Genomic DNA, 51,263 nt, shown 5'->3' with positions numbered 1-51,263 from the left:
TTTGTTGGGATATCGCCAAGCGGTAAGGCACCAGGTTTTGATCCTGGCATTCCCAGGTTCAAATCCTGGTATCCCAGCCAACTTCTTCTACCAAGGAAAGTTGTTTAAAGAATAGCTCTAGCTTAGAGTTTAAATTAGCAAATTAGTGATGCGGGAGTGGCGGAATTGGTAGACGCGCTGGATTTAGGTTCCAGTATCTTAGGATGTGAGAGTTCAAGTCTCTCCTTCCGCACCATGTTCTTAACTAGAACGAAAACTTGTACAAATTTATAGTTGGGATATCGCCAAGCGGTAAGGCACCAGGTTTTGATCCTGGCATTCCCAGGTTCAAATCCTGGTATCCCAGCCAATTTGTTTATACTTCCTACTTAAATTACTCTTCCTTTTGTATTACTCATAACTACTCATAAGTACTCATAACTACTCATTTTAAATCTATTTATTTTAAACTTCTGTATTTTTAATCTATCTATAAAATCTTATTTTAATAACTGTATTTAAATAGCCGTATTTTAGTGGCTATATTTTATTAGCAAACCCTCTGCTACCGCACTTTTAATCAATAAATAAGCATAAAAAAAGACCCATAAATGAGCCTTTTCAATAGTTCGCAAATGTTATAGCAATTAGTATTAATTTAACTCGCCGCTAATAGCGTATTTTAAAACCCAGTTTTTTACCGGTCCGGTATTGTTAGCTATTTTTAAAAATTGGCTACGCGCCCATTTTAATGGCGCAATTTGATTAGAAAAGCCAAAGTAGCAGGCATCCATCATACTCATCATTAATAAGTTTGCTTTGCGGCGCGATTTTTCATACTCATTTAATTTTAATGGGCAACCTATGTCATCAGCACTTAATAGCACCTGTGCAAGCGCTACAACGTCTTGAAAGCCTAAATTTACGCCCTGCCCGGCTAATGGGTTAATAGTATGTGCAGCGTCACCTACAAGCACTAGTCGCCCTTGCGAATATTTGTTTGCGTGCTGGCGAGCCAGTGGAAACACCGCGTGCTTTAACACGGTAAAATCACCGGCAAGCTCAGGAAATTTTTTAACAATATGTGTTTTAAGTTGCAGCGGGTTTAAACCTTTAAAGCTTTGCAGTGTATTGGCATCGTCATACCAAATTAAATTAGCGTAAGGAGCCTGCATAGGTAAAAAGGCCAAAGGGCCGGTGGGAGTAAATTGCTGCCACGTTTTTACTTGTTGCGGCGCATCAAGTTTTATAAGTACGCCCATGCAGTGCTGCTGATACTGCCAACCGGTTATACCTATGTTGGCTTTAGCGCGTAATTGCGATTGCCCGCCGTCGGCTGCAATAACTAAATCAGCGGTATACGTTTGCTCACCATACACTAGCGTAATTGCATCTGAGGTTTGCTCAATACTCGTAATAGGCGCTGCTTGCTCAATAACTCCAATGTTGTATTGCTCAAATTGCTGCCATAAACTGGCTTGAATTAGGTTATTTTCAATTAAGTGGCCTAAATGCGTGGTGTTTATATCGGCGCAATCAAATAATAAATTATCGCCACCGCGCTCAAATGCTTCTAATTGTTGATACGGTGCTAACCTGCTTTGTTTTAAAAGTGGCATTGCGCCCAATTCGTCTAGCAGCTTTTCTGAAAAACGATTTATTGCCGATACGCGAATATCAACCTGATCACTGCTTAAAACTTGCTGTGGATTTATTAGTTTTTTTTCTATTATGCGCACTGCTTTACCTTGCTGAGCAAGTTTAATTGCCATAGCAGCACCCACCATGCCAGCACCCACAACAATTACTTTATTTTTTGTCATGTTCTCATCTTTTTAATTTCTTAAAACTATTTTAATTGTATCGTAATTAGCTTGTTATGTGCCAAAGGATACGCTCAACTGTGGATAAAACTAAAGCTGCATTGATTTGAAATCACAAACATGAAAACTATACTTGGATTTACGTGTGTATCCAGCTAAAATACGCGTCCTTTAAGTGGGTATAGCGCAGTAATGCATTTCACTTAATCCTGTTTCTAGCACATTTTTGTGCCACTATCGAATTGAACACGAGGCAATATTTCAATGAGCAAAAAGCTGCATATTAAAACCTGGGGTTGTCAGATGAACGAATACGACTCTCAGAAAATGGCTGAACTTTTAGATGCCACCAATGGCTACCAGCTAACTGATGATGCAACAGATGCCGACGTAATTTTACTTAACACCTGTTCAATTCGTGAAAAAGCACAAGAAAAAGTGTTCCACCAGTTAGGTCGTTGGAAGTTGTTAAAAGACGACAAGCCAGACTTAATTATTGGCGTAGGTGGTTGTGTTGCCTCACAAGAAGGTGACTCTATTCGCCAGCGTGCGCCATTTGTAGACGTTATTTTTGGCCCACAAACGCTGCACCGTTTACCAGAAATGATTAAACAAGTGCAAGGCGATAAAGGCTCATCGGTTGTTGATATTTCATTCCCAGAGATTGAAAAATTTGACCGTTTACCAGAGCCAAAAGCCGATGGCCCATCTGCGTTTGTATCTATTATGGAAGGCTGCTCTAAGTACTGTACTTTTTGTGTTGTACCATACACTCGCGGCGAAGAAGTTAGCCGCCCAGTAGATGACGTACTATTAGAAATTGCCCAGCTTGCTGAGCAAAACGTACGTGAAGTAAACCTACTTGGCCAAAACGTAAACGCGTACCGCGGCGACACACACGATGGCGAAATTTGTTATTTTTCGGATTTAATTCGTCTTATTGCTGCCATTGATGGTATTGACCGTATTCGTTACACCACATCGCATCCAGTAGAGTTTACCCAAGATATAGTTGACGTATACGCCGATGTACCAGAGCTTGTAGATCATTTACATCTACCAGTACAAAGTGGTTCAGACCGTATTTTAAACCTAATGAAACGCGGCCATACGGCAATTGAATATAAGTCGACAATTCGTAAGTTACGCAAAATTCGTCCTAACTTAAGCATGTCGTCAGATTTTATTATTGGTTTTCCGGGTGAAACCCAAGATGACTTTGAAGCAACCATGAAGCTAATTAGCGACGTTGGTTTTGATATGAGCTTTAGCTTTATTTACAGTGCACGCCCAGGTACACCAGCGGCCGACTTGCCAGATGACGTAACCGAGCAAGAGAAAAAAGAGCGTTTATACTTACTGCAAAATCGTATTACACAAATGGCGCAACAAATTAGCCGTCAAATGTTCGATACAGAGCAGCGTATACTCGTTGAAGGCCCTTCTAAAAAGAACCCAATGGAATTACGTGGCCGTACCGAAAACAACCGTGTAGTTAACTTTGTTGGCCCACATACAGTGATCGGTCAGTTTGTTGACGTACGTATTACCGAGGCACTACCAAATTCTTTACGTGGTGACTTAATTCGTACAGAATCAGAAATGAACTTACGTCGTGAAATCGCTCCTTCAGCTATTTTAACCAAAGCTGCAAGCCTTGAGCCTAAACCTGACACTATAAACGAAATTGGCGTTGCTACTTTCGTCCCTTAGTGGAAATTTTAGCGCCAGTTAACACTGGCGCCATGCTATAGGAAGTAATTTTGAGTAATCAGTTAAAAACATTAGAGATTTATTTAGAACCTGCCGATAACAAACGCCTTTCTTCTTTATGTGGCCCGTTTGACGAAAACATCAAACAAATTGAACGCCGACTCGGTGTTGAAATTATCCACCGCGATAACTTTTTTAAAGTCACAGGCAAAACTTACAGTAGCGCCAGCGCTGTAGAAATTTTAAAAAACCTTTATATTGATACTCAACCTGTGCGCGGCGAAATTGGCGAAATAGAACCCGACAACGTGCACTTAGCCATTACCGAATCAAACGCCCTTGAACAAGACGCCACAACCAGCACTTACACCAAAGAAATGGTGATTAAAACGCGCCGTGGTGTTATAAAGCCGCGTAACGAAAACCAAGGTATATACGTTTCTAATATTTTGCATCACGATATTACCTTTGGCATTGGCCCTGCTGGTACAGGCAAAACATACTTAGCTGTGGCAACTGCAGTTGATGCCCTAGAGCGCCAAGAAATTCGCCGTATATTGCTTACCCGCCCAGCGGTAGAAGCAGGTGAAAAGCTCGGTTTTTTACCGGGCGATTTAAGCCAAAAGGTCGACCCATACTTGCGCCCGCTTTACGATGCGCTATTTGAAATGCTTGGCTTTGAAAAAGTAGAAAAACTAATCGAAAAAAACGTTATTGAAATTGCCCCACTTGCTTATATGCGTGGGCGTACGCTTAATGATGCCTTTATTATTTTAGATGAAAGCCAAAATACCACCGCAGAGCAAATGAAAATGTTTTTAACCCGTATTGGGTTTAACTCAAAAGCGGTTATTACTGGCGACATAACGCAAGTAGATTTACCACGTGGTGTGCGCTCAGGCTTACGCCATGCAATGGAAGTACTCGATGGCGTAGACGAAATAAGCTTTAACCACTTTAAAGCCCAAGACATAGTTCGCCATCCTGTGGTTGCGCGTATTGTTGAAGCCTACGAGCGCAACGATGAAAGCGAGCGACTTATGCGCCTAGAAAAGCAAAAAGCCCGAGAGCAACTTGCCGCTCAACAACCGCCTGCTACTAAAGAGTAATACCGTGAACACTGAACTTGATTTACAAATAGCCTGTGAGTTTGACAACTTACCAAGCGAGGCACAATTTGCGCTTTGGGCCGACAAAGCCCTTAGCCAATACCGCGACGAATCTGAACTCACTATTGTAATTAGTGACGAAGCGCAGTCGCAACAACTCAACAACGACTACCGTGGTAAAAACAAGCCTACCAATGTACTGTCGTTTGAGTTTGAAGCACCACCGGGAATAGATATTCCTTTAGTAGGTGATTTAGTTATTTGCCCAGCTATTGTATTGGCTGAAGCAATTGAGCAAGAAAAGTCATTTCATGACCACTTTGCTCATATTGTTATTCATGGATGCTTGCATTTGCTTGGATTTGACCATATAAAGAGTGAAGATGCTTTTGAGATGGAAAGTATAGAAAAGCAATTACTTGCTGAGCTAAACATAGCAGACCCATATCGGGACGAAATTTAAATAAACGGAGTAATCAGATATAATGAGCGACGGTAACTCGCATTCTAGCCAGGGTTCTTCTGGAAAAAGCTGGCTGGGCCGAATAGCCCAAAAGTTTCAAGGGGAACCCCAGAACAGAGAAGAGCTGGTTGAAGTAATTGCCGATGCGCAAGAGCGGGATGTAATCGATCCAGAAACCAAAGAGATGATTGAAGGTGTGCTTGGCGTGTCTAAGCTTAAAGTGCGAGACATTATGGTGCCGCGCTCACAAATGATCACCCTTGAGATCGACAGCCCGCTTGAAGAGCTCATACCTATGATGGTTCACTCTACGCACTCACGCTTTCCGGTGGTGTGTGAGGACAAAGACCATGTAGAAGGGATTTTACTCGCTAAAGATTTATTACCCCTAATCTTAAACAAAGACGACTTACTGCCCTCACTGCGCGATTATTTACGCCCAGCAATGGTAGTACCCGAAAGTAAACGTGTCGATACCCTGCTTAACGAATTTCGTCAGCAACGCTACCATATGGCTATTGTTATTGATGAATACGGCGGTGTATCGGGCTTAGTCACTATTGAAGATATTCTTGAAATAATCGTGGGCGAAATAGAAGACGAGCACGACGAAGAAGAAGAGCAACAAGATATTCGCCAACTTGCTAAGCATGTTTACGTAGTACAAGCGCTAACCCCTGTTGATGACTTTAACGAGCATTTTAAAACAGGTTACAGCACAGATGACGCCGATACTATTGGTGGCACTGTATTACATGCCTTTGGCCACATGCCAAGCCGTGGCGAAACCATTGATATAGAAGGTTACCAATTTAAAGTAACCAACTCTGACAATCGCCGCATCTTGCAACTGCAAGTCACCGTTCCTAAGGTTGATGATAACTACAGTGAAGATTCTGCTAACTAAGTTCACCTTATTAGCAAAAGATAAAAAAGCATGGCTCGCATTAATTGCGGGCCTTATTTTAACTTTTGCCTATGCCCCCTTTGAAATTTGGCCCATTGCATTTTTTAGCCTTGCTGCCATCATTTTTTGTATTAATCCAAAAAACACCGGTAAAACACACGCAAAAACAGCCGCTAAATATGGCTTTATATTTGGTTTAGGTTGGTTTGGTGCTGGTATTAGCTGGGTACATGTATCTATAGCCACTTTTGGCGGCATGCCATTAATCGCTTCTTTAGCGCTTATGGCCTTATTGTGTTCATACTTAGCGTTATTTCCTGCACTTGCCTTTTGGGCAACAACTCGCTTTGCCAGCGGCCCTAAAAGTTATGGCGCATTATTAATTGTAAGTTTTGCCATAAGCGAATACTTACGCGCACACTTACTAACAGGCTTTCCATGGTTAAGTTTTGGTTATACGCAAACCGACAGCCCACTTAGACTGCTTGCCCCTTATATTGGCGAATTTGGTTTAACCTTAGTATGTATTGCCATTGGTTTTGCATTGTATCGCCTAAGCCAAAAAGATTTTAAAACATTGGCCATAACCAGCAGTGCTTTAGCACTACTTTTTGCCGGTGCATACACCACAGGTACAGCACAGTACTCTGGAAAAAGCATGTCGACATTACTTGTACAAGGTAATATAAAACAAAATCTGCGCTTTGATCCCAGCCAGTTTTGGACCACCATGAGTAAATACCAAGACCTAACCCGCACACACTGGGACGCCGACTTAATAGTATGGCCCGAAGCCGCAGTACCCGAAATAGAAGCGCTTGCCGACTCATACCTAGCAGGCTTAGACAGCGCCGCTTCATTTAATAAAACCGCGCTAATTACCGGTGTTGTTGACTACCAACTCGACACTAAAACTATTTTTAATACCCTTATAGTAGTGGGTAATAAAAATAAAGATGATGAACACGGCCACTACCGCTACCTAGATAAAAACCGCTATCAAAAACACCAATTACTCCCTATTGGCGAATTTGTACCATTTGAAGATTTACTGCGCCCTATCGCACCGTTGTTTGATTTACCTATGTCGTCGTTTACCCGTGGCGACAAAGTACAAAACAACCTACGTGCTAACGGCTTTAATATACTACCCGCTATATGCTACGAAATAGTATTTGCCGACCTAGTGCGTGGTAATTATCAGCACAGCTCAGATTTACTCTTTACCGTAAGTAACGATGCTTGGTTTGGCGACTCCATTGGCCCCCACCAGCATATGCAAATCGCTCGCATGCGCGCTCTAGAGCTACAGCGGCCACTAATACGTGTTACTAACAACGGCGTAAGCGGCGTATACGACCCAATAAGCCACACGCAACAAAGCATGCCACAGTTTGAAGCAACCACCATGAAAGCCGACGTTAAGTTAATACAAGGCGACAGCGTGTACAGCCAATACGGCAACATGTTTGTATGGGGATTTGTGTTGTTGCTGGGTGTTGGCGGGTTTGGGATTAGGTTTAAGAGATAAATGAAAAATTCTAAACTTAGAGAATTAGCAATAGATTAAGCCCAGCGCAGTCTTTGGGCTTAACAATTAACTTTTCTGGTTAATTATTACTCTACATCGCTCAAGCTAAGCAATTGACGCCTATTGCGTAATGTGAGTATTTTAATTTCATGTTCAACTTTATAAATAATTCGATAGCTACCAAATATTAATTCACGATATCTTGAGCCTAATAATTCTGGCACTTCCCGACCTAGTTCAGGTTGAGTACCAAGTAAATCTGTTCGATCAAAAATATCATTAACCCATTTGTCAGCCGCCGATGGTTTATCAAAAGCAATAAATTTAGCCATAGTGACTAATTTTTCTAATGCTAAAGGCGACCAAACTACTTTCAATCTTTAATACTCTTTAAAACTTGCGCACGAGCATCTGAGTTTGAAATACCCAGCCCCATAGAGAGTTGATCTTCAGCTTTTTGTATTTCCTCTAATAACTCTATTTTTTCCTGCATAGATTCATATTCAGCAACATCTAAAACCACAGCAACGCCTTTACCCCTTTGAGTTATTACAATTGGCCTTCTGGTTTCATTAACTTGGCGTATAAATGATGCAGCTCCAGCTCTAAAATCTGAAAGCGGCTGAATATCTTGATCTAAATGAAGCCTACTCATGATCGTACCTTTAGTTGTACTTTATATGGTACAAACTATAGTTAAAATAAATGTTAAATACAATACTTTATACTTAAGCTCAATAACAATATCGAGCGAAGTATATAAATCCAATTATACTAACTCTAAGGTAAACAAGCTTATTAAGTATCAAAATGATGCTAAATAAGCTTATATGACACCTTCTTTAGCGACTTATGTTTTGTGAATGTTGTTAAAAACTAAAGCATGGATGTTCTGTGTAGCAAAGCATATCTAAACACTCTGAGATGAATAGAGTATTATTAATTCTCTTGTTCGGTTTCGCTCCGCTCTTGCGTAACTCCTCTATATAAAATACGTTATTTAATTTGTGGGCTTTGAAAAAAGGCTGCACTAGGCAGCCTTTAATTTAAATGATTTTTTAACCCGTCTTATTATTTGGCTGCTTAACTATTTAACTAACTATTTAACTAATCTATTTAACGGTAAGCGGTGCGTTATTAATCGCTGATAATGGCAGGTTTACATCGAATAATTGGCCACGAACTTGGGCAACCCCCATAGCCTTTAAGCGTGCTGTGTGCATAGTTAAATACGCATTAGCTGATGCTTCATCTTCAAATAGGTAAATACCACCAGCAAGTTGACCTTGTTGGTTTTCGGTCCAAATTTTCCAAATAATACCGGGTTCATGGTTAATTGATTCGGCTAAATCTTTTAATGCTGCTGACATTTGCTCCCCAAACGGGCCTGCAAAATCAAAGTCTACCTGTAATAATTTTTTCACTATAAGCTCTCTTTTAACTAAAGCGCGGTATCACGCTTTTAATAATACTCTAATAAATTAGTTAGCTACCAAGCACACGCAAAGTAGCTAACAGGCTGCGTAACTTAGCAGCTTAATTTATTGCAATTAGCGACCAAATTCACTCGGTGGTGCTGGCACTACCAATGGTTTTTTCGGATTTGCTTTAAGCTCTTTTAATAACTCTTTTACAGCGCGTTCAATCGACGGATCTTGTCCGGCTTGAATAAGCTCTGGGCGATCAATCACTTCTATGTCTGGGCTTACGCCTTCATTTTCAATGATCCAGTTACCTTCGTTATCTAAAATTCTAAAAGTAGCGGCAATAACTGAGCCACCATCTACAAGCCCAGGGTTGCCCGAAATACCAATTAAACCGCCCCAGGTACGCGTACCAATTAATTTGCCTAAACCTGCTTGGCGAAAGTAATACGGTAGTGCGTCGCCGCCTGAACTAGAGTAGCCATTGATCAGCATAGCTTTAGGGCCATCGTGTGCAAACTGCGGGGTTTTAGTTGGCTCTACACCACGGCGTTTCCAGTAGTTAAGCGGTTTACGCGCTAACCAAGTGATCATATGTTCAGGTATAAAACCGCCGCCATTGTAACGATCGTCTATGATCATCGCTTCTTTATTAGTTTGCGGTAAAAAGTTTTTAAATAACGAACGGTTACCTTCGTAATGGGTGTTAGGTAAATGCACGTAGCCAATACGCCCATCTGAAAGCTTATTAACATACTCAGCGCGCGATTGTGCCCACTGTAAGTAACGCAATCCAGTTTCGCTGGCAATAGGCGTTACCATTACTTTCCAGCTGTTTTTTAGGCTTGGTGATTTACTGAGTAGTAATTCAACCGATTTACCTTGGGTGTTTTCTAGTAGTTCGTAAAAGTTGACTACGCTTTTTACTGAGCGGCCATTTACTGCAATTATGTAATCGCCTACATTGGCGTTAATGCCGGTTTCGTTTAGCGGTGAGCGAAAGTTTTCGTGCCAGTTTTCGCCTTTAAAAATAGTCTCTATTTTTACAAAGCCTGATTTATGCGCGCTAATTTCTGCGCCCAATAAGCCATGCTGTAAACGAGGAGATGTTGGCATATCGCCCGAGTTAACATAAATATGCCCTGAGTTTATTTCGCCTGCTATTTCACTTAATACATAATCTAGGTCGGCTCGATGTGCAATAGCGTCTGCCATAGGTTGGTAACGCGCTAAAATAGCATCCCAGTCTTGGCCATGATGGTTTTCGTCATAAAACCAGTCGCGCAGAGTGCGCCAGCCTTCACGATACATTTGTGCCCACTCGGTTTGCGGGTCAATTTTTAATACCATGTCTTGCAAGTTAAGTTGCGTAGCTTTTAAGTCTTGTTTAGCTTCTGGCTTTATTACGCTAATGTTTTTTCCTGCACGAGCAATAATATGCTCAGCATTAGCCGACACTTTATAATTACTCACTCCTGCTGCTATTGTGGCAACTTCACCATCAACGGCATTAGGCACTAACTTAAGCTCTCCTGCCGATAGTGTTAATACGCCGTCTTTTACGCCGCTTAGTGCGCCGTAGTTTCCTGCAGGTACATTTAGCGCCACAACACGGCTCATAAAGCCGTTACTTTCTATATAATTGCTGGGTGCTTTAGCTGACTTTTTATCGTCTTTATCTGCTTTTGAGTCAACAATGCTTATTTCGTCACTCAGCGGTGTATTAAGTGGCTTGATTTTACTATTTACTGCAACCGAATACAGTCGGGTTGCATTGTTAAACATGTAGTCAAACTCGTAGCTACTAAAAGTTAAATTAAAGTCGCGCTCTGATGTGAAATACAATTGCTGCCCGTCGGGAGAAAACGCTGGGTTTGTCTCACTGCTCATGTCATCAGTTAAGCGAGTAACGCGCTTGTCTTTTAAATTGTAATGCCATAATGAGGCGTAGCGATTTTCGTTATTTTTAACAAACACTATATCCTCGCTATTAGGCGACCAAATATAGCTAGTTAAACCATCTTCATTATATTTTGCGGTATCAATTTTACGCTGCTTACCGGTGTTAATATCGAGCCACCACAGGGTGTGATTCTGATCGCTAAACAATAACTTTTTATTATCTGGTGACCAAACTGGCTCAAAACGCCAAATACTGCCATTACTGGTCAGTTGCTTAACTTGGTTATTGTTAGCTCTGTCTTTTAGGTAAATTTCGTACTCGCCTGTTTCATCACTCATGTAAGCAATATAGCGTCCATTGGGCGACCATGTAGCCGATATTTCACGCCCTTTTGGCGTATGGCTTAAGTTTCGGGTTGGGCCATTTTTAACCGGCACAGAAAACAGTTCGCCGCGTGCTGTAAATAGTACTCTTTTTCCATCGTGCGATACGTCCATTGAATCAATAAAGTCACTAACATTTTTACTGTAGGCCATTGTATGTTCACGGTTACCTTGAACATTTATGCTCAGCTTTTCAGATTGCTGCGTGGCGTCATCAAAGCGATACAAATAACCACCATTTTCATACACTATGGCGTTGGGCCCAGCCGAGGGCCAAAGCACATCAAAGTCGCTGTGGTTAGTTACTTTTATCGGATTTTTGCCATCTTGATGTTTGTATAAATTTAGCGTGTATTCTCTGTCCGACACGTAGTAAATGTTATTGTTAACCCAAGTAGGCTGTTGGTCGGTTGCTCTGTCGGTTGTTAATTGCTTTGATTTGTTATTTTCTAAATCGTAAACCCACACATCTTGTGCGCGCCCACCACGGGTGCGTTTCCAAGTACGAAATTCGCGATCAATGGGTGTATAAACATACTGTTTACCATCGGGCGATAACATGCCACCGCCAGTTTCTGGTATGGCTAATGGTTGCTCTAGGCCACCAGCAGCAGGCACTATATAAGGTCGGCCAACACGCTGACCATAAGGGGTGCGGTTAGCTCTAAACACAATATGCTTACCGTCCGGGGTCCAATCAAGTACGCGGTAATCAAAACCACCGCGCGGCGGCATTACACCTACGTCGTTATAATAGGTCAGCTGGTTTAAGTCAGAGCCATCGCGGTTCATTACGTACACTTGGCGGCTGCCATTATATTGGGCTGAAAAAGCGATTTGGCTGCCATCTGGCGAAAATTTAGGAAAAGTTTCAAAACCAATATGATCAGTTAAGCGCGTACTTTTACCTGTTTTAATGTTTGCTATATAAATATCGCCCGCATAAACAAAGGTAACTGATTCTTTATGAATATCGGGAAAGCGTAATAAGCGGGTATCTTGTGTTTGATAAGCCGCAACCATCGGCGATATTGCCGGTGCAACCGCAATTGCTATTGCTGTTAATAAAGTGCGTAGTTTCAAGGTTATCGTCCTTACAATGTTATTTCATTTCATAATAACAATAAAAAGACAGTTTGCAGCTTTGTGCGACAAATTACTGTAACAAGGTGTAAATACAGTCATTGTAAAAGCTTAATAATTAATAATATATTTCACTCACATTTTAATATCTTAAATACCTACTCTAGCTAAAAGCAGTACTTTAAGCCCATTAAAAAAATAAAAGTTAATACTGCCTTGATTTATTCAGCTTTTGTTAATACTATCTTGCCCAATAAAATCCATTACTTTCATGGTATTACCTAACGATCTGTAATTTGGTTTTATTTAATCATAAATACACATAAAAGGAATATAATGTGAACAAAATAGCTTCAATCTTTATCGCTGTTACCCTACTTTTAACTACCGGCTGTACGGCCATTATGACTGCAGAACAAGCAGCTCCTACGTTAAATAAGCCCCAAGTTGATGAAATACAAATTGCAGTGGTAGATCATCGCCCATATGTTGTAAATGGTGACAAACTCTCTGGTTTTGAAGGATTAAGTCGCTCTGGCTTTGGTATACCTTATACACAAAACATCATTACTGGCGAAACTATGCCACAACACTTAGGTAAACGCCTTGCTGCTGGTTTTATTCGCTCTGGTATTAACGCTAAGCTAATAGCTACCACACCACAGGTCGATATTAATGACATTAAAGCAGATAGCGATACTGCGACTATTATAATCGTACTTAACGAATGGAAGTATGATCACCACGCTTTTACTGATAACTCATGGTATAACTTTGATCTAATAATTAAGGATCGCACTGGTGCTACGCTTATAAATAAAAACTTTACTGGCGAGCAAGACATTCCAAGTATGCATACCAACGACTTACAAATGCTTTATAAAGAGCGCTTTGAATTAGCGTTTGCAGATCCTGAGGTTAAAGCGTTACTGTAATTTTAAACTACGCGAACATTTTTATTGGCGAACTAAATAAGTATTTAGTTCGCCAAAGCAGCAAACAATATAACTGTTATTTACGCGCTTAAATTAAAACCCCTTCTTTATTACTATTTAATATTTTCTGAAACCTCAATCATTACCGTTTGATCTACTTGTATAAGCCCGCGCTTTGGCCGGTCTAAATCTATAATAATAAATACGATTAAAGTAATTAACAAAGAAACCAATACTATGGGCACAATCATTCGCTTACCACTGAGTCCTGCGGAATAACCCATAATGCCACCAGACGAAATAAAAACAATAAAGAGCAGTATTAATACCACCTCAGGTACATGCATTTGCAATAAAGCATTTCGCTTTCCTTGGCTGTCTATTACATCATTAAGCGATTTTACAAACGCTCCTGTGGTTACAGGCCTTGGGTCAACATTTGTGGCTGCGATAGCCAATGACCATAACTGACGCTGTAGGTTGGCTATTTTATTATTGTAGTCGTTACGCTGCGCGTGTTTGGTTAAATCTAATTGGCCTATAGCAACTCGTAAGTCTACATACTCTTTAAATAATTCATTGGCTTGTTTTTTGTATTCTTGTGGCAGTAATTCAACCCGTAATATGGCTGTGCCGATTGTGTTTGCTTCATCTATTAACGCCATGCTGCGGTTATCATACCGTTGCATCGACATGCTAAATGTAAAACCCAGTAGTAATGCTAACAAACCTAATATACTGCCCTGAATAGAACCCGTTAGCGTCTTAACCTCACTGTCGGTTCTGCCTTGAATAAACCGCCCTGCTCTAAAGCCTATTTCGTTAAAAATAACGATCGCAATAAACAATGTAACTGCAATTAATACACTGCTGTATCCATAAAGTAATTCATCTTCGAACATAATTTAGTAAATTCCACTGGCCATTATTTGGGTGTACTTTTTAAAGCGTACTCAACAAAGTTATACTTTAAAGATACGGTAAATTTAAACTGGAAGTAAGTAAAATTAAGTTAAGGGCTGATTCACCAACCTGCCTTAACGCTAAACATTATAGTCGTGATCGCCTCGTCTTTTCATTTCGCTTATAACCAGCTCAATCATTTGTTGTTTTATTGCTGCTTGCTCTGATTTTAACTCCCCTAATTGCAGCTCTAGTATATCTATTTGCTCTTGTTGTTGTGAGTTTTTATATTTTTTAGACCCTAAATGCTCAACATCAAGAGCTAAACTAGCATCACTTATATTTGGCTCATTTGCGGTGCTATTTATGGTTAAGCTGCGTTGCATTGGACTTTGTTTGAGTTTGTTAATTTGCTCTTGCAATGCAATAACCCGTCCTGAAAAGTGTTTATACACTTTTTCTAGGTTTTTATATTGATTACTAAACGTTGCGTTATCTTCACTGTACTTTTGTGCTTTAGTGTCTAAGAACTTTGATAAAACATATTTTGGCTCTTCTTCTTTCTCGCCTTCAGCAAGTTGCTTACCTGGCTGTGTTAAAGGCTGAGTATTAAGGCTGTATGTATGGTGTACAGTGGAAGCTGGTGAAATCTTCATTATTTTATCCCTAAAATAGCTTTGTCACTATTATAGGTATCGACCTAAGATTAAAATTCTTGAGTAACCTTTGAAGGCTGGCTAAAAGCAAAAAGCCCCACTTTATAAAAGTAGGGCTTAAGTACTTTATTATTTTAAATAAAGTTACGACTCAATAGCCAATAACTCAACTTCAAATATAAGCAGTGATGCCGGTGGAATGCTGCCCACACGTTTTTCACCGTAAGCCAGTTGATGCGGTACATAAAGTAGGTATTTATCGCCGGGGCTCATAAGTTGCAGACCTTCGGTCCACCCTTTAATAACTTGATGTAAACCAAAGCTAATAGGGGCTTTACGCTCAACTGAGCTGTCAAATACTGTGCCGTCTATTAACGTACCGTGGTAATGCACATTAACCATGCTTTTGGGGTTAGCCTTGTCATCGCTTTGCCCTTGGTGCAATACTTTGTACTGCAAGCCTGAAGCGGTCTCTTGTACGCCATCTACTTTTGCATTAGCTGCCAAAAAATCAGCTTCTATTTGCGCGTTAATACCCACTTGTTGTTTGGCTTTTTTGCTGTTTTTAAATATTAAAAAGCAAAATATGGCGATAATTACCGCTAATATTATATTAAGCATAGTTAATTTTTTTCCTCTTCTGGTTCTGCGTCTTTTTCATCTTCGCTATCGCCGTTTACAATGTCTGCAATATCTTTAAGTCGTGCTAAGGCTAGGCCGTTTACTGAGTTTTCTGGATAGTGCCCGTCAACTAAATCGCCAGCTTCTAAATCCATCAGTAAGTTAAGTGCCTGATCTACCGTCTCTACTGCGTAAATATTAAATTTACCAAGTTCAACTGCATTAAGTATTTCCTCATCTAACACTAAGTTAACTTGGTTAGATTTAGGAATGATCACGCCCTCTTCGCCAGTTAAACCGCGCATTTTACACAGTTTAAAAAAGCCTTCTATTTTTTCGTTTACGCCACCAATAGCTTGTACATCGCCATGTTGGTTAATTGAGCCTGTAAGCGCAATTGATTGACTCAGTGGTAAACTAGTAATAGCCGAAATTAACGCGCATAACTCGGCAAGTGACGCGCTATCGCCATCTATGTAGCCATAGCTTTGTTCAATTGCAATATTTGCACTGAGCGTTAAGCTAAAGTGCTGCGCGTATTTATTGCCTAAATAGCCGGTAAGTAGCATTACCCCTTTAGAGTGAATTGCTTTACCTAGCTCGGCTTCGCGCTCTACATCTAAAACGCCATCGGCACCGGCATAAACTGTTGCCGTAATACGCGCAGGTGTACCAAATGAGGTATCGCCAATATGCAGTACAGTTAAACCATTTACTTTGCCTATGGCTTGGCCTTGCGTGGCAATAAGGGTGTGCCCTTCTTTAATATCACTGAGCATGTTTTCGCTAATTTGCCCAGTACGATACTGTTTACCTTCAATGGCTTCGTCAATATGATGAGCGTCTATAACCGTTAGCTTGTCTTGTTTGGCATAATAACTTGCTTCGGCTACCAGCTCTAACACATCGGCAAAGCGGGCAGAGAGTTTATTATGATGCTCGGCTTGGCGATAACTAAATTTGAGCAAGCGCACCATTGCTGCTTCTGTAGTGGTGCATTTTAAAACGTGCTCACAATAGTCAGTTACTTTGGTAATAAATTGGTACTGTAATTTATCGCTACTCGGTAAGTAGTAGTCAAAGTCGGCTAGTATTCTAAACAGCTCAGCAAATTCTTCGTCGTACTCACCTATGGTGTAGTACAGCTCGCGCGAGCCTAATAATATTATTTTTACATCTAGCGGAATTAACTGCGGGCGCAACGTAAAACTGCTGCCTACAACGCTATCTTGATACGGTAAGTCATTTTTAATTTGATGGGTTTTAAGCGATAGTTTTAAACCATCCCACACTTGTGGGTTAGCCATTACTTTTTCGGCGTCCATCATTAAATAGCCACCGTTAGCGCGATGCAATGCGCCGGCCTGAATTGAGCGATAGCTAGTTATAAGCGAGCCTTGTGAGGTAGCGTACTCAACCTTGCCAAATATGTTGCCAAACGTTGGGTTAGGTTCGTAAACCACAGGAGCGGCGTCGCCTTCTTTAAACTCAACTAAAATATTGGGCGCAAAAAAGTCAGTAAGCATGCCTTTGCGATCAAAGTCTTCTTTGTTTTCTTCGCTTTCGCCTTCATCGTCTAACCACTCAAGCACAGCGTCAATAATTTCTACGCGAATGTCTTTTAAATAACGCAGCACGCCAATATGGCTGGCATATTTATGCTCTAAGTCTTTTAATAAGGGCTTAGTTGCTTGCTCGGCAGTCGACTTTTTAAGGTTACGTAGCTTTTCGGTAGATTCACGTTTCCAGCGCGGCAGCTCAATAAGTGCTTCTATTAATGTGTCTTCGAGTTTTTCAATTCTTTCAAAAAAGGTTTCACGTAGCTCATCTTCAAGGTGCGAAAATTCATTATCGCTTAGCTGCTTGCCACCTATTAATGGAGCAAAACCTACTACGCCTTTTTCTTCAATAAGCGCCACACTTTGTTCAAGCGCCGCAATTTCTACCGCGGTAATAGCACCGTCATAGGCGTCGTTAAATTCACGGTCTATGGATTTCTTTTTGCGCTGGTACGCAGGGTTGTCAAATGCGGCAGGAAAGGTGTCGAGCACTTCGTCAATAAAAGCATCAATGTCATCGGCAAGCTTTTTACTTTGCCCAGCTTGCATAAACAGTGCGATAGGCTCGCGGTGGTCGTCGTAATTATTTACATACAACCACTCATTAGGCGTTACTCTGCCTTTGGCATGCTCTTTTAGTTTGTCTTTTACTAGGGTAAAACGTCCATGTGCAGCTTCGCCCATTACGTATACGTTATAGCCAGGTAAATCCATACCGAGTGAAAAGTCTAATGCACTTTGCGCCCGTTGTTGGCCTATAAAAGTAAAATGCTCTGGGTATGGGTTGCTCATGCAAGTATGCACGTGGCTAGTAGAAATGCTCGGCGCAAGCTTTGATACAGGTAGTGGCAGTAATTTTTTCGTCATTCTAACTTCTTTGTTTACCAGCGTATTCACTGGCTTTTGGCGTATTAAGTGGCCTGCAGCCACTTAATACTTATATTTAGGGTTGCAAAGCCTTACGGCTAAAATAGATTCCATCACACTCTAAACAAGGTGTTATTTGCGTAGCATGATAAACATCGTAACTATGGTTACAATTCTTACATACTAATGTGCCCATGGCTATCCATTCGCCTACGTGATATATGCCATTGTGCTTAAAATCTTGGCTAAGTGAGTGCCACTCTAGCTGTGTTTTGTCTTCTATGTGCGAAAGCTCATACCATAATGATTCTTTAAGCTCTTGCCATGCAAGCGAATTATAGTGAGTTTCGTGCTCTTGCAAGTGTTCTAAATCGCGCATTAAGTAGTTACGATAAAGTTGATACTTTTCTTCTCCTAAATTTTTAAGTGCCTGCTCAGATTCAACAAATCGTTTTACCGCCTCTTTTAATTCATGATCTTTTACATCTTTTAACCAAAGCGTTAAATCGTTTAGCCATGTTTTGTAGTCAGCCATTTTCTTACTCCTGCAAATTTAGGGCATATTTAGATTTGTAGGTTGAACCTATTAGGGCTGTTAAATCAACCTTTAACCTATGCTTTTCAGCAACTAGCTTACAAAAGTATAGGTTAACCTGCACTGAAAGTTATAATTTAATAAAAGCGTGTTTATGGCGCTATAAATAGCGGTTTATTTGGGTTATCCTAGAGCTAATTTTTTATTAGTCGTAAGAAGTCTGGAACCGTAGATGCAAGAGCAATATAACCCTCAAAAAATAGAGTCAAAAATCCAACGTTACTGGGAAGAAAACAAAGTATTTAAAGTTACGGAAGATGAGAGCAAAGAAAAGTATTACTGCCTTTCTATGTTCCCCTACCCGAGCGGTCGACTCCATATGGGTCACGTGCGTAACTACACTATTGGTGACGTTGTATCTCGCTTTCAGCGCTTAAAAGGCAAAAACGTAATGCAACCTATGGGTTGGGATGCGTTTGGTTTACCTGCAGAAAACGCGGCTATTAAAAACAAAACAGCCCCTGCAAAATGGACCTACGAGAATATTGACTACATGCGTACCCAACTTAAGCAGTTAGGTTTTGGTTATGACTGGGATCGCGAAATTGCCACCTGTCATCCAGAATACTATAAATGGGAACAATGGTTTTTCACTAAGTTGTACGAAAAAGGCTTAGTGTACAAAAAAATGTCGACGGTTAACTGGGATCCGGTAGATCAAACTGTATTAGCTAACGAGCAAGTTATTGACGGTCGCGGTTGGCGTTCGGGCGCTGTGGTTGAGCAAAAAGAAATTCCACAGTGGTTTATTAAAATTACCGACTACGCACAAGAACTACTTGACGATTTAGACAAGTTAGAAGATTGGCCTGAACAAGTTAAAACCATGCAGCGCAACTGGATTGGTCGCTCTGAAGGGTGTGACATTGAATTTAAACGCACTGATAACAACGAAACATTTAGCGTTTATACCACGCGTCCAGATACCTTTATGGGTGTGACTTATGTAGCGGTTGCTGCAGGCCACCCAATTGCTAAAGAAGCGGCTAAAAATAGCGATTCTGTGGCACTGTTTGTTGAAGAATGTAAAAACAACAAAGTAAGTGAAGCCGACATGGCAACCATGGAGAAAAAAGGCATAGCAACTGGCTTTTTTGCTACTCACCCACTTACTGGTGAGCAAGTACCAATTTGGATCGCTAACTTTGTATTAATGCATTACGGCTCAGGCGCGGTAATGGCAGTGCCTGCACACGACCAACGTGACTTTGAATTTGCAACAGCCTACGGCCTTGATATTAAACAAGTGATTGCGCCAGTTACGGGCTCTGACCTTGAAGTAAACCTAAACAAAGAAGCGTTTACCGATAAAGGTGTATTGGTTAACTCGGGTGAATTTGACGGCCTTGATTTTGACGCGGCATTTAATGCCATTGCCGATAAGTTAGAAGCCTTGGGTGTGGGCGAGCGTAAAGTAAACTTCCGCCTGCGTGATTGGGGCGTAAGCCGCCAACGTTATTGGGGTTCACCAATTCCAATGCTTAGCGACGAAGACGGTAACGAACTTGCTGCAACCGACGATATGCTGCCAGTACGCTTACCAGAGGACGTAGTAATGAATGGCGTTACATCGCCAATCAAAGCTGATCCTAACTGGGCAAAAACCACCATGAATGGCGCACCAGCGTTTCATGAAACCGATACCTTTGACACCTTTATGGAATCGTCTTGGTATTACGCTCGTTACTGTAGCCCACGTCATGACGAAGGCATGCTAGACCCAGCAGCGGCTAACTATTGGTTACCAGTAAACCAATACATAGGCGGTATTGAGCACGCTATTTTACATTTATTGTATTCGCGTTTTTTCCATAAACTATTACGCGACTTTGGTTTAGTTGATTCAGACGAGCCATTTGACCGCTTACTTTGTCAAGGTATGGTATTAGCCGAAACGTTTTATCGTAAAGATGAAAAAGGGGCTGATATTTGGATTTCGCCAAGCGACGTAAATACCGAAACAGACGACAAAGGCCGCGTAACTAAAGCATGGCATAAAGTTGATGGTAACCCGGTGTTTTCATCTGGCATGAGCAAAATGTCAAAATCGAAAAATAACGGTATTGACCCACAGCATGTTATTGCACAATACGGCGCCGACACTGTACGTTTATTTATGATGTTTACAGCACCACCAGAGCAAACGCTAGAATGGTCTGACGCGGGTGTTGAAGGTGCACATCGCTTCTTAAAACGTGTGTGGAAATACGCGGTTGATGTTAAAACAGTTGGTTTTCAACCACTCAATAAAACAGCATTAAATAACGAGCAAAAAGTACTGCGTCGCGATTTACACAAAGCAATTGCTAAAGTGAGTGATGATGTTGAACGTCGTCAAACCTTTAATACTGCTATTGCAGCAATTATGGAGCTGTCTAATAAACTATTAAAAGCACCGTTAAATAGTAAGCAAGATGTAGCGATAGCTAACGAAGCGCTTGAAGCAATGCTTATTATGCTTGCACCTATTACGCCGCATTTGTCGCACCAATTATGGCAAGAGCTAGGTAAAGAAGGCGATATAGTTAACGCTTCATGGCCAGAGGTTGATCAGTCGGCTTTGGTTGAAGATGAAAAGTTAATTATTATTCAAGTTAACGGAAAACTACGCGCTAAACTAACCGTTGCAGCCGATGCCACAAAAGAGCAAGTAGAAGCACTCGCTTTTGAACAAGCAAGCGTAACTAAATACACTGACGGCGTTACCGTTCGTAAAGTTATTTACGTACCGGGTAAACTGCTTAATGTGGTAGCTAATTAATATGGCCGCTTTTAACGCCATTAAAAACGGACTAGCCTTAGTGCTAGTCTGTTTTTTATTAACTAGCTGTGGCTTTCATTTAAAAAAAGCCTCTAGCTTGCCAGACGATCTAAAACAAATAACCCTCATTGGCGACGATGAAAAGTCAGCGTTATTTAGCGCCTTAAAAAGTGAGCTTATTGCCAGTGACGTTAAACTAGTTGCGGCTAGTAAAAAGTCGGCACAGCTTTATTTATTTAAAGATCAGCTTGAACGTCAAACCTTGTCGTTGTTTCAAAATGGCCAAGTAGCAGAATACGAACTTACTTACAGTGTTGCGTTTGTGATCAATCGTCCTAATGCTGAGCCAATAGAAAAGCGCTTTGAGTTATATCGTAATTATCAAGACGATCCTGACAATGCATTAGCCAAAGCAAAAGAGCTTGCACTCCTTATTAGCGAAATACGCCAACAAGCTAGTCGTCGTATTCTTAGAGAGTTGTCGCAACTATAATGCGCTGTTACGCTAATCAATTACCGAGTGAACTAAAAAAAGGCTTAAAACCCTTTTACTTAGTGTTTGGTGAAGAGCCTTTTCAAGAAGCGCAATGTGTACAACAAATTCGCGCAATTGCTAAAGAGCAAGGCTTTGATGAAGTAATTAAATTTACTTTAATGCAAGGTTTTGATTGGCAAGAAATTATAGCTCAATATCAAAGTATGTCGCTGTTTAGCGCCCGCACTATTATTGAGCTTGATTTAAACCAGCAAAAGCCAGGAATTATTGGCAGCAACACGTTTAAAAAAATTATTGAGCTAATAAACCCCGATACCATTTTAATTATTAAAGGCGCTAAAGCCAGCCAAGACGTACAACGCAGTGCTTGGTTTAAAGCGCTTGATAAACACGGTTTATTTGTACCTTGCTATCCGCTTACCGGTACGCATGTAAAGCGTTGGTTAGATGAGCAATGCCAGCGTTTATCTCTTAATATGCAAAATGAGGCAAAGCTGAGTTTAATTAGCGCCACTGAAGGTAATTTACTGGCGTGTTTTCAAGAACTCGAAAAACTCTCATTACTACACGCCAATGCGCTCATTACACAACAATTAGTAATGCAAGGGCTATTAAATCAAGCCAAGTTTGATATTTTTGATTTAAGCGACGCACTATTAAACGGCCAAGCTAAACAAGCAATAAAAGTGCTGAATAAACTGGCCAGCGATAACACCGAAGTGGTGAGTATTTTATGGGCAATAACCAAGGAGCTTAACACCTTAATTGATGTGCAAATTGGTTTACTTAATGGCGAGCCCATTGCTAATTTATTTAAGCAAAAAGCAATATGGAAAAACCAACAAGCGCCAGTACAAAGTGCTATAAACAGGTTAAGTATTCATACCCTTGAGCAAATTAGCTCTGAGCTTGCAATATTTGACGCCAGCTACAAACAAGGTAACTTAATTGCGCCCTATCAAGCACTCGCGCATATTTGTATTAAGTTTTGCCAACCGCTGAATATTTCGCTGCCATGTCATCCTGTTAATTAAAATGCAGAATTTAACATGATCGCAATTTTTGGTGGCACTTTCGACCCCGTTCATTTGGGGCACATTAATATGGCAAAGCAATGCGTAAATGCACTTAACTTAAATACGTTGTACTTTATGCCTTGCGCACTGCCCGCCCACAAAATGGCTCCTGGCATTAGCACCGAGCACCGAGTAGCTATGCTCAATGCAGCAATTGCGCCTTACCCTTTTTTTCAACTCGATTTAAGAGAGTTGCACCGCACTGGGCCTTCTTATTCTTTATTGAGTTTACAAGAATTAAGAGCACAGCATCCAAACACGCCAATTGTGTTTTTAATTGGCATGGACTCGTTTAATAACCTCGATAAATGGTATCAGTGGCAAGCAATCACGCAACTTTGCCATATTGTGGTGTATCAACGCCCTGGGCAGCAATGTGCTGTTAGTGGCCATTTACAGCATTATATGCAACAAGCGCAAGTTAATAATGCAAAAACCCTTTCACATACGGTTGCCGGTAAACTTTATTTTTTACCCGGTGAAATGCTCGATGCAGCATCGAGTAATATTCGCCAACAACTTAAAAATACTAATAAAAAGAATGAACTATTACCCGATGCAGTGAGTCTGTATATAGAGCGCCATGCGCTTTACCAAAATGATGATAATACTAATTAACCTTGACAAGTGAATACTCTGCAAGAGTCATTGGTATAAAACCCCTAGCATGTTAAAATGCACGCTATTAAATTTAAAATTGAGACAAAACCTTGGATTCGAAACAACTACTCGCTTTTGCAATAGATAAAATTGAAGATATGAAAGCACGCGATGTGATTCATATTGACGTAACAGCAACATCAGACATTACAGACTACATGGTTGTATGCTCTGGCACATCTAAACGTCATGTTCTGTCAATTGCTGATAATTTAGCAAAAGAGGCTCGCCACGCAGGTGAAGAACCTTTAGGTTATGAAGGCCAAAGCGACGGTGAATGGGCATTGGTTGATTTAGGTGATGTGGTTGTACACGTGATGCAAAACGAAGCACGTAGCTATTACGATCTAGAAAAACTGTGGGGCTAGTAATAAACACCCACTTATTTTAGACAGGCTTGGAAGTAACACGTGAAAATACAAATGATTGCCGTTGGTACAAAAATGCCAGCTTGGGTAGAAACCGGATTTACAGAGTATCAACGTCGTTTTGCTAAAGATATGGCACTTGAACTGATTGAAATCCCAGCCGGAAAACGTGGTAAAAATGCAGATATAAAACGCATTTTACATATTGAAGGTGAAAAAACCTTAGCAGCTATTCCTAAAGGCAACCGTATTGTTACTCTAGAAGTAACAGGTAAACCACTTGATACCCACGAACTTGCTAAAAACATGGAAAAATGGCAACTCGATGGCCGCGATGTAAGTTTACTTATTGGCGGTCCTGAAGGACTTGCACCAGAGTGTATTGCTGCCTCTGAGCAAAAATGGTCGTTATCTAACTTAACTTTACCGCACCCTTTGGTGCGTATTATTGTTGCTGAAAGCCTATACAGAGGCTGGAGCTTAAATAACAACCATCCTTATCATCGCGAGTAATCCTTGCCATGTTAAAACAAAGACCCACTATTCGCGACCATTCAGCAGAGGCAAACTTATTTGCACGGCGTGCGTTTGTGGGTTTTATTTTTATATTAGCTCTAATTGCTATTTTACTCTCGAATTTATATAAAATTCAGGTAGATGATCATCAAAACTACCAAACTCGCTCCAACGACAACCGTATTAAAGTTATTCCAATTGCGCCTAACCGAGGTTTAATTTACGACCGCAATGGCGTATTACTTGCCGAAAACAAACCCGTTTATAATCTTGAGGTTATTCCTGAAGATGTTGCAGACCTGCCGCTATCGCTTGAACAAGTAAGTAAAATAATAACCATAAGCGAGCAAGAAAAAACCGACTTTTTAGACGATATAAAACATACGCGGCGTTTTAAAAGCCAAGTACTAAAAGCACGTTTAGATGAAACAGAAGTTGCTAAATTTTCAGTAAACCAACATAAATTTCCGGGCTTTAGTATTGAAGCTCGCCTCGCCCGCTATTATCCGTTTGGCGATACCCTTACCCATGCACTGGGCTATGTGGCTAAATTAAACAGAAAAGAGCTAAATAAATTAACTCAAGAAGATCAAGCTACAAATTATCGCGCCACTCACGACATTGGCAAACTCGGCATCGAAAAGTATTACGAAGAACTCTTGCATGGCCAAGTGGGCTCGCAGCATGTTGAAGTTAATAATCGCGGTAGAATTATTCGCACTTTAAGCATGCTCCCCCCGCAACCAGGGAGCGACTTAGTACTCACACTCGATATTGGTTTACAGCAAATTGCCCAACATGCGCTTAAAGATATGCGTGGTGCTATTGTCGTTATGGACGCTAAAGATGGCGGTGTACTTGCGCTTTATTCTAACCCTAGTTACGACCCTAATTTATTTGTGCACGGCATAAGCAGCAAAAACTATAAAGCCTTACTAAACCCAGACCGCCCGTTAATTAATCGTGCAACTCAAGGTCGTTATGCACCTGCCTCTACTGTAAAACCACATATGGCTATTTTAGCCCTAGAAGAGAATATAGTCAGCGAAAGTACTTCTATGTGGGACCCTGGTTTTTTTCAAATTCCAAATGTAGAGCATAAATGGCGCGACTGGAAACGTTGGGGTCATGGTCATGTTGATGTATACAAAGCAATTGAAGAGTCGTGCGATACCTATTTTTACGATGCAGCTTATCGCTTAGGTATTACTAAAATAAGTAACTTTATGTCGCGTTTTGGCTTTGGTGAACTCTCTGGTATTGATATTCATGAAGAAACTACGGCAATACTGCCCTCAAAAGAGTGGAAAGAAAATCGCTTTAAAGAGTCATGGTGGCGTGGTGACACTATTTCTGTAGGCATAGGCCAAGGCTATTGGACCGCCACTCCAATTCAGATTGCAAATGCGACAAACATTTTAGTAAACCGTGGTATTAACCATCCGCCACATTTAGTGCAAGTGGTTAAAAAAGATAACGACATTATACAAATCAATAATGAAGAAAAGCCCCCTGTAATATTAAAAAACCCTCATCATTGGCAAATTGCTTTAGATGCAATGCACAACACAGTAAAAAAAGTATCGGGTACTGCGCATAAAGCATTTAAAGGGACTAATTATGACTCTGCTGGTAAAACGGGCACAGCACAAATAGTAAGTATTGCTCAAGGCGAACGCTACGATGCTGATGCGTTAAAAGAGCGACAACGCGACAACACTATTTATATTGGTTTTGCACCGTATAACGATCCCAAAATTGTAGTTTCTGTAATATTAGAAAATAACCATGGTGGTGTGCAAATTGCTCGGCAACTTATGGATTACTACTTTGCAGCCAACCCCGTTAATCTTGCAAGGAATAACATCCCATGACCGCTTTGCACGATAAACGCTCAATTTGGATGCGCCTACATATAGACTTACCCTTATTTATTGCGCTGCTAATAATGATGGTCGGTAGTATCACTATTGTGTACAGCGCCAGTGGCCAAGATAACGCCATGATGATCCGCCATATTACGCGCATGGCCGGTGCAATTGTAGCTATGTTCGTATTAGCGCAGCTATCTCCTGCTACTTTAAAGCGCTTAGTTATACCGCTTTATTGCTTAGGGCTATTAATGCTAGTTGGAGTGTTATTATTTGGAGTGAGTTCTAAAGGTGCTCAGCGCTGGCTAGACTTAGGTATCACTCGCTTTCAACCATCTGAATTAATGAAGCTTGCAGTCCCCATGATGGTTGCTTGGTATATAGGACGTAATCACTTACCCCCTCGCCCACTGCATTTAATTATTGGTTTTGTAATTATGATGCTACCGACGCTACTAATTAAAGAGCAGCCCGACTTAGGCACTTCTATATTAATTGCCAGCTCAGGTGTTTTTGTATTGTTTTTATCGGGTTTGAGCTGGCGTTTAATTGGTTTTTTAAGCTCTATAGTAGCACTCGCTGCATGGCCTTTTTGGCACTATGGTATGCACGATTATCAAAAGCAACGAGTACTTACTTTTTTAGATCCTGAAAGCGACCCGCTTGGCTCTGGCTATCATATTATTCAGTCTAAAATTGCGATTGGCTCTGGTGGCATTGAAGGTAAAGGTTGGTTACAGGGTACGCAATCGCAACTTGAATTTTTACCAGAGCGCCATACAGACTTTATATTTTCGGTGTTAAGTGAGGAATTTGGCTTATTTGGGGTGTGTATTTTACTCAGTTTATATTTATTTATTATTGGCCGCGGTTTATACATTGCCGTTAATGCACAAGATGCCTTTGGCAAGTTATTAGCTGGCTCACTTACACTGACATTTTTTGTTTATGTGTTTGTAAATATAGGCATGGTATCGGGTTTATTACCCGTTGTAGGTGTACCGCTTCCACTAATAAGTTATGGTGGTACGTCTATGGTGACGCTGATGGCCAGTTTTGGCATTATTATGTCTATTGCAACTGATAAAAGGATGCTTTTAAAATAATGCAATTTTATACTCGATTTTTTACTATCAGCTTTGTCCTAATACTTTTAAGTGCTTGTAGTAGCTCAAATAACACCCCAAGCAGTCGCTACAGCATGCGCCATGATGCTGCACCATTACGTGTGCCTACCACATTAGAAATGCAAGACGCTGTAGTGGTTAAAGTTACTAAAAGTGCCAGCGCAAGCCGGCCTTATACCGTATTAGGTAAAAGTTATACGCCTATGCTTGACGAGACTGGTTATGCAGAGGAAGGCATTGCATCGTGGTACGGCCGTAAATTTCATGGTTATCATACTTCAAATGGCGAAATATACGATATGTTTGCCATGACCGCCGCTCATAAAACACTGCCCTTACCTAGCTTTGTAAAAGTAACAAATACCAGTAATAATAAATCTGTCATTGTGCGCGTAAATGACCGTGGCCCATTTCATGAAGATAGAGTGATTGATTTATCCTACGCAGCCGCATACAAACTAGGTTATTACACCCATGGTACAGCCAAGGTTAAGCTTGAAGCAGTTACGCTTGACAATTCGACTGCGCATTTAACCTATATTCAGGTAGCAGCAGGTAGTACACTAGCAAATATTGAAGCACTGGCTAGTCGTTTACGCCTCGATTATAAATTACCCACTAATATCGTGCAAAAAGACGATATTTTCAGGTTGCATTTAGGGCCAATTAAAGACGCCCAGCATGCACAGCAAGTATTAACACAATTAAAACAAAACCAATTTAAAAACGCGTTCTTGCTTTACACTCAGTAAGACTAATACCCAAACCACCCTAAGATGCAGAATTCAGCGTTGCACTGGGACTTAATATCTAGGCGTTACTTTGCTGAAATGGTAATCCCTTTTAAAAAGTAACAACACAGAGAGTAAGCTCCAGTGAAACGCCCTGGAGGTTGGTTTAAAAACGATTTATACTGCGTTATTGATTTGAACAATAGAGTGACTATTATTTGTAATCAATGCCTTGCCTAAATCGTTTTTAATTCCAACGACGCCCGCATCTAGGGGTAGTTTGGGTATGTGAATGGGCTAACGCAAATCTTTAACTTTAACCATTAATGAGTATGATGAAATCTATTAAACATAAAATTCTCAACGGGGTATGCGGCCTAGTTTGTTCTGCCGCCGTATTTTCAGCCACCGCACAAATTATTCCAGCACCTCCTCAAGTTAATGCTAAAGGTTATTTTTTAGTAGACTTTACAACTGGTAAAGTTATTGCCCAAGGTGAAGCTGATACAAAGTTAGCACCTGCTAGTTTAACTAAAATGATGACCAGTTATGTTATAGGCACAGAAGTTAAAGCCGGTAATATTGCACCTACCGACATGGTTACGGTTAGCGAAAAAGCATGGGCTAAAAACTTTCCAGAATCATCTAAAATGTTTATTGAAGTAGGTAAACAAATTAGCGTTGATGACCTAAACCACGGAATAATTATTCAATCAGGTAACGATGCCTGCGTTGCTATGGCAGAGCACATTGCCGGTAGCGAAAGCGCTTTTGCTGATTTAATGAACGCCCACGCTGCAAAATTAGGCATGAGCAACACCCACTTTATTAATAGCCACGGCCTTGATACCGACGCGCACTATACAACACCGCGTGATATGGCAACACTTGGCGGCGCACTTATTCGCGATGTACCCGATGAGTACGCACTTTATAAGAAAAAGTCATTTACTTATAACGGCATTAAACAATACAACCGCAACTCATTATTATGGGATGAAAGCCTAGACGTAGACGGTATTAAAACCGGCCATACATCAGATGCAGGCTACAGCTTAGTAACCTCTGCAACTAAAAACGATATGCGTTTAATTGCCGTTGTTATGGGTACTTCAAGCGAGCGCGCACGTAAAGAAGAAAGCAAAAAGTTACTTAACTATGGCTTTCGCTTTTATGAAACAATTACACCGTACAAAGCAGGCGATAGCTTTGCAGAGCAACGTATTTGGATGGGTAATAAAGAAAATGTTTCTTTAGGTATTTTAGAAGATACCCCTATTACTATTCCACGTGGTCAGCATAAAAATTTAAAAGCGAACTTTAAATTAGATAACACGCTTGAAGCGCCATTAGCTAAAGGCACTAAAGTAGGTACTTTATTTTTACAACTAGAAGGCGAAGATATTGCACAATATCCGCTAGTTACACTTGAAGAAGTGGAAGAAGGTAGCTTCTTTAGTAAAATTTATGACTACTTACGTTTACAGATTATGCAATAGCCGCATAAAACAATATTAACGCCTCTGCTATGAGGCGTTTTTTTTTGCTTGAAAAATGCTAGAATGCGCCCCATATAAGTCAATTATGTTGAGTTGTAACTTTTTTGGCACAGCCAAACAAGCTTAACTCAGATTGCCATTAGCCCAATAGTATTAAGCTTAGGGTTTGCCACTTAGCAAAATTAAGCCAACACTTTTTTGTATGAGGAGTCACTGTCGTGGTTCAACCAGTTAAAGATACTAAATTTGATGAGTATTTAGAGTTCCCTTGCCCGTTTACATTTAAAATAATGGGTTTAGCCAATGTAAACTTAACGGATCAAATTTTAGCTAAGTTACAAGTTATTGCACCTGGCGACTATGCCCCAAAAGTAAAACCAAGTAGCAAAGGTAATTACGAATCAGTTTCGCTTGTTGCAACCGTTACTAGTGGCGCTCATATTGAAGAAATTTATAACGTGATCAGTAATCTAGATGACGTACGCCACATGCTTTAAGCCATAATTGAGATTTGTTGTGAAAGAAAACACCTTAATCGTGCGCCAACTTGGCCGCCAGCGTTACTTGCCAATTTGGCAGAAAATGCAAGACTTCACCGATACCCGCGACGACGATAGCGCGGATGAAATTTGGTTAGTAGAGCACGAAAGTGTATTTACTCAAGGCCAAGCAGGTAAAGACGAGCACTTACTCGCACCCGGCGATATAGAAGTGATTAAAGTTGATCGCGGTGGGCAAGTAACCTACCACGGCCCCGGCCAGCAAATGATGTATGTACTATTTAACTTACGTCGTTTAAAAATTGGTGTACGCGAATTAGTTACTTGGCTAGAGGAGTGTATTATTGAATCCCTCGCCGAGTACGACATTCAAGCATACGCCAAAGCCGATGCGCCCGGTGTTTACGTTAACGACAGTAAAATAGCCTCTTTGGGTTTACGCGTTCGTCGTGGTTGCTCGTTTCATGGCTTAGCATTAAATGTTAACATGGACCTAAGTCCATTTTTACGCATTAACCCATGTGGTTATGCAGGCATGAATATGGTGCAAACTAAAGAATTAAAGGGTCCTCAAAACCTAGAAACAGCAGGTGCAGGACTGGTAAAACACATGATTAAAAAGCTTAATGCAACACAGGTTAAGCATACTGAAGGGTTTGAAAACGAATGAATAAACCAGTCAAGATGGAACCAGGTGTAAAACTACGCGACGCAGCAAAAATGGCGTTGATCCCCGTAAAAGTTTTACCAACAGAAAAAAACGAAATGTTACGCAAGCCAGAGTGGCTAAAAATTCGCTTACCTAAATCAACAGAGCGTATTGAGGGCATTAAACAGGCGATGCGTAAGCATGGGCTGCACTCGGTATGCGAAGAGGCTTCGTGCCCTAACCTATCTGAATGCTTTAACCACGGTACAGCTACCTTTATGATTTTAGGTGCAATTTGTACTCGTCGTTGCCCATTTTGTGATGTTGCCCATGGTCGTCCATTAACACCTGATGCAACTGAGCCTGAAAAACTAGCGCTTACAATTAAAGACATGAAGCTAAGCTATGTGGTTATTACCTCGGTAGATCGTGATGATTTACGTGATGGCGGCGCGCAGCATTTTGCCGATTGTATTCGCGAAATTCGCAAGCACAGCCCAAATATTACTATTGAGATTTTAGTACCCGATTTTCGTGGCCGTATGGACCGCGCACTCGAAATACTAATCGAAACCCCACCAGATGTGTTTAACCATAACCTAGAAACTGCGCCGCGTTTATATAAGCTTGCGCGTCCAGGGGCTGATTACAAATGGTCACTTGAGCTACTGCGTCGCTTTAAAGAAGCGCACCCAGAGATTAAAACTAAGTCTGGTTTAATGGTTGGTTTAGGTGAAGAAATTAGCGAAATAGAAGAAGTACTTCGCGACTTACGTGCCCATAACGTTGATATGCTTACAGTAGGCCAATACTTACAGCCTTCTAAGCACCACTTACCAGTAAAACGTTACGTGCCACCTGCTGAGTTTGATGCACTAAAAGCCTACGCTGATGAAATTGGCTTTACTCATGCAGCCTCTGGCCCATTTGTGCGCTCTAGCTACCATGCTGACCAACAAGCGGCAGGTAAAGAAGTAAAATAAGTCGTTTTTATAAATTAAGCAAGCCGTTAGTGATCAATAGTCATTAACGGCTTTTTTGTTGCAGTTTATTACCCATAAGTAATAAGGATAATTGAATTATTTTAATTTTTAATTGCTTTTCTTCTAAGCTGAAATGAAATATTATCGTTTAACTCGAGCCAACTAAAGTCCTTATTCCAAGCCTGCTTAAAGCTTTCTTCGCCTTGCGAATTATCCAGGATTTCTTTTAAGTCAAATATTTTGGAGAAATTATCTTCGTTTACGTCGTAACTTGACCACCCCCTAACTCCCAAGTCAATATGCCCTAGAAAGCTCGATTTAAACTCGTTAGCTGCGGCCACAAAATCCCCGTTGCCATTTAATTTTTCAGATATAAGACTTTTCTCTTTATCACTAATTGAACCTGTAACTTCTAGCTCACCTAATTGACTGATTGATATACCCCAATCTTTATTCGCTAATGATGGTTGTCCAGCCGCTATTTCAGTCATAATATTGTCATACTGAGTAAACATTTTTTCAACCGAGTTAGAAACTTCACCACCCGGCATATAAAGATTAACAGTAGCTATTCGAATATTATTTAACGCTTTTTCTTCTGCTTCCCTTGTTGATACAACATTATTTGTTATTATGTTCATTGACTTATTATAAGTCGGCTCTGGCTCTTTAGGCTGATCTTTATAATATATATCCTTAGCTAGTCGCTCCATTTCACTATTTAATTGCTCTTTACCATTTGCAGGTTTATTAACTTTTACTTCTGAACCGTTCGATATAAACTGCGATGCTAAATTAGTATCATTTGAATTAACTTTCATATCATTTTCCTTGTTCGTTATTACTAGCTATCGGCAGGTTACTATCTTACTTTAGTTGCTTGTATGGCCAGTGTTGGTAACTTAGGTAAAATAAACTGCCGAATATTTTCCTCCTCTCTAATCATTACTACATATTAATGGCCATACAACTGCGATAATTTAATACCTGGTAATGGTGCCTTAGTACTGACTAAAGTTAGATTTAATGTTGGTAGAACATGGTTAAATATATAATGCGCACGCTGCATATGAAACTCCGAGCTGAACAAAATTGCATGGCTGATATTAGCACTCGCTAAAATAGGTTTAGCCAGTAGAGCATTCTCAAAGGTAAAGCGGCTTAATGGAATATCTAAAAATACAACTGTAGGTATTCCAAGCTCAATAAAATAATTATTTAGTGTATCGTTCATGCGCGCAATCAGTGGTATTAAAATGCACGCCAAAACCTCCTGTGCATAATATTTTAGCCTTGGGATTATGCAAATATGCTTGATATGACTGAGCGCATCGGATTTTCGCTATTACTGATAAACGGCTGTCACTACTGTTGGGCGCACCTAAAACTATAATTACCGCATTCATTTAGTCGTCCTTCACCACAAAACGAAGCTATTAAGTTTAAACTATTTTTACTGATCGCAATTTATCGTTAGGTCAATCGGCTTTTACTTGAGACAATCGCGGTAGTTATTTTTAAAACATGGTTCATTATGAAACTATTAGTTCGCAACTTATCTCGTGCTACTTCTGAGCACGACCTTCGTACTTTATTTGCAGAGCACGGTAAAGTGACTACCTGTAACTTAGTACTTGATAAAGAAACTGGCCAATCTAAAGGTTTTGCCTTTGTTGAAATGCCAAACGACATAGAAGTTAAAGGTGCAATTAAAGCCCTTAACCAAGCAACTGTTGATAAAAGCAAAATCCGCGTTAAATTGGCAGATGCTTAATTAGTTAGCCGCGGCTATTATTGCCCTTAATATTATAAACACAGATGTGTTTTATTATTAGGGCAGTATTAATTTAGCCTACATTTATAACACTGCCACAACTAATTTTTGCTCCTTGCTCCCCCTCCTAAGTTCTAAGTTCTAAGTTCTAAGTTCTAAGTTCTAAGTTCTAAGTTCTAAGTTCAATATTGTGCAACAGCTAAAACTTAAGTCTATAAAATTATATCCTGTATAGACACTTTAAAGTTCGCTGTATATAGTCGAGCTATGTATTACCTACCCTCAGTTATTATGACAATTATAAAAACAACCAGCCTTTTTTTATTTCTAACGCTCATAGGTTGCTCAGAGCAAGCCGCAGACACAACTAAACTTGAGAATTCCCAAGCACTTAGTATTAATAATATTAAGCAGCACATTAAAACACTCGCCTCAGACGAATTTGAAGGTCGTGGCCCCCTTACAGCCGGTGAAGTAAAAACGATTGGTTATTTAACTAAGCAATACCAAGCGTTTGGTTTAAGCGGTGCTTATAACGATAAGTACTTACAACCGGTGAAAATGGCAAAAGTAACTGCTGATCAAAATATGCAATTAACTATTGGTGAGCTCACTTTTAGTGCAGGTAAAGACTTTACTGCCCGTACCGAGCAGCTACAAAGCGTTATTGATGTGCGTAATTCTGACGTGGTATATGTAGGCTATGGTATTAATGCACCAGAATATAACTGGAACGATTATAAAAATCTTGATGTAACAGGCAAAACCGTGGTGGTGTTAGTTAACGATCCTGGCTTTGCAACTCAAGACGACAGCCTGTTTACCGGTAATGCTATGACCTACTACGGTCGTTGGACTTACAAGTACGAAGAAGCGGCTCGTCAAGGTGCTGCTGCCGTTCTTATAGTGCACGAAACTGCACCAGCAGCTTACCCGTGGAGCGTAGTAGAGAGCTCAAATACGGGTACTAAATATACGCTAATTGATGACACCAACAACACCTCAAAACTTCCCGTTATGGGATGGTTACACCTTGAGGCTACCGAGCGCTTATTTAATGCTGCAAACCTTAACTATCAGCAATTAAAACAACAGGCTTTAAATGCTGACTTTAAAGCGCTGCCGCTTAATGTAAAAGCCAACCTGGCTTTTAAAAATGAAGTATCGCATGCAAAATCGCATAACGTAGTAGCACAACTTACCGGTAGCGAGCTGCCAGACGAATACGTTGTAATTAGTGCGCATTGGGATCACTTTGGCACTAAACAAACAGATAGCGGGCCTAAAATTTATAATGGTGCGGTAGATAACGCATCAGGTACAGCCGCCACGCTCGAAATTGCCAGAGTAATGAGTAAAATACATCAACAAACGCCATTTAAACGCTCGATCATTTTTGCCAATTTTACCGCAGAAGAAACTGGCCTAATTGGCTCAGAAGAATTTGCATCTGGTGCGGTGATCCCAACTAAACAAATGGTTGGCTTATTAAATATTGATGGCATGAACGTACTTGACGCTACTGACTATGTTTTACAGTATGGTAAAGGGCTTTCTGAAATGGAAGATTACTTAGCCAAGGCCGCTAAGGCACAAGGTCGAACGGTAAAAATGGATCCTCGCCCGCAAAATGGTTTATTTTTTCGCTCTGATCACTTTTCGCTTTCTAAGCAAGGTGTGCCCAGTTTATTATTTATGAGCCTTGGTGATACCGACCCTGATTACATTACTCATAAGTACCACAAAGAAGCCGATGATTACTCTACCGACTGGTCGCTTGGTGGTGTAGAGCAAGATAGCCAACTGATCATTAATATAGCCACACAACTGGCTAACAGCAACGATTGGCCAAAGTGGAAAGCAGAGTCTGACTTTAAAACAAAACGTGAGCAAGATAAGCGCTAGCAATTGCGTTTTAAACACACATAAAAAAGCAGCCAATTGGCTGCTTTTTAGTACGTATTATCATTATTTAGTTAGAAATGGGTAGCATTATTGAACTGCTGCAAACTCTTCTTTAGAAAGTTCACCATTACCATCTGCATCTAATTCATCAAATATTTGTGCAAGCTGCGGGTTTGCCTGCGCTTCTGTTTGGCTAATAACGCCGTCGCCATCTGTATCAAATGAGTCGAAGTCTACTGCTGCAAATGCCGCTGAAGATGATGCTAGTGCGATTAGTGCTAATGTCTTATGTAATGTTTTCATTGTGTTATCCTTAAGCTTAAAGCCTGTTTAATAAAAAATAATAAAGTGAAAAATCCTTTTCAAAAATCCATATTCTGTAAATTAATGTGCTGAAAATTAATACTCAGCAAATTCTTCTTTAGAAAGCTCACCGTTGCCATCAACGTCAAGCTCTGCAAATTGCTCCATTAACTCAGCGGCAACCGACGCTTCGGCTTGGCTAATTGTGCCACTGCTATCTACATCAAGTGTTTCAAAGTCGGTGCCTGCAAATACTGCAGATGAAGACGCTAATGCCATTAAAACCAGTGTTGATTGTAACTTTTTCATAATTTAATCCTTCAAGTCTATGTAATATAAATGTATTAACTTTCCCGTGAACACTTGAATTTCCTTATTATTCTTTATCAAAGGCTCCCTTGCCTATTTAGGTTGTCTTTGGCAACTCAGAATATTAATTGTGTTGTAGGGCTTAAGGCTTATGCCTTAGAAAATTCTTCTTTAGATAACTCACCATTTTGGTCAGTATCAAGCTCAGTAAATTTACTCATAAGCTCTGCATCTACCGACGCTTCTGCTTGGCTAATTGCACCATTACCATCTACATCGAGTGTGTCAAAATCTGTTGCTGCAAAAGCCGCTGATGAAGAAGCTAAAGCCATTAGTACCAGTGTTGATTTAAATGTTTTCATAATGTAATTCCTTCATTGGGTTATGATTTAAGCTGTTTAACTTTAATCTTGTTTTGCTCAATACAGCTTAGGTATTACAACTTCGGTGCCATGTTTTTAAATCACAATAAAAACAGTTACTTATACTTATTTAAGCCGTTTGAGGGTGTTTTATAATGATTTTTTGTTGCTTTTTAGCAACAGCTGTTTGATGTTAAATAATTAAAGCTTAAAAATCATAAGGTTAACTTTAATAAAAAAGACACAACACAGCGCAAATAAGCCACTACTGGCTGCTTTAAGTTGATTTTGTAATAAACCCACCATGAACAATTTACTTTTTATAAATTATTAAATAAAAAATAAACAATAAGGCATTGAAATTTAATAGCTTTTTATAATTTATTTTATTAATTCAGCATTTATGAAGTGTTTTAAAGTAAATGATACTTTTTGTCGCCATTTGGCGAATGCAGTGCACATTAGGATGTGATTAACAGTGAATTGAAACAAAAAACCGCTACATAATCTTAATGCAGCGGCTTTATTATTTTTACGAGAAGTGGAATTAGTTGTTATTTCCAGCCTTGTAACCAATTTTGTGCGTTTTTTAAATCTCGCCAACTAATTGGGTATTGGCTTTTTGAAATTATTGCCTCAGTAACGCACGCAATCACGTTGCTATCCTCATCGTACTCAACCTCTATAATAATAAAGTGTTTTTCTTTATTGATTGCAGGTACTGCAGTCCACTTACTATTAAGTAGCTTTTTAGGGTTTAGTTTATTCATAAAATTGCAAAGTCCAACCAAGCTGTAAATATGATAAGCCAATACGCGCTAACAATACGTTTAGCTCAACTATTACTGCACTATTAGCTTACCTTTATACATTTGCATTTGGCAGTGAAAGTCGTACTCACCTACTTTAAGCTCGGGTATTTTTAAGGTATTAGCATCGCCCATTACGAGGGTTTTACTTATATCAAGCTGTGGAAATATGACTGTTTCGCTACATGGTGCACTATCTTGGCGATCGAAGTTAAGTGTTAACTCTTTACCTGCAACAACTTTAATTTGCGCCGGCTGGTATATACCGTTATCAACCACTATAACTACCTTATTGTCGTTACTTTGCACTTGCTTTGGCTTAAAAAGCCAAAACCAGTACACAATCGCAATTATGAGTAATGCGCCTAATATATTAATCATCAACATAATTATTACTCCTAAATTAAAGGCTTTGGCTTATGATTTTGCTGGTTTAAAAAAGCGTAATCTATTGGCGTTACTAACAACCGTTAGCGATGATAGTGCCATAGCAGCCCCTGCTACTACTGGGTTAAGCAATAATCCAAAAAATGGATATAACAACCCAGCAGCAATTGGAATACCCGCCACATTATAAATAAAGGCACCAAATAGATTTTGCTTAATATTTAAAATGGTCGCGCTACTTACTGCAATTGCATCTGCAAGGCCGTGTAACGATCCGCGCATTAGGGTTATGTCGCCACTTTCTATGGCTATATCAGTGCCTGTGCCAATCGCAAAGCCAACATCGGCTTGTGCTAGTGCCGGTGCATCGTTAATGCCATCGCCCGTCATACCCACTATTTCGCCCTTTGCTTGGCGTTTTATAACTTCATTTACTTTGTCGTCAGGGAGTACTTCTGCAATAAAGTCCTTTATTCCTACTTTTTTAGCAACTGCTTGCGCTGTTGCTTGGTTATCACCTGTGAGCATGACTAAGTGAATGCCTTTATTTTGCAACCGCTTAATTGCTGCAGCTGAGTCTGCTTTAATAGGATCTGCTACAGCAATAATAGCCTGTAGCTGTTGATTAACTGCAAAATACATTGGGGTTTTTGCTTCACTTGCCAATGTTTGTGCCTGCTCGTACGCATCGTCAATTGCAACATGGTATTTATCCATTAAGGCCTTATTACCAAACAACAGCGTTTGTCCATCAAGTGTCCCTATTACTCCTTTACCGGTAAGTGCATCAAAGTCAGTTACTTTACTCAGCGTTAAGTTTAGCGCTTTAGCATAACTTATTATGGCCTCGGCTAATGGATGCTCTGAACTACTCTCTAGGCTAGCAACGTGCTGCATTACTGTGTTTTCATCGCTGTTATTAAAGGTAATAACATCGGTTACCGTTGGCGATCCTTGGGTAATGGTGCCAGTTTTATCTAAAATCATGGTGGTAATTTTAGAAGTTACTTGTAGTGCCTCACCGTTGCGGATCAGTATTCCCGACTCAGCAGCTTTACCTATGCCCACCATTACCGACATTGGCGTTGCTAAACCAAGCGCACACGGACAAGCAATAATAAGCACTGTAGTGACAGCAACTACCGCATAAGCAATTGCTGGCTCAGGGCCAAAGTTTAACCAGGCAAGCCCAGCAAGTATTGCTATTATCATTACCGTGGGAACAAAAATACCCGAAATAACATCTGCTAAACGACCAATTGACGGCTTTGAGTTTTGTGCCCGCTTTACCATATTAATAATATTGGCGAGTGTTGTTTCGCTGCCTATATGGGTCGCTTTGAATAATAATGTTCCGGTTTTATTAATACTACCAGCGACTACCGTATCGCCTATTTGTTTAGTAACCGGCATAGGTTCACCCGTTAGCATTGATTCGTCAACACTACTACTGCCTTCAAGCACTTCGCCATCTACTGATATTTTTTCGCCCGGGCGCACTCGTACCTGATCATTTTTTACTACGTCGCTAATATCAATATCGCGCTCTTGCCCGTCGCGAATAACACGTGCTGTTTTTGGTTGCAGCCCTATTAAACGCTTTATAGCCTCAGAGGTGCGCCCGCGTGCTTTTACTTCTAATGCTAGGCCTAAGCTTATTAAACCAATGATCATTGCTGAGGCTTCAAAGTACACATGCCTTGCCACCTCTGGTAGTAGGTTAGGGGTAATAACGACTACCATAGAATATAACCAAGCAGTACCGGTTCCCAGCGCTATAAGCGTATCCATATTGGCGGCATGGTTTTTAAATGCTTGCCATGCGCCATTGTAAAATTGCTTACCGGCTACGGCCATCACTGCCAACGTGGCTAAACCCACAATAAACCAAGCTATACGTTGAGTCGTGGTTATTACGTTCATATCGAAAATAAGCCCATAAAGCATTAATGGTGCACCTACGCCTAACGCTAATATCATATTGCGCATTAATTTTTTATAATGCGCGTCATCGGCTTTGGCTTTTTCATCGAGCGCATCTTGCTCTGAGTCATTACTCATGGGCTTTGCTTTATAGCCAATGTTTTCTACCGCTGCAATAAGCGCCGCTTCATCCGCTTGCCCTTCCACTTGTACGGTGCGTTGTGCAAAGTTCATTTCTACTCGCTGTGCACCCGATACTGTTTTTAGCGCTTTTTCTATTTTTGCTACGCAGCTGCCACAATTAGCCCCTTCAATAATAAAGTTTTGTGAGCTGCTGTTAATATTATTACTCATTACGCCTCCGGGTTATTTTTTTCAGTGCTAATGGGGTCAACAAATGACTCTATTAAACTACATATATCAGCGCTAGTTGCGCCATCGGGAGAACTTTGCCACTGCTTAACTGCCGCTTGCATTCGTGTGCGCAGCTTAAGTGTTTCTTGAAAAAGAGCTTCGGTTTCGGCTAAGCGTTTAACTATTAGTTTTCGTGTTAATGGGCATGGGCAGTTTCCTTGCTCCGACTCAGTAATAATGTGCTGAATATCTTTAACAGAAAAGCCCAACTGACGAGCATTGATTATAAACTTTAAACGCTGTTGATCAGTTTTTGTATATTCTTGATAACCGTTACTTACACTACGGACTGGTTTGAGCAACTGCATTCGCGTGTAATGGCGAATAGTGTCGGGTGTAACGCTCATTTTATTGGCAAGTTGTTTAACGTACATAGCTCCTCCGTGATAATTCATAGTTTAAAGCTAAATTCATACCTGTAGTGTAAACCTATGTGTCACACATAGGTCAACTTAAATACTTTAAAAACAACAAAGCCGAATAAATTAACTTTATCCGGCTTTATTGTAGTTAAATATATCTAGGGTAGTTACACGCTAAATGCATTTATAAATAATATTAATCTTCAATATTATCAAGCCCTTTGGTGCCATCTTTTGGTTTGAGCTTATGATGAATGGCTGCTTTAATTAACATATACCCACTAATCGGTGCGGTAATTAATAAAAATATAGTAATAAGTACTTCTTTAACACTCACGCCATGTTCGGTATTTGCAAAGTACACCATAGCGGCAGTTAAAATGTTCGCCATACCTAGGGTAGTTGCTTTAGTTGGGCCATGTAAGCGCATAAAAAAATCAGGCAGTTTAACTAAGCCTATTGAGCCAATTAAAATAAACACGCCACCTAGTAATAATAATATTGATACTATCCATTCACTGATCATTGCTATACCTTATTCGATTATATCGCCGCGAAGTAAATACTTACATAATGCTACTGTGCTTATAAAGCCAAGCATTGCAATTAATAAAGCCGCTTCAAAGTACAACCCCGTGCTCATACTTATACTGTATAAAATAATCAGCGCAATCACGTTTATATACATAGTATCGAGCGCTAAAATACGATCGGGAACCGATGGACCAATTACCAAACGCCATAAATTTAATAGTAGCGCTAATCCAATCATGCTAAATACAATTAATAATACGGTTTCTAACATTGAAATATCTCCTTTAAGGGAGCCTCATAACGCTCTTTTATTTGTTTAATAAGTGCTTGCTCGTCTTTAAGATCAAGTACATGAATAAGCAAATAACGCTGTTTTGGTTGCTCACCTTTATTAAGTGATTCTAAAATAGGATATACCTCAGCGCTCACAGTGCCAGGTGTGAGTGACACGCAGCTTGCCAAAATAGTAATCGGCATTTCATGGGTTAAATCTACGGGTACTTTAACAAATGCTGGGCGCATGTTTTTACTTGGCCCAAGTATTAATACAGCCACTTGTAAGTTGGCCACTATTATATCGTACAGTACAATAAAAACTTGTTTAAAGGCTAATCCGGGCCTTAAAATTAATGGCTGAGGATCGCGAAACGATATAGTAAATAACGGAATAACAATCGCAAATATAGCCGCTAATACCAAGTGCCCTGCAGACACACTATTATTTAATAACAGCCATACTATAAATAAAAATACACTACGAAATGGCGTAGGTAACAATCTAAAACGTGCTTTTAGTCGCATTAAACACCTCCTTTAAGCACGGCATTAATACCACCACTTATGTCGTGTAATTGGGTTGCGGCCTTTATGGTGTACTCACTAATAGCACCACCAAAAACAACTAGCATTACTGAGCAAATAAGTAACCCCACAATAGCAATTACTTGCAATGGATGCGCGTTTGGTGCGTCATTTGGCTCACTACCTGTGTACTTACCTTCCCAAAACAAACTAGTTCCGGCGCGTGCTAGTGCAATAATTAACACTAAACTGGTAATTAAGTAAGCAGGCCAAAATACAAGTGCATTTTCACTATTGAGTGTTGTTTTTAAAATCCAAATTTTGCCTACAAAGCCTGAAAATGGCGGCATGCCTATTACAGTTAATGCTGCAATAATAAATAACGTACCTAATAAAAACGGCTGTTTTACCACTCTACCTGCTACCAATCTGTCGCCAACTTTACCGCGTTGAATAGAAATTATATCGGCGAGTAAAAATAAAGCAGCACATACCAAAGTTGAGTGTACTAAATAATATAGCAAGGCCGCCGTAGCGTTTATGTTTTGTAACGACACTAAAGCCACCAAAGTACCCACCGACACCAGTACTAAATTGGCAGTGATCTTACGTAAATCCTGAGCGGCTAATACCCCTATGGCCCCTACAACTATCGTTGCAATTGCTAAGCCCCATAACCAAGTTTGCGCCATGTGTTCAAGTTCGCCAGCTTGCTCACCAAACATAACGGTATAAACGCGTAGCATGGCGTACACACCAACTTTGGTCATAATCGCAAATAGCGCAGCAACAACTGGGGCGGCACTTGAATAGGTATTTGGTAACCATAAATGTAGTGGCAACAACGCACTTTTTAAAGCAAATACTACTAATAACAATAGTCCACCGGCTTTAGCTAAATAAACATCGTCGCCAGTAAGTAAAGATATTTTTTGCGCCATATCGGCAATATTTAGCGTGCCTAGTACACCGTATAAAATACCTAAACCAATTAAAAACGCACTCGAACCTACTAAGTTTAAAATAACATAGTGCAATGCAGCTTTAGTTTTTTGCTTGCCACCACCGTGCATAAGCAAGGCATAAGAGGCAATAAGCAGCACTTCAAAAAATACAAATACGTTAAATAAATCGCCAGTTAAAAATGCACCATTTACACCTAAAATTAAAAAGTGAATTAGTGGATGAAAAAAACTGCCGTGTTCATCATCGCCTGCACATCCGTACAGCACAACCATTACGCCTAAAAATGAAGTAAGTGTTACCAACAAGCTAGAGAGCATATCTGCAACAAGTACAATACCAAATGGTGCTGACCAGTTACCTATTGCGTATACGTTAATACCTTCGTTGTGTACGGTTATCAGTAATAAAACACTCACTACAAATGTAATAATGGCCATTACGCCTGAAGCCAAACGACGGGCAAATAAGTTTTTACCACACGGTGGTAATAGTAAAATAATAGCTGCTAGCATAGGCAGCAATACAGGAAGCGATGTTAAATGCTGAATCATTTTTTCACCTTGTACTTACTTTTAACAAGGTGACCATCAACATGGTCATTACCTAAATCTGCACGGCCACGTATTGCTAATATAACCACAAAGGCGGTCATTGCAAAACCAATTACAATGGCTGTTAACACTAAAGCTTGCGGCAGTGGATCGGCGTAATCTGCACCTGTACCTAATACAACAGCTTTATTTGTGGTTAGTCGACCCGATGAAAATAAAAACAAGTTAACTGCGTAAGAAATCATAGTTAGACCAAGCACAACCGGAAAAGTACGTGCTCTTAGCAGTAAAAACACACCGCAACTAATTAATACACCCACGCACGACGCGTATAATAACTCCATTAAACATCACCTTCTTTTTGCTCTGCACTTGTGGTCATATCACCTAAGCTTGCTAATATCATCAATGTGGCACCCACTACGGTTAAGTACACACCAAGGTCAAATACAATGGCACTTGCTAACTCTGTTTTACCAATAAATGGAATGTCAAAATAGTCAAACCACGTGGTTAAAAATGGCTTATCAAAAAACCAGCTACCCACACCCGTGAACATAGCAATAGCGATACCCGAGGCAATAATTTTTCGGTAATTAACATCAAAGCGCTCACTGATCCAAGTAGAGCCATGTGCCATATACTGCAAAATAAAGGCAATAGAAGTAACAAGCCCGGCAATGAAGCCGCCGCCAGGTAAATTATGACCACGTAAGAAAATATACGCCGACACTAACAGTGCAAGCGGGAGTAAGCTTTGCGAAATACTGGCTAATAAAATAGGGTGGCGCTCGCGTGCCCATGAACGGCCATCACTGTCGGTTGCAGGCATAAACAATGGAATTCGCGATAAAAGCTTAAAAATCCCTAGTGCTGCAATACCTAATACAGTAATTTCGCCAAGCGTATCAAAGCCCCTAAAATCAACTAAAATAACGTTAACTACATTGGTACCGCCACCACCGGTTTTGGCATTGGCAATAAAAAAGTCAGAAATAGAATCAAGCGGACGAGTAAGCAAAGCGTAACAAATACTGGCTATAACCACGCCCACTGTCGAGGCAATACTTAAATCACGTAATATACGCAATGAGCTTGATTCTCTTGGGGTGCTTTGCGGTAAGAAAAACAATGCCAACATAAGTAGTATTATTGTTGCCACTTCTACCGTTAATTGCGTTAAGGCTAAGTCTGGTGCCGAAAAGCGGGTAAACACCACAGCTACCATTAATCCCACAATAGATACCATTAACAAAGCGACCATACGCGATCTATGGCTTATCACTGTGGCAATGGCACCTACAATTAACAAGCTAGCACCTATGCCGTTGTGTAAATCAACCGGTGTATTTGGCACACTTCCCGCTAATTTTTGCATTTCGAATAACGGCCAACCAGCAGCTAATAAAATAACGCCCAGCATAATAAATACATAGCGTTGCAGTGAGCCATTTTCTGTTTTGTTTATTTTATCTTGGCTCCAATCAATAACGCATTGTACTAAATGATCAAACATTTTTTTAGCGTTTAGCGGCGGTAACGACGCTTGAAATTGAAACAGGTGTTTACGGTTAACATAAATAAATAAGCCGCCAGCAACTGCCATGGCACTCATTAATAACGGTAAATTAAAGCCATGCCAAATGCTCAGCTGATACTCTGGCATTGCTTTGCCCAGTACTGCTAATGAGGCTGCCGATAAAATACCATCAACTACAAAGTGCGGAAACATGCCAACAAGTAAACACAACACCACTAATATTTCGATGGGTACGCGCATATAACGAGGCGGCTCGTGTGGCGTACGCGGTAAATCTATTGGGTCGCCATTAAAAAATACATCGTGGATAAAGCGCGCCGAATAAGCCACGGCAAATGCCCCCGCAATGGTTGCTAAAACCGGGATTAACCACGACATAGAGCCAAGTACTTGCTGATGCAGTGTTTCGGCAAAAAACATTTCTTTTGAAATAAAGCCATTAAGCAAAGGGACACCCGCCATTGCTGCAGCGGCAACCATAGCAAGCGTTGCTGTGTAGGGCATAAAGCGCCACATACCATTGAGTTTACGCATATCGCGCGTACCTGTTTCATGGTCAATAATACCAGTGGCCATAAACAGTGACGCTTTAAAGGTGGCGTGATTAATAATATGAAAAATAGCGGCAACAGTAGCAAGTTCGGTATCTAGGCCAAGCAATAGCGTAATTAAACCTAAATGACTTATAGTTGAATATGCTAATAAACCTTTTAAATCATGCTTAAATAAAGCCACGTATGCGCCAAATAACAAAGTAATTAAACCTGTTAAGGCAACTAATATAAACCACATTTCGGTGCCCGCTAAGGCCGGATAAAAACGCGCTAACAAAAAGATACCCGCTTTAACCATGGTCGCCGAATGTAAATAGGCGCTCACAGGTGTTGGCGCTGCCATGGCATGAGGTAGCCAAAAATGAAACGGAAATTGGGCCGATTTAGTAAATGCACCTAATAACACTAAAACCAGTGCAAGCTCATATAGATCGTGCGATTGAATAATTGCTCTGCTGGCTAAAATTATGTCTAGGTTATAACTGCCAACAATGTCGCCAATTATCAGTAACCCACCAAGCAGCGCTAAACCACCGGCTCCGGTAACTGTAAGCGCCATACGTGCGCCCTTGCGCGCCTCTGACTTATGCCACCAATAACTAATTAATAAAAACGAACTTATACTGGTTAATTCCCAAAACACCCATAGCTGAATAACATTATTAGACATAACAATGCCAAGCATTGCTGTCATAAATAACATTAAGTAGCTATATAGCTTTGCCATTGAGTCGTTATTACTTAAATAATAACGAGAATATAAAATAACCAATAAGCCTATGCCCAAAATCATAAATATAAACAGTAAACTTAGACCGTCTAAGCGCAGGGAGAAATCGAGCCCTAAACTTGGGATCCAAGCAGCACTAAAGCGAATAGTTTCACCGGCAAGTACCGCAGGCGCATGATATAGAGTTATGCAAAGTGCGATTAATGGTGCAAGCATAGTTAAGCTTGTCGCTTGGTTTCGCGTTAGTTTGCCTGTAAATGCAGAAATAACACTGCCAATTAAGGATAGCAGGGGTATCCAGAGCAAAGTCATAGTAAAGGACCTTTTAAAATCATAAATTTATCAATACGCTATTCGTTATAGTTAATTACCAAAGTGACTTGGGCATTAGCTTTTGTGGTCTGCTTTTTTAACAGCATTAATACGTATAGTTATACTGATAAACGCCGTTTTTGTCTATAGAAAGCGCCTCTAGCTGCATAATTATCAAGCAAATTTATATATAAATTAATGCAACAATATCAACTATGTTCGCTTTTCATACGCCTTAGAGCAAAGACTTTAAAATTTAGCGTGGCGTTATTGAGCGTTCCATGAAGGAGTTAAAACGAGGAAACACTGTAAAATGGGTATTTATGTGTGCTTGCCACAACGCTCTGTATTGCGCTGAGAGAGCTAACTGCTGATATTGCATAATAGACCAAGCTTCACTGGGCTTATAAGCCACGGCCCCTTGCTGGCAGCTCTGGCTTTTATACCAACCTACTGGTGGGGTAGCTTCGCTATTTGCTAAAAACAAATTAGGTGCCACAAAACCACTTTGTGCACACAGCCAAGCTTGCTTCGTTTTTGGTAGCGCGTATTCATCCTCAAAACCATTAAAGTGCATTAACTCATGTAAAAACACTTGGTAACCTGCTTTTGAATTTAATTGCATAATGCCACTGCGCACATTTGCACTTCCCTGCTTGGGCATCATTACTATAAAGTCAAAATCAGTAGGAAGCTGTTTTTTTAGCCTAGCGGTTTGCCAATCGCACTGCGCCATTTTATTTGCTGCACTACTACAATTAATAGCACCGCCAACATAAATCGGTTGCGATAAACAAAAAACCCCAGCACTGGGCTCAGGGCGCTTATTGTATTGCTTTATAAGTTTAGCGAGCTTATATAACCCGCTACGGTGATCGCTCATCATTAACACGTTAAACAAACATTGTTCATCCGCTTTAACCTCTGAACTCAATGATAAAAAACCAAGGCGCTGCATAAACGCTGTGGGCAGGCTGCTATAAGGCTGAGTTGTTTGCAGTTTAAGATGATTTAATGCATCTCCCTCAGGCAATAACCCCTGCTTTGCCAATAATTTAAGATCGCCCCATTGAGATTGAGCTAATAACTCCATCGCTAATGCTTGGCGTTTTGACTCACTCATAGTATGGGTGTTTTTTTGCCAAAATAACTTTGCAGTATCGGTATGGTTATTTTTTAATAATTTAAGTGAATATCTATATTGCGCGGCAGGTATTTTATTTCGCGCTAATGAAGCGAGCGCAATATCAGGGAGTTGCTGTAAATGCAGAGAAAAATAATCAGGAAATAGCCAATAACTTTGTATTATATTGGCCTTGGCATTTAAAACTTGCCAAAAGCCAATACTGTTAGCATGATTACTCGAGCCACTAATTAATAGGCTACACAGTAATACTACCGCTAGTTTATAACGCTTAGCTTTCGTCAACACCTGTCATCAGCTCAAGTTCTAATCGCGCATATTTATATTCAATAAACTCATGCACGTTGGTAGCCAGTGCCAGCTTAAAATAATCAGCGGCTAAATTAATATTACCTGCTGCTTGATGCGATTTTGCCAAATAAAAGTAAGCCTCGCATAATCGCTGTGCGTATTCTTGCTCTGATTTAACCCCATCACTAATAACAGATAAAAAATCATGTTCGCTAATATCGCCCAGGTAAAGCGCAATTAACTGATACGCCCATTGCGATTCATCAAGTGCTTTAGCATTGGTTTTAAGCACACTAAGTGCTTTAACTTTATCATCCTGTGCTTGCGCTAAAAAAAGCCATAACACACGGTAAGGATCGTTTGGAGAGCGCGCTAAAAACTCATTAAAATCGTTTTGTGCAAGCTCTGCTCTGTCGCCATAGTACAGTGCAATACCACGATTTAAATACGCATATTCATGTTCTTCGTTAAGCTCAAGGGCTGAATCAAAAAGTTCATAGGCTTTTTCATACTGCTGCATTAAGGTATGTTGAATACCTAAAAAATTATACACCTCGGCTAAATCTGGTTTTAATTTAACAGCACGATTAAAGTCAATTCGCGACAACGTGGTCATGCCTAAACTGTCAAATAATACACCCCGATCATAATAAAGTTTTGCTTGTTGCTCAGGGCTTAGATCTACTCTATTTAGTAGCTCTGAATAACGTGCAATTGCAATTTCACTTCTAAAATCAGAGGCGAGAGGCGCAGTAAAAGGCACATTAACAATCGGCATTGACTCAGCTTTTGAAGTGCTTTGGCACGCGCTTAAAGACAAAATAGTAAAAGATGCCAAGGCTAAATGTTTGAGTGTCATTAAAATCCTTAATACCAAGGTAAGTAGCAAATAAATAAGACATGCGATGTCTAGTAAGGTTCATATTAACTGCGTTTAGCTAATAAATTATTTAACGCTTTAAAATAATGATATCCATTCAACTTAAGCGCTTAAAATAATTAACTTTAAATTCAATTGCTATAAGCAGTTAGTTTCATTAAAGCATAAAAAAAGGGGCTAAACAGCCCCTTTTTATGTTATCCAGTAAATATAACCGGATTAAGTATTAGCAATTATGCGTCAGTTGGCGCATCAGCTGCAGGTGCTGCAGATTCCATTGCTTCTTTAATACTTAGACGTACACGGCCTTGGCGGTCTACTTCTAGTACTTTAACTTTAACTTCTTGACCTTCAGAAAGGTGATCAGTCACGTTATTAACACGCTCAGTACTAATTTGCGAAATATGTACTAGACCATCTTTACCAGGAAGAATATTTACAAACGCACCAAAATCAACAATACGTACAACTTTACCTTCGTAAATAGTACCTACTTCAAGCTCAGCAGTTAATTGCTCAATGCGGCTAATTGCATTTGCTGCGCTTTCGCCGTCAGTTGCTGCAATTTTGATTGTGCCATCATCACCGATTTCAATCGTTGTGCCAGTTTCTTCAGTAAGTTGACGAATTGTTGCGCCACCTTTACCAATAACTTCAGCGATTTTCTTCTGTGGGATCTTCATAGTATAAATACGTGGAGCAAACTGAGAAAGCTCTTCAGACGGTGCAGAAATTGCTTTGTCCATCACTTCTAAGATATGTAAACGTGCAGCTTTTGCTTGTTTAAGCGCAATTTGCATGATTTCTTGAGTGATACCTTCAATCTTAATGTCCATTTGTAGTGCTGTAATACCGCCAGCAGTACCCGCAACTTTAAAGTCCATGTCGCCTAAGTGATCTTCATCACCTAAGATGTCAGAAAGTACAACAAACTTATCGTCTTCTTTAACTAGACCCATTGCGATACCCGCAACAGACGCTTTAATTGGTACACCAGCATTCATAAGTGCAAGTGAAGTACCACACACAGAAGCCATTGAAGATGAACCGTTTGATTCAGTGATTTCAGATACTACACGGATTGAATATGGGAATTCAGTCAATGTTGGCATTACTGCTGCAATACCACGCTTAGCAAGGTTACCATGGCCGATTTCACGACGCTTAGGAGAACCAACAAAACCAGTTTCGCCTACACAAAAAGGAGGGAAGTTGTAGTTAAGCATAAAGTGGTTTTTATGCGTGCCAGTTAAATCGTCGATTAACTGTGAATCACGCTCTGTACCAAGTGTAGCTGTTACAAGTGCTTGAGTTTCGCCACGAGTAAAGATAGCAGAACCGTGAGTACGCGGTAATACGCCAGTCATTACGTCAAGTGCACGAATCATATCTGGTTCACGACCATCGATACGCTTTTCGCCAGCAGCGATACGGCCACGAACGATTTTCTTCTCAAGTGAACCGAAGATTTTACCAATTTCTTGCTTATCTAAAGACTCGCCTTCAGCAAGTTCGCTTGTTAATACAGCAACAACTTCATCTTTAGCTACGCCAAGTGCTTCTTTACGCGCTACTTTATCTGTAATGCGGTAAGCTTCGCCCACTTTATCAGCAGCAATAGACGCTACTTTTTCTTCAAGTGATACGTTTTTAGCTGGTGCAGTCCAATCCCAAGTAGGCTTGCCTGCTTCTGCTTTAAATTCTTTAATTGCTGTAATGATCGCTTGAGCTTGCTCATGGCCATAAACAACCGCACCTAGCATAATGTCTTCTGCAAGTACGTCTGCTTCTGACTCAACCATTAATACTGCGTTATCAGTACCAGCAACAACTAAGTCTAGCTTGCTTTCTTCTAGCTCTTTTAGTGTTGGGTTTAGTACGTATTCGCCGTCGATGTAACCAACGCGAGTAGCACCAATTGGACCACTGAACGGAATACCAGAGATAGCAAGTGCAGCTGAAGTACCAATTAACGCAACCATATCAGGTTGAATTTCAGGGTTAACAGAAACAACAGTAGCAATAACTTGTACTTCGTTTACAAAACCACTTGGGAAAAGTGGACGAATTGGACGGTCAATAAGACGTGCAATAAGTGTTTCGCCATCGTTAGGACGACCTTCGCGCTTTAAGAAACCACCAGGGATACGACCAGCAGCGTACATACGCTCTTGGTAGTTAACTGTTAGTGGGAAAAAGTCTTGGCCTGGTTGCGCTTCACGTTTACCAACAACAGTAACAAGTACTGAAGTGTCGCCAATGCTTGCAAGTACAGCGCCGTCTGCTTGACGAGCGATTGCACCAGTTTCTAGTGTCACTGTGTGTTGACCTAGTTGAAATTCTTTAATAATTGCTTGCACTTAAAATATTCCTTAAATGTTTTAAAATGTTTTTAAGTTGTCATCTAAGTACCAATTACAGTACATAATTGTATTTATTTTAAAATCAATTAAGTACTACAATTGGCGATGACGTAAATAAACGTAACTAAACCTTTTTAGCTACGCGCATAGTATATACCAAAGCGCCGTTAGAATGCGAGTCTAGCTATTAGATAAAAGCTAAGCCTTATGAAGGCTAAAAATGACGACCTTTGCTTACCTATTAAATGGAGGTTTTATTTTATAATTCAAGGTGTTTATAAGTAAGCGTCTAGCGAACCACACCTAGCATCGATGTTCTGATTATCTAAAAATACCTGCTCAATGATAAATTCGGAGC

General features: G+C 40.3%; 49 protein-coding genes and 3 tRNA genes. 24 read left to right on the top strand and 28 right to left on the bottom strand.

Annotation, left to right across the window (positions count from 1 at the left end):
- The first annotated feature begins 5 nt into the window (after positions 1-5).
- The 3 genes from AAEY55_RS13845 (at position 6) to AAEY55_RS13835 (ending at position 349) form a co-directional block, all read left to right on the top strand.
- Positions 6-80 (top strand) — tRNA-Gln (locus AAEY55_RS13845).
- 70 nt (positions 81-150) lie between these two features.
- Positions 151-235 (top strand) — tRNA-Leu (locus AAEY55_RS13840).
- A 39-nt stretch (positions 236-274) separates the two neighbouring features.
- Positions 275-349: transfer RNA gene (locus tag AAEY55_RS13835), tRNA-Gln, on the top strand.
- A gap of 283 nt (positions 350-632) precedes the next feature.
- Here the strand turns inward: AAEY55_RS13835 and AAEY55_RS13830 are convergent.
- Positions 633-1,802, bottom strand: coding sequence for an FAD-dependent monooxygenase (locus tag AAEY55_RS13830; protein ID WP_089367975.1), 1,170 nt, complete (start codon positions 1,800-1,802; stop codon positions 633-635).
- A gap of 264 nt (positions 1,803-2,066) precedes the next feature.
- On the opposite strand from AAEY55_RS13830, the gene miaB reads away from it, so the two are divergent.
- The 5 genes from miaB to lnt are packed head-to-tail and all read left to right on the top strand — an operon-like array spanning position 2,067 to position 7,525.
- On the top strand, positions 2,067-3,515 hold the full coding sequence (gene miaB / locus AAEY55_RS13825; RefSeq protein ID WP_086994706.1) for a tRNA (N6-isopentenyl adenosine(37)-C2)-methylthiotransferase MiaB: 1,449 nt from the start codon (positions 2,067-2,069) through the stop codon (positions 3,513-3,515).
- A gap of 50 nt (positions 3,516-3,565) precedes the next feature.
- Entirely contained in the window at positions 3,566-4,624 is a 1,059-nt protein-coding gene (locus AAEY55_RS13820) for a PhoH family protein (RefSeq protein ID WP_011327734.1), read from the top strand.
- A gap of 4 nt (positions 4,625-4,628) precedes the next feature.
- Complete coding sequence (ybeY, locus tag AAEY55_RS13815) at positions 4,629-5,087, top strand: rRNA maturation RNase YbeY (protein WP_350551796.1); 459 nt, start codon at positions 4,629-4,631, stop codon at positions 5,085-5,087.
- Positions 5,088-5,109: 22 nt separating this feature from the next.
- Positions 5,110-5,994: a CNNM family magnesium/cobalt transport protein CorC gene (corC, locus tag AAEY55_RS13810; RefSeq protein WP_011327732.1), complete on the top strand. Its 885-nt coding sequence runs from the start codon at positions 5,110-5,112 to the stop codon at positions 5,992-5,994.
- Positions 5,975-7,525: an apolipoprotein N-acyltransferase gene (gene lnt, locus AAEY55_RS13805; protein ID WP_172459234.1), complete on the top strand. Its 1,551-nt coding sequence runs from the start codon at positions 5,975-5,977 to the stop codon at positions 7,523-7,525. Before corC ends, lnt begins: the two co-directional genes overlap by 20 nt.
- A gap of 86 nt (positions 7,526-7,611) precedes the next feature.
- On the opposite strand, the gene AAEY55_RS13800 is transcribed toward lnt, so the two are convergent.
- The 4 genes from AAEY55_RS13800 to AAEY55_RS13785 form a co-directional block, all read right to left on the bottom strand.
- Entirely contained in the window at positions 7,612-7,902 is a 291-nt protein-coding gene (locus AAEY55_RS13800) for a type II toxin-antitoxin system RelE/ParE family toxin (protein WP_089367973.1), read from the bottom strand.
- Complete coding sequence (locus AAEY55_RS13795) at positions 7,899-8,180, bottom strand: type II toxin-antitoxin system Phd/YefM family antitoxin (RefSeq protein WP_011327729.1); 282 nt, start codon at positions 8,178-8,180, stop codon at positions 7,899-7,901. Before AAEY55_RS13795 ends, AAEY55_RS13800 begins: the two co-directional genes overlap by 4 nt.
- A gap of 457 nt (positions 8,181-8,637) precedes the next feature.
- The gene (locus AAEY55_RS13790; RefSeq protein ID WP_011327728.1) at positions 8,638-8,949 is read right to left on the bottom strand and encodes a monooxygenase; all 312 of its coding nucleotides are present in this window, start codon (positions 8,947-8,949) and stop codon (positions 8,638-8,640) included.
- 126 nt (positions 8,950-9,075) lie between these two features.
- Entirely contained in the window at positions 9,076-12,258 is a 3,183-nt protein-coding gene (locus AAEY55_RS13785) for a PDZ domain-containing protein (protein WP_407072708.1), read from the bottom strand.
- Positions 12,259-12,656: 398 nt separating this feature from the next.
- Here AAEY55_RS13785 and AAEY55_RS13780 point away from each other — a divergent pair, with 398 nt between their 5' ends.
- A complete protein-coding gene (locus AAEY55_RS13780; RefSeq protein WP_011327726.1) occupies positions 12,657-13,253 on the top strand; it encodes a hypothetical protein in 597 nt (198 codons plus the stop codon).
- Between the two features lie 113 nt (positions 13,254-13,366).
- Here the strand turns inward: AAEY55_RS13780 and AAEY55_RS13775 are convergent, their stop codons facing one another.
- The 5 genes from AAEY55_RS13775 to AAEY55_RS13755 all read right to left on the bottom strand — a co-directional run bounded on the left by AAEY55_RS13775 (position 13,367) and on the right by AAEY55_RS13755 (position 18,394).
- Positions 13,367-14,155: a hypothetical protein gene (locus AAEY55_RS13775; protein WP_011327725.1), complete on the bottom strand. Its 789-nt coding sequence runs from the start codon at positions 14,153-14,155 to the stop codon at positions 13,367-13,369.
- Between the two features lie 141 nt (positions 14,156-14,296).
- Positions 14,297-14,812: a hypothetical protein gene (locus tag AAEY55_RS13770; protein ID WP_086998375.1), complete on the bottom strand. Its 516-nt coding sequence runs from the start codon at positions 14,810-14,812 to the stop codon at positions 14,297-14,299.
- Positions 14,813-14,956: 144 nt separating this feature from the next.
- The gene (locus tag AAEY55_RS13765; RefSeq protein ID WP_350551786.1) at positions 14,957-15,433 is read right to left on the bottom strand and encodes an FKBP-type peptidyl-prolyl cis-trans isomerase; all 477 of its coding nucleotides are present in this window, start codon (positions 15,431-15,433) and stop codon (positions 14,957-14,959) included.
- Between the two features lie 2 nt (positions 15,434-15,435).
- Entirely contained in the window at positions 15,436-17,859 is a 2,424-nt protein-coding gene (locus tag AAEY55_RS13760) for a Lon protease family protein (protein WP_011327722.1), read from the bottom strand.
- Positions 17,860-17,935: 76 nt separating this feature from the next.
- Positions 17,936-18,394, bottom strand: a complete 459-nt coding sequence (locus tag AAEY55_RS13755; RefSeq protein ID WP_011327721.1) for a zinc ribbon-containing protein — start codon at positions 18,392-18,394, stop codon at positions 17,936-17,938.
- Positions 18,395-18,626: 232 nt separating this feature from the next.
- Here AAEY55_RS13755 and leuS point away from each other — a divergent pair, with 232 nt between their 5' ends.
- From leuS to lipA, 13 genes are all read left to right on the top strand, one after another.
- A complete protein-coding gene (gene leuS, locus AAEY55_RS13750; RefSeq protein ID WP_011327720.1) occupies positions 18,627-21,215 on the top strand; it encodes a leucine--tRNA ligase in 2,589 nt (862 codons plus the stop codon).
- A gap of 1 nt (position 21,216) precedes the next feature.
- Positions 21,217-21,708: an LPS assembly lipoprotein LptE gene (gene lptE / locus AAEY55_RS13745; RefSeq protein ID WP_011327719.1), complete on the top strand. Its 492-nt coding sequence runs from the start codon at positions 21,217-21,219 to the stop codon at positions 21,706-21,708.
- Complete coding sequence (gene holA / locus AAEY55_RS13740; protein WP_011327718.1) at positions 21,708-22,745, top strand: DNA polymerase III subunit delta; 1,038 nt, start codon at positions 21,708-21,710, stop codon at positions 22,743-22,745. The genes lptE and holA overlap by 1 nt, the downstream gene beginning before the upstream one ends.
- A gap of 15 nt (positions 22,746-22,760) precedes the next feature.
- The gene (gene nadD, locus AAEY55_RS13735) at positions 22,761-23,405 is read left to right on the top strand and encodes a nicotinate-nucleotide adenylyltransferase (protein WP_041454377.1); all 645 of its coding nucleotides are present in this window, start codon (positions 22,761-22,763) and stop codon (positions 23,403-23,405) included.
- A 92-nt stretch (positions 23,406-23,497) separates the two neighbouring features.
- On the top strand, positions 23,498-23,815 hold the full coding sequence (rsfS, locus tag AAEY55_RS13730; RefSeq protein ID WP_011327716.1) for a ribosome silencing factor: 318 nt from the start codon (positions 23,498-23,500) through the stop codon (positions 23,813-23,815).
- A gap of 42 nt (positions 23,816-23,857) precedes the next feature.
- Positions 23,858-24,328 (top strand): 23S rRNA (pseudouridine(1915)-N(3))-methyltransferase RlmH, encoded by a 471-nt coding sequence (gene rlmH / locus AAEY55_RS13725; protein WP_058372938.1) that lies wholly within the window; start codon positions 23,858-23,860, stop codon positions 24,326-24,328.
- 8 nt (positions 24,329-24,336) lie between these two features.
- Positions 24,337-26,205: a penicillin-binding protein 2 gene (gene mrdA, locus AAEY55_RS13720; protein ID WP_011327714.1), complete on the top strand. Its 1,869-nt coding sequence runs from the start codon at positions 24,337-24,339 to the stop codon at positions 26,203-26,205.
- On the top strand, positions 26,202-27,308 hold the full coding sequence (gene rodA / locus AAEY55_RS13715) for a rod shape-determining protein RodA (protein WP_089367968.1): 1,107 nt from the start codon (positions 26,202-26,204) through the stop codon (positions 27,306-27,308). The genes mrdA and rodA overlap by 4 nt, the downstream gene beginning before the upstream one ends.
- On the top strand, positions 27,308-28,081 hold the full coding sequence (locus AAEY55_RS13710; RefSeq protein ID WP_089367967.1) for a septal ring lytic transglycosylase RlpA family protein: 774 nt from the start codon (positions 27,308-27,310) through the stop codon (positions 28,079-28,081). The genes rodA and AAEY55_RS13710 overlap by 1 nt, the downstream gene beginning before the upstream one ends.
- A 314-nt stretch (positions 28,082-28,395) precedes the next feature.
- Entirely contained in the window at positions 28,396-29,559 is a 1,164-nt protein-coding gene (locus AAEY55_RS13705; RefSeq protein ID WP_011327711.1) for a serine hydrolase, read from the top strand.
- A gap of 218 nt (positions 29,560-29,777) precedes the next feature.
- Positions 29,778-30,056, top strand: coding sequence for a DUF493 family protein YbeD (ybeD, locus tag AAEY55_RS13700; protein ID WP_011327710.1), 279 nt, complete (start codon positions 29,778-29,780; stop codon positions 30,054-30,056).
- A 19-nt stretch (positions 30,057-30,075) separates the two neighbouring features.
- Positions 30,076-30,729 (top strand): lipoyl(octanoyl) transferase LipB, encoded by a 654-nt coding sequence (lipB, locus tag AAEY55_RS13695; RefSeq protein WP_011327709.1) that lies wholly within the window; start codon positions 30,076-30,078, stop codon positions 30,727-30,729.
- Positions 30,726-31,691: a lipoyl synthase gene (gene lipA, locus AAEY55_RS13690; protein WP_011327708.1), complete on the top strand. Its 966-nt coding sequence runs from the start codon at positions 30,726-30,728 to the stop codon at positions 31,689-31,691. Before lipB ends, lipA begins: the two co-directional genes overlap by 4 nt.
- Positions 31,692-31,792: 101 nt before the next feature.
- Here lipA and AAEY55_RS13685 read toward each other — a convergent pair whose 3' ends face one another.
- A complete protein-coding gene (locus tag AAEY55_RS13685; protein ID WP_089367966.1) occupies positions 31,793-32,512 on the bottom strand; it encodes a hypothetical protein in 720 nt (239 codons plus the stop codon).
- Between the two features lie 134 nt (positions 32,513-32,646).
- Positions 32,647-32,925 carry a YdcF family protein gene (locus AAEY55_RS13680; protein WP_089367965.1) on the bottom strand — a complete coding sequence of 93 codons (279 nt, stop codon included), beginning with the start codon at positions 32,923-32,925 and terminating at the stop codon, positions 32,647-32,649.
- Between the two features lie 300 nt (positions 32,926-33,225).
- Here AAEY55_RS13680 and AAEY55_RS13675 point away from each other — a divergent pair, with 300 nt between their 5' ends.
- The gene (locus AAEY55_RS13675) at positions 33,226-33,465 is read left to right on the top strand and encodes a hypothetical protein (RefSeq protein WP_011327707.1); all 240 of its coding nucleotides are present in this window, start codon (positions 33,226-33,228) and stop codon (positions 33,463-33,465) included.
- A gap of 291 nt (positions 33,466-33,756) precedes the next feature.
- A complete protein-coding gene (locus AAEY55_RS13670; RefSeq protein ID WP_089367964.1) occupies positions 33,757-35,370 on the top strand; it encodes a M28 family metallopeptidase in 1,614 nt (537 codons plus the stop codon).
- A gap of 87 nt (positions 35,371-35,457) precedes the next feature.
- Here AAEY55_RS13670 and AAEY55_RS13665 read toward each other — a convergent pair whose 3' ends face one another.
- The 16 genes from AAEY55_RS13665 to pnp form a co-directional block, all read right to left on the bottom strand.
- Entirely contained in the window at positions 35,458-35,673 is a 216-nt protein-coding gene (locus AAEY55_RS13665) for an EF-hand domain-containing protein (RefSeq protein WP_011327705.1), read from the bottom strand.
- A 96-nt stretch (positions 35,674-35,769) separates the two neighbouring features.
- Positions 35,770-35,982, bottom strand: a complete 213-nt coding sequence (locus AAEY55_RS13660; protein ID WP_011327704.1) for a calmodulin — start codon at positions 35,980-35,982, stop codon at positions 35,770-35,772.
- A gap of 149 nt (positions 35,983-36,131) precedes the next feature.
- Complete coding sequence (locus AAEY55_RS13655; RefSeq protein ID WP_011327703.1) at positions 36,132-36,344, bottom strand: EF-hand domain-containing protein; 213 nt, start codon at positions 36,342-36,344, stop codon at positions 36,132-36,134.
- Between the two features lie 554 nt (positions 36,345-36,898).
- Complete coding sequence (locus tag AAEY55_RS13650) at positions 36,899-37,114, bottom strand: TIGR02450 family Trp-rich protein (protein ID WP_011327702.1); 216 nt, start codon at positions 37,112-37,114, stop codon at positions 36,899-36,901.
- Between the two features lie 72 nt (positions 37,115-37,186).
- Positions 37,187-37,540 (bottom strand): cupredoxin domain-containing protein, encoded by a 354-nt coding sequence (locus AAEY55_RS13645; protein WP_011327701.1) that lies wholly within the window; start codon positions 37,538-37,540, stop codon positions 37,187-37,189.
- A 30-nt stretch (positions 37,541-37,570) separates the two neighbouring features.
- Entirely contained in the window at positions 37,571-39,817 is a 2,247-nt protein-coding gene (locus AAEY55_RS13640) for a heavy metal translocating P-type ATPase (protein ID WP_089367963.1), read from the bottom strand.
- Positions 39,817-40,251, bottom strand: a complete 435-nt coding sequence (locus tag AAEY55_RS13635; RefSeq protein ID WP_011327699.1) for a MerR family transcriptional regulator — start codon at positions 40,249-40,251, stop codon at positions 39,817-39,819. Before AAEY55_RS13635 ends, AAEY55_RS13640 begins: the two co-directional genes overlap by 1 nt.
- Before the next feature lie 184 nt (positions 40,252-40,435).
- Entirely contained in the window at positions 40,436-40,765 is a 330-nt protein-coding gene (locus tag AAEY55_RS13630; protein WP_011327698.1) for a Na+/H+ antiporter subunit G, read from the bottom strand.
- 9 nt (positions 40,766-40,774) lie between these two features.
- Positions 40,775-41,044, bottom strand: coding sequence for a K+/H+ antiporter subunit F (locus AAEY55_RS13625; protein WP_011327697.1), 270 nt, complete (start codon positions 41,042-41,044; stop codon positions 40,775-40,777).
- Entirely contained in the window at positions 41,038-41,574 is a 537-nt protein-coding gene (locus tag AAEY55_RS13620; protein ID WP_011327696.1) for a Na+/H+ antiporter subunit E, read from the bottom strand. Before AAEY55_RS13620 ends, AAEY55_RS13625 begins: the two co-directional genes overlap by 7 nt.
- Positions 41,574-43,091, bottom strand: a complete 1,518-nt coding sequence (locus AAEY55_RS13615) for a monovalent cation/H+ antiporter subunit D (RefSeq protein ID WP_011327695.1) — start codon at positions 43,089-43,091, stop codon at positions 41,574-41,576. Before AAEY55_RS13615 ends, AAEY55_RS13620 begins: the two co-directional genes overlap by 1 nt.
- Positions 43,088-43,435 (bottom strand): Na+/H+ antiporter subunit C, encoded by a 348-nt coding sequence (locus AAEY55_RS13610; protein WP_011327694.1) that lies wholly within the window; start codon positions 43,433-43,435, stop codon positions 43,088-43,090. Before AAEY55_RS13610 ends, AAEY55_RS13615 begins: the two co-directional genes overlap by 4 nt.
- Positions 43,435-46,227: a monovalent cation/H+ antiporter subunit A gene (locus AAEY55_RS13605; RefSeq protein ID WP_011327693.1), complete on the bottom strand. Its 2,793-nt coding sequence runs from the start codon at positions 46,225-46,227 to the stop codon at positions 43,435-43,437. Before AAEY55_RS13605 ends, AAEY55_RS13610 begins: the two co-directional genes overlap by 1 nt.
- 256 nt (positions 46,228-46,483) lie before the next feature.
- A complete protein-coding gene (locus AAEY55_RS13600; RefSeq protein ID WP_086998332.1) occupies positions 46,484-47,659 on the bottom strand; it encodes a hypothetical protein in 1,176 nt (391 codons plus the stop codon).
- Positions 47,643-48,521, bottom strand: coding sequence for a lipoprotein NlpI (nlpI, locus tag AAEY55_RS13595; RefSeq protein ID WP_011327691.1), 879 nt, complete (start codon positions 48,519-48,521; stop codon positions 47,643-47,645). The genes AAEY55_RS13600 and nlpI overlap by 17 nt, the downstream gene beginning before the upstream one ends.
- 254 nt (positions 48,522-48,775) lie before the next feature.
- Positions 48,776-50,902, bottom strand: a complete 2,127-nt coding sequence (gene pnp, locus AAEY55_RS13590) for a polyribonucleotide nucleotidyltransferase (RefSeq protein ID WP_011327690.1) — start codon at positions 50,900-50,902, stop codon at positions 48,776-48,778.
- Positions 50,903-51,263 lie beyond the last annotated feature (361 nt).

This window comes from Pseudoalteromonas sp. 120-MNA-CIBAN-0494 (assembly GCF_040308885.1).
GTDB classification, from domain to species: domain Bacteria; phylum Pseudomonadota; class Gammaproteobacteria; order Enterobacterales; family Alteromonadaceae; genus Pseudoalteromonas; species Pseudoalteromonas nigrifaciens.
Note: the sequence above shows the minus strand (reverse complement) of the source record. Positions and strands in the feature narration are given on the sequence as shown.

What these genes read in the sequence shown, in the direction of transcription:
- AAEY55_RS13765 (WP_350551786.1), bottom strand. Translation starts at nt 15,433, where the DNA reads ATGCTTAATATAATATTAGCGGTAATTATCGCCATATTTTGCTTTTTA.
- AAEY55_RS13615 (WP_011327695.1), bottom strand. Translation starts at nt 43,091, where the DNA reads ATGATTCAGCATTTAACATCGCTTCCTGTATTGCTGCCTATGCTAGCA.
- AAEY55_RS13655 (WP_011327703.1), bottom strand. Translation starts at nt 36,344, where the DNA reads ATGAAAACATTTAAATCAACACTGGTACTAATGGCTTTAGCTTCTTCA.
- leuS (WP_011327720.1), top strand. Translation starts at nt 18,627, where the DNA reads ATGCAAGAGCAATATAACCCTCAAAAAATAGAGTCAAAAATCCAACGT.
- AAEY55_RS13610 (WP_011327694.1), bottom strand. Translation starts at nt 43,435, where the DNA reads ATGGAGTTATTATACGCGTCGTGCGTGGGTGTATTAATTAGTTGCGGT.
- AAEY55_RS13710 (WP_089367967.1), top strand. Translation starts at nt 27,308, where the DNA reads ATGCAATTTTATACTCGATTTTTTACTATCAGCTTTGTCCTAATACTT.
- AAEY55_RS13770 (WP_086998375.1), bottom strand. Translation starts at nt 14,812, where the DNA reads ATGAAGATTTCACCAGCTTCCACTGTACACCATACATACAGCCTTAAT.
- AAEY55_RS13760 (WP_011327722.1), bottom strand. Translation starts at nt 17,859, where the DNA reads ATGACGAAAAAATTACTGCCACTACCTGTATCAAAGCTTGCGCCGAGC.
- AAEY55_RS13675 (WP_011327707.1), top strand. Translation starts at nt 33,226, where the DNA reads ATGAAACTATTAGTTCGCAACTTATCTCGTGCTACTTCTGAGCACGAC.
- lptE (WP_011327719.1), top strand. Translation starts at nt 21,217, where the DNA reads ATGGCCGCTTTTAACGCCATTAAAAACGGACTAGCCTTAGTGCTAGTC.
- AAEY55_RS13645 (WP_011327701.1), bottom strand. Translation starts at nt 37,540, where the DNA reads ATGTTGATGATTAATATATTAGGCGCATTACTCATAATTGCGATTGTG.
- AAEY55_RS13630 (WP_011327698.1), bottom strand. Translation starts at nt 40,765, where the DNA reads ATGATCAGTGAATGGATAGTATCAATATTATTATTACTAGGTGGCGTG.
- AAEY55_RS13665 (WP_011327705.1), bottom strand. Translation starts at nt 35,673, where the DNA reads ATGAAAACATTACATAAGACATTAGCACTAATCGCACTAGCATCATCT.
- AAEY55_RS13650 (WP_011327702.1), bottom strand. Translation starts at nt 37,114, where the DNA reads ATGAATAAACTAAACCCTAAAAAGCTACTTAATAGTAAGTGGACTGCA.
- nlpI (WP_011327691.1), bottom strand. Translation starts at nt 48,521, where the DNA reads ATGACACTCAAACATTTAGCCTTGGCATCTTTTACTATTTTGTCTTTA.
- rodA (WP_089367968.1), top strand. Translation starts at nt 26,202, where the DNA reads ATGACCGCTTTGCACGATAAACGCTCAATTTGGATGCGCCTACATATA.
- AAEY55_RS13830 (WP_089367975.1), bottom strand. Translation starts at nt 1,802, where the DNA reads ATGACAAAAAATAAAGTAATTGTTGTGGGTGCTGGCATGGTGGGTGCT.
- AAEY55_RS13625 (WP_011327697.1), bottom strand. Translation starts at nt 41,044, where the DNA reads ATGTTAGAAACCGTATTATTAATTGTATTTAGCATGATTGGATTAGCG.
- miaB (WP_086994706.1), top strand. Translation starts at nt 2,067, where the DNA reads ATGAGCAAAAAGCTGCATATTAAAACCTGGGGTTGTCAGATGAACGAA.
- AAEY55_RS13640 (WP_089367963.1), bottom strand. Translation starts at nt 39,817, where the DNA reads ATGAGTAATAATATTAACAGCAGCTCACAAAACTTTATTATTGAAGGG.
- AAEY55_RS13755 (WP_011327721.1), bottom strand. Translation starts at nt 18,394, where the DNA reads ATGGCTGACTACAAAACATGGCTAAACGATTTAACGCTTTGGTTAAAA.
- AAEY55_RS13685 (WP_089367966.1), bottom strand. Translation starts at nt 32,512, where the DNA reads ATGAAAGTTAATTCAAATGATACTAATTTAGCATCGCAGTTTATATCG.
- corC (WP_011327732.1), top strand. Translation starts at nt 5,110, where the DNA reads ATGAGCGACGGTAACTCGCATTCTAGCCAGGGTTCTTCTGGAAAAAGC.
- nadD (WP_041454377.1), top strand. Translation starts at nt 22,761, where the DNA reads ATGATCGCAATTTTTGGTGGCACTTTCGACCCCGTTCATTTGGGGCAC.
- AAEY55_RS13660 (WP_011327704.1), bottom strand. Translation starts at nt 35,982, where the DNA reads ATGAAAAAGTTACAATCAACACTGGTTTTAATGGCATTAGCGTCTTCA.
- AAEY55_RS13795 (WP_011327729.1), bottom strand. Translation starts at nt 8,180, where the DNA reads ATGAGTAGGCTTCATTTAGATCAAGATATTCAGCCGCTTTCAGATTTT.
- AAEY55_RS13705 (WP_011327711.1), top strand. Translation starts at nt 28,396, where the DNA reads ATGAAATCTATTAAACATAAAATTCTCAACGGGGTATGCGGCCTAGTT.
- AAEY55_RS13775 (WP_011327725.1), bottom strand. Translation starts at nt 14,155, where the DNA reads ATGTTCGAAGATGAATTACTTTATGGATACAGCAGTGTATTAATTGCA.
- holA (WP_011327718.1), top strand. Translation starts at nt 21,708, where the DNA reads ATGCGCTGTTACGCTAATCAATTACCGAGTGAACTAAAAAAAGGCTTA.
- AAEY55_RS13620 (WP_011327696.1), bottom strand. Translation starts at nt 41,574, where the DNA reads ATGCGACTAAAAGCACGTTTTAGATTGTTACCTACGCCATTTCGTAGT.
- AAEY55_RS13605 (WP_011327693.1), bottom strand. Translation starts at nt 46,227, where the DNA reads ATGACTTTGCTCTGGATACCCCTGCTATCCTTAATTGGCAGTGTTATT.
- AAEY55_RS13635 (WP_011327699.1), bottom strand. Translation starts at nt 40,251, where the DNA reads ATGTACGTTAAACAACTTGCCAATAAAATGAGCGTTACACCCGACACT.
- AAEY55_RS13785 (WP_407072708.1), bottom strand. Translation starts at nt 12,258, where the DNA reads ATGGTTGCGGCTTATCAAACACAAGATACCCGCTTATTACGCTTTCCC.
- AAEY55_RS13680 (WP_089367965.1), bottom strand. Translation starts at nt 32,925, where the DNA reads ATGAACGATACACTAAATAATTATTTTATTGAGCTTGGAATACCTACA.
- AAEY55_RS13670 (WP_089367964.1), top strand. Translation starts at nt 33,757, where the DNA reads ATGACAATTATAAAAACAACCAGCCTTTTTTTATTTCTAACGCTCATA.
- lipA (WP_011327708.1), top strand. Translation starts at nt 30,726, where the DNA reads ATGAATAAACCAGTCAAGATGGAACCAGGTGTAAAACTACGCGACGCA.
- mrdA (WP_011327714.1), top strand. Translation starts at nt 24,337, where the DNA reads ATGTTAAAACAAAGACCCACTATTCGCGACCATTCAGCAGAGGCAAAC.